Source organism: Pseudomonas sp. SLFW (assembly GCF_009905615.1).
GTDB lineage: Bacteria > Pseudomonadota > Gammaproteobacteria > Pseudomonadales > Pseudomonadaceae > Aquipseudomonas > Aquipseudomonas bambusae.
The window spans coordinates 1-51832 of sequence record NZ_JAAAKW010000028.1 but is presented as its reverse complement, the minus strand read 5'-3'; the positions used below and the strand labels follow the sequence as shown (position 1 = coordinate 51832).

Below are 51832 nucleotides of genomic sequence, written 5' to 3'. Positions count from 1 at the left end.
CGCCCCCAACACCCCTGCACACTGGCATCCCCCGACACCCCCACATTGTCGCGTTTGCCAGTGTTCTCCAGCACAAACCCGCCACACTTATCCCCCGCCATCAGCGTCTCGGCCATCGGGGTCGCCACCAATTTGAACCCCTGCTCCGAACGCTCAGCCTCAATCGCATAAAACCCATTTCCCACCGACACCTCATGCTCCCGCACCGGAGGGCCTTGGGTGTTGGTGTATTGCCCTGCCCGTGAATAAAACCGTTCCAGCCGATGGGCCTCTTCAACCAGCAAGGCTGCGATTTCGGCGCGGCGGGTTTTGCGCAGGTGTTCGGTGTAGGACGGGTAGGCGATGGCGGCCAGGATCGCGATCAGGGCGACGGCGATCAGCAGTTCGATCAGGGTGAAGCCTCGTTCGGTCATTCGCGCGCCCTTCAATACCGTTGTCGCCACAGGATCCGGCGCTCGTGGGTGTGGACGCTTTCCAGTACGGTTCGTGAGGTGCCGTGCAGACCGATGGCCGTGACACGGTAGAGTTTTTGGGGTTGATCCGGGCGTGGCATGCCGATGGGGTCTTCGGTTTCGCCGAGATGCTGGATGCCGAAGAAGCCACCTTGGCTAGCAATCCATCTCACCCCGGATGCCCCTCCTTCACCGGCGGCCAAAAGCGTCAATGCTTCCGAGGGCGGCAGGCAGGCTGCAGGCGTAGGGCATTCGGGCTGCGAGAACCCGGGCGCCAGCACGCTCGCCTCGGCTGTTCGCAACACCGCCTCTGCCGCTTGAAATGAGGCATCGCGCAATGCCAGGCCACCTGCGACTTTTTCCTGCAGCGTGGCGTTCTGCATGGACGACGTCCCCAACAATGTCAGCAGGAGCAGGAAGATCAGGCTGACGATTAACACCACTCCGCGCTGTGTGTTCATGGCTCGCTCCTTAGCCGAGGCGGTTGCGAACAGCAGCCACCAGGTTGAAGGTCTGCTCCTGCGTCCGGTCAGCGGGATCGAACAGGGTCAACGTCAGGCGCACGCTACGAATGCGTGCGGGGTCAGGCTGATGGGTGTAGCGAGCGATACCCGGCTCACTCGCCGAGTCCGCCACGCCGAACAGCACGCTGAACGCGCGAATGTTGCTCAACAATGGTTGACCATCGAGGGTCAGCTCGTGGCGCTGTTCGTTGAGTCGATACACATGCCGCTGAACCGGCAACGCGATTTCCCCTGCCTGAAGCGACGGGGCATGGCCGCGGGACCATGCCGTGGCCAAGGTGAGACAGTCGGTGTGCACGATCCACTCATGCCACGGGCTATCCGCGCCCACGGGAGCGGTCATCACCGTAAGGGATTTCTGCCGGGCGTCCCACTGAACGGGGGTGTTGAAAGCGTCGGAAAACCTGCCGCCGACACTGGAATCCTGCACGCGACCCAGACAGCCGAACATCCCGGCCAAACGAATCTCCCGGACCATTTTGGCGAGAACGAAACGGGCGTCTTCCTGCAGGCTGGCGGACGCGTTCTGACTGAGGTTTGTGCTTTTGGCGGTGGTGAATACTTGCGCCAGCGCCAAGGACATCACCAAGCTGATCAACAGCGCCAGCATGATTTCGACCAGCCCGAATCCTTTGGTGTGGGTGATCATGGTCCTGCGCTCCGAGCGGGTCGGACCAAACTGTCCAGGGTCAAGGTGCGTCGCACTGCGTCTTCGCCCTGGGCTCGCGAATCATTCCAGTCCACCGCGACCCTGAGTCGGGCACCGGCATGGACGACAGTTGCCTCGACATCGTCGCCCAGCATGCGGCGCAACTGATCGGCAAAATCAAACAAATCCTGATCACGGGGGTTGTTGAGGTCGCCCGAACTGGGGGCTTGGCTGAGTGAACCCAGACCGTAATCAACGTCGGAATTGGCGCGGACCCGCTCGAACAGGTCGCTGACGACAAAGCTGGCCTGGCTGCTGCGCATCGCGCTGTCAGTCTGCTTCAGCGCGTTGAGTTGCACGATCGCCGCACCGAGAATGCCGATGGACAGCACCAACAGCGCGACCAGCACCTCAATCAACGTCAACCCCGTTTGCCTCGAAACGCGACTCATCGAACACCCCTATCACTCGTGCGCAGCCACCAGTGAAGCCGATCATTTGAAGGCTGCCCGACGGGTGTGTAACGCCTGTTTGCTGACACACCGACTGACAATCGATGAACTTGCCAGGCATCTGGAATGGGGGTTTCCTAGGGCGCGATGGGGTCAGGGAGAGGCGACTATGCGGCAGGCAGGACTGACGTTGGTTGAGCTGCTGATTGGGCTGGTGTTGATCGGCATCGCGGCGGCACTGGCCGCTCCCTCGTTTAGCGCCCTGGTGGATTCACAGCGTCGTCAGGACACTGCCCAACAGTTGGTCAGCGGCCTGCGTCTGGCCAGGGTCGAGGCTATTCTACGGAGTCAGCCCGTGATCATGCAGGCGCAACACCGCTCGTGGGGTGAAGGCTGGCAGGTGTTCGTGGACACTAACCGTAACCAGTTCCGGGATGACGATGAGGTGATAGTGGCCGAGCGCAGCGGGCATAGGAACGTCACAGTGGTGGGCAACGGACGGGTGTCCCGACGCATAGGATTCGACAGCTCGGGAAGGCTGCTCAACAACGCCAATGGCACGTTGGGGGTGTGCCTGAAAGACACCGCCGCCAGTCACTACCAGATCGCGATTGCCGTTACCGGGCGCGTGACGCTCCGCAGCAGCGGGTTCACCACCGAACCCTGCGCCTGACCCGTTTTACTGAATCTGTTTGACCCGCAGTTCCTTGGGCATCGAGAACGTAATGTTTTCTTCGCGCCCCGAAAGTTCATCCGCGCCCACTGCACCCCAGGCCTGCAACTGCTGAATCACGCCGCGCACCAGCACCTCAGGTGCGGACGCACCGGCCGTGATGCCAATGCGCTCAACGCCATCGAACCAGCTGCGCTGCATGTCTTCGGCCCCGTCAATCAGGTAAGCCGGGGTCGCCATGCGCTCGGCCAACTCGCGCAGACGGTTGGAGTTGGAGCTGTTCGGGCTGCCCACCACCAACACCACGTCGCATTCGTCAGCCAGTTGCTTGACCGCATCCTGACGGTTTTGCGTGGCGTAACAGATATCGTCTTTACGCGGACCGCCGATGGCCGGAAAGCGCGCGCGCAGGGCGTCGATCACCCTGCTGGTGTCATCCATGGACAACGTCGTCTGGGTCACGAATGCCAGTTTTTCCGGGTTGACCACCTGCAGATTGGCAACGTCTTCTTCGTCCTCGACCAGATAAATCGCCCCACCATTGCTGGCGTCGTACTGGCCCATGGTGCCTTCGACTTCCGGGTGGCCTTCGTGGCCGATCAAAATGCACTCGCGGCCGTCACGGCTGTAGCGAGCGACTTCGATGTGCACCTTGGTCACCAGTGGGCAAGTGGCGTCGAAGACTTTCAAGCCACGGCCCGCCGCCTCGGTACGCACGGCTTGGGAAACACCGTGGGCACTGAAGATGACGATCACGTCGTCCGGCACTTGATCCAGCTCTTCGACGAAGATCGCGCCACGGCTGCGCAGGTCTTCGACAACAAATTTGTTATGAACCACTTCATGACGCACGTAAATCGGCGGGCCAAACACTTCCAGCGCGCGATTGACGATTTCGATCGCACGGTCCACTCCGGCACAGAAGCCACGTGGGTTGGCGAGTTTGATTTGCATGATGTGCCTCGTGTCTACGCGCAATGAAACATAAAAACGAAAAGGCCCCGAACGGGGTCGGGGCCGGACGCTCTGGCAATGCTCAGAGCGCCTTCACCTCAAGGATTTCGACTTCGAACGTCAGCGTTTTGCCCGACAACGGATGGTTGAAGTCGACGGTTACCTGATCGTCGTCAAACGCCTTCACCACACCCGGCAATTCAGTATTGGCCGCATCATTGAAGATCACCAGCAAACCCTCGGAGAGCTCCATGTTCTGGAACTGCGAGCGCGGCATGATCTGCACGTTCTGCGGGTTGGGCTGACCGAAAGCGTTTTCCGGCGGCACTTCGACCTTGCGCTTGTCACCCGCCTTGAAGCCGAAAATCAGCGCCTCGAAACCTGGCAGCAGGTTGCCGTCGCCGACCTTGAAGGTTGCCGGGGCTTTGTCGAAGGTGCTGTCGACGGTGTTGCCGTCTTCCAGATGCAGAGCGAAATGCAGCGTAACTTCCGTGTTCTGACCGATGCGTGTTTCTTGAATGGCGTGTTCAGTCATGAACGGGTTCTCCGGTTTTCTTGCTCTTGAACATGTCCAGAGCAAGCATGATCGCGCCGACAGTGATCGCGCTGTCAGCAAAGTTGAAGGCCGGGAAGTACCAGCGGGTATCCCAGTGCACCAACACGAAGTCGATGACGTGACCGATCGCGATACGGTCATACAGGTTGCCCAGTGCACCACCCAGCACCAATGCCAGCGCAATCGCGAGCCAGGTCTCGTTGCGACCCAACCGCTTGAGCCAGACCACCAGCACGGCACTGACCACCACGGCGATCAGGGCGAACAGCCAGCGCTGCCAGCCGGAGCTGTCGGCCAGAAAGCTGAACGCCGCGCCGGTGTTGTAGGCCAGGGTCCAGCTGAAATAGCTGGGGATGACCACGATCTGTTGATAAAGGCTAAGCGCGTTCTCGAAGTAGAACTTGCTGGCCTGGTCAATGACCACCACCAGCACGCTCAACCACAGCCAGCTCAAGCGGCCCAGACGGCCAGCCGACGCATTAGGCATAGTGACGAACCTCACCCGCGCCGCTGATGTTGTCCACACAACGACCGCAGATTTCCGGATGCTCGGCGTGCACGCCAACGTCTTCACGGAAGTGCCAGCAACGGGCGCACTTGGTGTAGCCGGATTTGACCACTTTCAGCTTCAAGCCCGCGACTTCAGTCACGACGGCATCAGCAGGAGCACTGATAAACGGCGCCACGCTGGCTTTGGACGTGATCAACACGAAACGCAGCTCATCGCCCAACTTGGCCAGATCACCGGTCAGGTCGTCTTCGGCGTACAGCGTCACTTCAGCCTGCAGGTTGCCACCGATGGCTTTCGCCGCACGCTGGTTCTCCAGTTCTTTGTTGACGGCTGTCTTGACCGCCATGACCCGCTCCCAATAGGCGCGGTCCAGTTCGAAGCCTTCCGGCAACTCGCTCAGGCCTTCGTACCAGGTGTTGAGCATGACCGACTCGTTACGCTCGCCCGGCATGTATTGCCACAGCTCGTCAGCGGTAAACGCCAGGATCGGCGCGATCCAGCGCACCAGCGCTTCGGAGATGTGGAACAAGGCAGTCTGGCACGAACGACGGGCCTTGCTGTTGGCGCCGGTGGTGTACTGGCGATCCTTGATGATGTCCAGGTAGAAACCGCCCAGCTCCTGCACGCAGAAGTTGTGCACTTTCGAGTAGACGTTCCAGAAACGGTATTCGCCGTAATGCTCTTCGAGCTCGCGTTGCAGCAGCAATGCGCGGTCCACGGCCCAACGGTCCAGTGCGAGCATTTCATCGGCCGGCAGGATGTCAGTGGCCGGGTTGAAACCGCTCAGGTTGGAGAGGAGGAAACGCGCCGTGTTACGGATACGACGGTACGCGTCAGCGCTGCGTTGCAGGATGGTTTCAGAAACGGCCATCTCGCCCGAGTAGTCGGTGGCCGACACCCACAGACGCATGATGTCGGCGCCCAGCGTGTCATTCACTTTCTGCGGCGCGATCACGTTGCCCAGGGATTTGGACATCTTGCGACCGTTCTCGTCCACGGTGAAGCCGTGGGTCAGCAGCTCGCGATACGGAGCGTGGCCATCGATGGCGCTGCCCGTCAGCAGGGACGAATGGAACCAGCCGCGATGCTGGTCGGAACCTTCCAGGTACAGGTCGGCGCGTGGCCCCTGGTCGTGGCCCATCGGATGCGAGCCGCGCAGGACGTGCCAGTGCGTGGTGCCCGAATCGAACCAGACGTCCAGCGTGTCCGAGATTTTGTCGTACTGCGGCGCTTCGTCGCCCAGCAATTCAGCCGCGTCCATCTTGAACCAGGCTTCGATGCCTTCGTTTTCGACGCGTTTGGCCACTTCTTCCATCAGCTCGACGGTGCGTGGATGCAGCTCGCCGCTTTCCTTGTTCAGGAAGAACGGGATCGGCACGCCCCAGTTGCGCTGACGAGAGATGCACCAGTCAGGACGGTTGGCGATCATCGAGTGCAGACGAGCCTGCCCCCATGTCGGTACGAACTTGGTCTCTTCGATGGCTTTGACGGCGCGATTACGCAGGGTATCGCCCGACACAGGCTGCTTGTCCATGCCGACGAACCACTGCGCGGTGGCGCGGTAGATCAGCGGAGTCTTGTGGCGCCAGCAGTGCATGTAGCTGTGGGTGATGGTTTCGGTGTGCAGCAGCGCGCCGACTTCCTGAAGCTTTTCGACGACGGCCGGGTTGGCCTTCCAGATGAACTGACCGCCAAAGAACTCCAGCGACTGCGCGTACACGCCGTTGCTCTGAACCGGGGTCAGGATGTCATCGTTGGTCATGCCGTAACGTTTGCACGTCACGAAGTCGTCTTCGCCGTAAGCCGGAGCGGAGTGGACCACGCCCGTGCCCGCGCCCAACTCGACGTAGTCAGCCAGGTAAACCGGAGACAGACGGTCATAGAACGGATGACGGAAGTTGATCAGCTCCAGCGCCGCGCCCGGCGCAGTGGCCAGCACTGTGCCTTCGAGGTTCCAGCGTTTGAGGCTGGCTTCCACCAACTCTTCGGCCAGCACGAGCAGACGCTCGCCGGTGTAGACCAGCGAGTAGGTGAACTCAGGGTGAACGTTGAGCGCCTGGTTCGCCGGAATGGTCCACGGGGTGGTGGTCCAGATCACGATAGCGGCAGGTTTGCTCAGGCTGGACAGGCCGAAAGCGGCAGCGAGCTTGTCAGCATCGGCGGCCGGAAAGGCCACGTCGATGGTCGACGACTTCTTGTCCTGGTATTCAACTTCCGCTTCAGCCAGCGCCGAACCGCAATCGAAGCACCAGTTCACGGGTTTGAGCCCCTTGAACACGAAACCGTTCTTGACCATTTCAGCCAGCGCACGGATTTCTCCAGCTTCGTTGGCGAAGTCCATGGTGCGATAAGGGTTGGCCCAATCGCCCAGCACGCCCAGACGAATGAACTCGGCTTTCTGGCCTTCGATCTGCTCGGCAGCGTAGGCGCGGCACAGTTCGCGGGTCTTGTCTGCGGGCAGGTTCTTGCCGTGGGTGACTTCGACCTTGTGTTCGATCGGCAGACCGTGGCAGTCCCAGCCCGGAACGTAAGGCGCGTCAAAGCCCGAGAGCGTCTTCGAACGGACGATCATGTCCTTGAGAATCTTGTTGACCGCATGACCGATGTGAATATTGCCGTTGGCGTACGGAGGACCGTCGTGCAGTACGAACTTTGGACGATCCTTGCCAATTTCACGCAGCTTCTGGTACAGGCCAATGCTGTCCCAGCGCTGCAGAGTTTGCGGCTCGCGCTGGGGCAGGCCGGCCTTCATCGGGAAGGCGGTGTCCGGAAGATTAAGCGTGGCTTTGTAATCGGTCATTTCAGGCTCTAGGTTAGCGGTTGACCATGCCCCAATGGGCACGGGCGGCAGCGACGTCCGCATTGATCGCCGTCTTAAGCGCCTCAAGCGAGGCGAAACGCTGCTCATCACGCAGCTTTTGGTGGAAGACCACCGTCAGGCGCCGGCCATAGATATCACCGGCAAAATCCAGAAGATGTATTTCAAGGTGAGGGCGTCCATCCCCCGCCACGGTTGGCCGCACGCCAATATTGGCAACACCCGGCCAGACCTTGCCGTCGATGTGCGCACTGACCAGGTAAACCCCGGTCAACGGCACGCGGCGGCGCTTGAGCTGCACGTTGGCCGTGGGCGTACCCAACTGACGCGCCAGCTTCTGGCCATGCAGGACACGGCCGGTGATCTCGAATGGACGACCAAGCAAACGTTCGGCAAGGGCAAAATCGCCGGCAGCCAGGGCATTACGCACCTTGGTGCTGCTGACGCGTTCGCCTTCGATCTCTACTGTCTGCGCCGCTTCGACCGTGAAGCCTTTTTCGGCACCGACCTTTTGCAGGAACGCGAAATCGCCTACCCGGTCGCAGCCAAACCGGAAATCGTCACCGACCTCCAGATGCTTGACGTTCAGACCGCCGATCAACACGGTGTCGACAAACTCGGCAGCGCTCAATTTGCTCAATCGCTGGTTGAATGGCAGGCAAAGCACCAGGTCAACGCCCTCGGCTGCCAGCAGATCAAGCTTGTCTCGTAGACGAGCCAGGCGCGCGGGGGCCGTCTCCGGCGCGAAGAACTCACGCGGCTGCGGCTCGAAAATCACGACGCAACTGGGCAGGCTCAATTCCACGGCGCGCTCGCGCAGTCGCGCCAGGATAGCCTGGTGACCACGATGAACGCCGTCGAAATTGCCAATGGTGGCGACGCAGCCCCGATGCTGGGGGCGCAAGTTGTGAAGGCCTCGAACCAGCTGCATAACGCGCTTCTTGCTCATAAAGTGGCCGATTATAACCACACACTGCCGTCAACGACAGGCGACACATTCAGCCAAACAGCAACAATCGGCGTTAACCGGCAAAAACCGACGATTGATCCTACATGATCGCCTTGCGGGCGAAATCCTTGAGGCGAAAACCCAACAGCAGCAACATCCCGAAATAAGCGACGACACCGGCTGCAACCAGCCCGCCTAACCGGATGAAACGTTCGAGCATCTGCCCATCGGACCACGACGGCATGACATGCATCAGGCCCAGCAGGACCGCAGACATTACGGAAACCGCCACGACCAGCTTGACCAGAAACACCGGCCAGCCTGGCTGCGGCTGATACAAATCCTGTTTGCGCAGCTGCCAATAAAGAAGCAGCGCGTTCAGACACGCGCCCATGCTGATCGCCAGCGCCAGTCCCGCATGGGCCAGGTGCACGCCGTAGACGAATAAAACGTTGAACACCTGAGTCACTATGAGGGTGAAGACAGCGATTTTCACCGGCGTGCGAATATTTTGTTGAGCGTAGAAGCCGGGGGCCAGCACCTTGATCACGATGATGCCGAGCAGCCCGACGGCGTAACCAATCAGCGCACGCTGAGTCATGGCGGCATCGTGGCCATCGAACTTGCCGTACTGGAACAACGAGATGGTCAGCGGCTCGGACAGCAATCCCAGCGCCAGGGTGCAAGGCAGTACCAGCACGAAACACAGGCGCAGGCCCCAGTCCAGAATGCGCGAATACTCTTGACGGTCCCGGCTGGCGTACGTCTTGGAGAGAATCGGCAGCAGGATCGTCCCCAACGCCACACCCAACACGCCCGACGGCAACTCCATCAGGCGGTCGGCGTAGTACATCCACGACACCGAACCGGCGGCCAGAAACGACGCGAAAATAGTGTTGATGATCAGGGAAATCTGACTGACCGACACACCCAGCATCGCCGGTAGCATCTGTTTCATCACGCGCCAGACGCCTGCGTCCTTCAGGTTCAGCCTTGGCAATACCAGCATGCCGATCTTCTTGAGGTGCGGCAGTTGATACAGCAGCTGCAGCAAGCCGCCTGCCAGCACGGCCCATCCCAAGGCCATGACCGGCGGATGAAAATACGGGGTCAGGAACAGTGCGAAGAAGATCATCGCCAGGTTAAGCAGCGTCGGCACGAAGGCCGGAACAGAGAACCGGTTCCAAGTGTTGAGGATGGCCCCCGCCAGCGACGACAGCGAGATCAGCAATATATAAGGAAAGGTCACCCGCAGCAGATCGGAGGTCAGCTGGAATTTTTCCGGCGTGTCGGCAAAGCCCGGCGCAGTCGCCCAGATCACCCAAGGTGCGAATAGGATGCCCAGCACCGTGACCAAAGCCAGTGCCAGGGTCAGCAATCCCGTGACATAAGCGACAAATGTGCGGGTCGCCTCCTCTCCCTGCTGACTTTTATATTCCGCAAGGATCGGGACGAACGCTTGAGAGAACGCACCCTCCGCGAAAATCCGGCGCAGAAGGTTGGGCAACTTGAAGGCGATGAAGAAGGCATCTGTTGCCATTCCTGCCCCGAAAGCACGGGCAATGATGGTGTCGCGGATAAAACCCAGAACCCGCGAAAGCATTGTGATAGAGCTTACGGCGGCGAGTGACTTGAGTAGATTCATCGAAAGGTTGTGCGCCCGACCAAAGGAAGCGCCATAGCGCGTTCCATTTATGCGATACTCCGCGCCGCAAAACAGCACTGAGCCAAAACCCGCGAGTTTACAGGTCGCACGCCGGAAAGAAATCACCTCGGCATCACACGGCGACCACTCAGCGGAACGCATCAACTGCCCTTGACAAGCATCAAACTCATCGGCATGATTCGCGGCCTATTTTGTTAGCTATTTCCCAAGTCTTTCGAGGAGCTCGACGGTGGCCAACACACCTTCCGCCAAAAAACGTGCAAAACAGGCTGAGAAGCGTCGCAGCCACAACGCCAGCCTGCGTTCCATGGTTCGTACCTACATCAAGAACGTAGTGAAAGCCATCGACGCCAAAGACGCTGCTAAAGCGCAAGCTGCTTATGTTCTGGCCGTGCCAGTTATCGACCGTATGGCCGATAAAGGCATCATCCACAAGAACAAAGCTGCTCGCCATAAGAGCCGCCTGAACGGTCATGTCAAGGCTCTGAACCAAGCTGCAGCCTAAGCGACTGTTTATTAAAAAACCGACCTCAGGTCGGTTTTTTATTGCCTGCGATTTGGCAGCACATCCTGACCAAAACAACGGCAAGAGCAAATGAATTCGCTCCTACCGAGTTGACGCAGTCTCGTCACGGCGCTGGCGCGGGCGCCCAAGGCAGGATCGGAATCGCGGTCACCGCATTCTGCGGGCTGCCCTCAATCACACGATCGCTGTAGACCAGATACACGAGCGTATTGCGCTTCTTGTCGAGGAAACGCACGACTTGCATGGTCTTGAACACCAGCGATGTGCGCTCCTTGAACACCTCATCGCCATCCTTGAGCTCACCCTTGAAGTGGATAGGCCCAACCTGGCGACAGGCAATCGACGCTTCCGCGCGATCCTCTGCCAACCCTAACCCACCCTTCAGCCCACCCGTCTTGGCGCGCGACAGATAGCAGGTCACGCCATCGACCTTGGGATCGTCAAACGCCTCGACCACAATCCGGTCGTTGGGGCCGACGAATTTGAACACCGTCGAAACCTGACCAATCTCTTCAGCCGACGCCAGCACGGGCAACATCAGCAGCGCACCCAGCATTCCTTTTACGAATCGCATTGCAGCTTCCTGTTCAGAGAGCCTGACTCACACCAGAATCAGGTTGTCGCGATGAACCAACTCAGGCTCAGCTATATAACCCAACTCCTTCACGATGGAGTCGGAGGACAGACCGATAATCTTCTGCGCTTCAAGCGCGCTGTAGTTGCTCAGCCCGCGAGCGACTTCGCGACCGTCCGCCGCAACACACACCACCATCTCGCCACGGCGGAAACTGCCCTGCACCACCTTCACCCCTACAGGTAACAGGCTCTTGTGGCTTTCAGTGAGGGCCTTGACCGCCCCATCATCCAGCACCAGCGTGCCGCGAGTCTGCAAATGCCCGGCCAGCCACTGCTTGCGCGCCGCCAACATCTCGCGCTCGGGCGACAGCAGCGTACCCAACCGCTCACCCGCCTTGAGGCGTGCCAGCACACGCTCGATGCGACCACCGACGATCACCGTGTGCGCACCCGAACGCGCCGCCAGACGCGCCGCACGCAGCTTCGTCTGCATGCCACCGCGCCCCAGCGCCCCGCCCGTACCGCCTGCTACGGCATCCAGCGCCGGATCATCGGCACGTGCTTCGTAGATCAATTGGGCTTCAGGATTATTGCGTGGGTCGGCGTCGAACATACCGTCACGATCCGTGAGAATGACCAGCAGATCGGCTTCGACCAGGTTGGCTACCAGCGCCGCCAGCGTGTCGTTGTCACCGAAGCGGATTTCGTCGGTCACGACCGTGTCGTTTTCGTTGATGACCGGCACAACACCCAGTTCGACCAGCGTGCGCAGGGTGCTCCGCGCATTGAGGTAGCGCTTGCGGTCGGACAAGTCGTCATGGGTCAGCAGAATTTGCGCGGTATGACGGTCATGCTCAGCGAAGCTCGATTCCCAAGCCTGCACCAGACCCATCTGACCAATCGCCGCCGCCGCTTGAAGCTCATGCATGGCACTCGGTCGCGCAGCCCAGCCCAGTCGACTCATCCCGGCCGCTACCGCACCTGACGAAACCAGAACCAGCTCGACGCCCGCTTCATGCAGCGCCACCATCTGCTCGACCCAAACACCCATCGCGTTGCGATCAAGACCCTTGCCGTCCGCTGTCAGTAGCGCACTTCCGATCTTCACAACCCAACGCTGGGCACCTGTCACCTTGCTCCGCATGATCTTTCAACCTTAAGCCAGAGAGTACAAATCCAAGACACTAAAACGCCGCTGATTTCAGCGGCGTTGTAGTTTACTTCAGTCGATCACTCACGGACGTAAATGATTTCCGGACCGTCTTCATCGTCCTCGAAATCTTCATCCCAATCATCATCGCCCATGTCATGCACGCTCTTGACGCCACTGCGGCGCAGCGCACGCTTGTCGTCCAGCGCCTGCAACTGTGCGCGGGCCTCGTCTTCAATGCGCTGATCCAGCTCTGCCAGCTCTTCGGCATAGGCCGGGTCATTGGCCAGACGATCAGCACGATCCTCCAGATAACGCATGATGTCGTGGCTCAGACGCTCGGTGCCCTGCTTGGCAATCGCCGCGATCATGTACACCGGGCCGGTCCAGTTCAGACGCTCGACAATCTGCGCCTTGACCGCTTCATGCTGATCTTCCGACAGCATGTCGCACTTGTTCAGCACCAGCCAGCGATCGCGATCCGACAGCGCCGGGCTGAACTTGACCAGTTCGTTGACGATCACTTCCGCCGCATCGGCAGGATCGCTTTCATCCAGCGGCGCCATGTCGACGAGGTGCAGCAGCAGGCGAGTACGCGCCAAGTGCTTGAGGAAGCGAATGCCGAGACCCGCTCCATCGGATGCACCTTCGATCAGGCCCGGGATGTCGGCGACGACGAAGCTCTTCCAGCGGTCAACACTGACCACGCCCAGGTTCGGCACCAGCGTGGTGAAGGGGTAGTCGGCAACTTTCGGCTTGGCAGCCGATACCGAACGAATGAAGGTGCTCTTGCCCGCGTTCGGCAAGCCCAGCAGACCGACGTCCGCCAGCACTTTCATTTCCAGTTTCAGGTCACGCTGCTCACCCGGCTTGCCCGGCGTCGTTTGACGCGGTGCACGGTTGGTACTGGATTTGAAGCGGGTGTTGCCCAGACCGTGCCAGCCGCCATGAGCCACTAACAGGCGCTGACCGGCCTTGGTCAGGTCACCGATGATTTCCTGGGTACTGGCGTCGATCACAGTGGTGCCGACCGGAACGCGCAGGACCAGATCTTCACCCTTGCGGCCGGTGCAATCCGTGCTGCCGCCGTTCGAACCACGCTCGGCATCGAAATGACGGGTGTAGCGATAGTCGACCAGAGTGTTGAGGTTCTCGTCGGCGATCATGTAGATCGAGCCGCCATCACCACCATCACCCCCGTTGGGACCACCGTTTTCGATGAATTTTTCGCGACGGAAGCTCATGCAACCGTTGCCGCCGTCACCGGCCTTCACCCGAATGGATACTTCATCAACAAATTTCATAACGCACGCCTCCCGTCACAAAGACGAGCAAACAACATAAATTCATAAGGCTCTTGCAAAGATGAGCGTTGCGATACCGATCAAAAACCAGCGACTTCACACCACAACGGCCCACACAAACAGCTTTGCAAGAGACTCACCAAAAACCAAAGCTTCTACAAACGAAAAAGCCCTGTCATCGACAGGGCTTTTTTGCTCGGACGGCGTGAGCGCGAGAACGCACCCGAACCACCCGAGACTGCAAGATTATGCCGCGGCTTGAGCCTTAGGCACGATGCTTACATAGCGACGACCGAAGGCGCCTTTGACTTCGAACTTGATCACGCCTTCGACTTTAGCGAACAGGGTGTGATCTTTGCCCATGCCAACGCCGTAACCAGCGTGGAATTGGGTGCCGCGCTGACGCACGATGATGTTGCCCGGAATGATTACCTGGCCACCGTACATCTTGACGCCAAGACGTTTGGCTTCTGAGTCGCGACCGTTACGGGTACTACCACCAGCTTTTTTGTGTGCCATGAGTTCAATACTCCTATTAGGGTATCAGGCTGAAATTCAGGCCTGGATACCGGTGATTTTGATCTCGGTGAACCACTGGCGGTGGCCCATACGCTTCATGTGGTGCTTACGGCGACGGAACTTGATGATGCGGACTTTATCGTGACGACCTTGGGAGATCACTTCAGCCACAACGGTAGCACCGGCAACAACTGGAGCACCGATATTGACGTCGTCACCGTTGGCAACCAGCAGAACGCGGTCGAAGGTCACGGTTTCGCCAGTAGCGACTTCCAGTTTTTCAATTTTCAGGTATTCACCTGGGGCGACTTTGTACTGCTTGCCACCGGTAACGATTACTGCGTACGACATGGTATTTCTCCGAAAATCCTGCTCACCCAGCGCTTTATAAGAAGAGTATCGGCTGGCATGGCTGCATGGGGCTGGAAAGGCTCGTCATGCAATTGCGTAAGGCAGGTGCTGCCCAGGAAAGTTAGGGTGCGCGATTGTACGCAAGCCGCGAACGCCTTGCAAGCGGCGTTACGTCACGCCTTGACAGGGTGGGGCCTGCGACCTAGCATGCCGCGCAACCCTTCTGGAGCACGTCTCGCTGATGCAACCCCAAGCCTTCTACCGCGCTGTGGCGGACGACTTTACAGCCGTCGACCACATTATCAAGAAGCAGCTGACATCGCGCGTGCCGCTGGTCTCGAAAATCGGCGACTACATTACCTCAGCTGGCGGCAAACGTCTGCGTCCGTTGTTGGTGCTCCTGTGCGGCAAGGCACTCGGCAGCGGTGGCGACAACCTGCGCCTGCTGGCGGCCACCATCGAATTCCTGCACACCGCGACCCTGTTGCACGACGATGTCGTTGACATGTCCGGTATGCGCCGTGGCCGTTCGACTGCCAACGCCATGTGGGGCAACGCACCCAGCGTTCTGGTCGGCGACTTCCTTTATTCCCGCTCGTTCGAAATGATGGTCGAGCTGGGTTCGATGCCGGTCATGAAGATCCTTTCGAAAGCCACTCGCGTCATTGCGGAAGGCGAAGTGCTGCAACTGTCCAAGGTTCGGGACGCCAGCACCACCGAAGAAACCTACATGGAAGTGATTCGCGGCAAGACGGCCATGCTGTTCGAAGCCTCGACCCACAGCGCCGCCGCCCTGGCCAATGCAAACCATGACCAGAGTGAAGCGTTACGCACGTTCGGCGACCATCTGGGCATCGCGTTCCAGTTGGTCGACGACCTGCTCGACTACCGCGGCGACGCCGAGACCATGGGCAAGAACATTGGTGACGACCTGGCAGAAGGCAAACCGACCCTGCCCCTGATCTACACCATGCGCGAAGGCACGCCTGAGCAAGCAGCATTGGTGCGCAAGGCGATTCAGAAAGGCGGCCTGGAAGACCTGGATGCCATCCGTGAAGCGGTCGAGCAATCCGGCTCGCTGGACTACACGGCACAATTGGCCCGTGACTATGTGGCTCGCGCCATCGCCTGCCTGGATGTGCTGCCTGCCAGCGAGTACCGCGATGCGCTGATCGAACTGAGCGAATTCGCCGTCGCCCGCACGCACTGACGCGCGCACCGCCTCACCAGAAGCCCGTCCTCGTGACGGGCTTTTTCATGCCCGGTAGAGATCCCTGCAGGAGTGAGCTTGCTCGCGATAGGGAATGCCAATCACGTATTCATCAACGGACTCAGCGCCATCGCGAGCAAGCTCACCCCTACAGGTTTCCCGCTCGCCGGAAAGAATGCCCTGAATCCATCCGCCACCAAAATGCGAATTAATCTCAAATAGATCCTTGCTATTCTTCAGATAGGAATTATTCTCATTGAATCATTTCAAGGAGAACGAACATGACCTATCTGATCGACGCATGGCTGGATCGGCCACACCCTTACCTGCGTATCCTGCATCGCGAAACCGGGGAGGTGTGCGCCGTGCTGGAAGAAGACGCGCTGGATGAATTGCGAGATCAAGGAGATCTGGACGTGAACAGCCTCAGCTCATGCGAACCGGGGATTCAAAAGGAGATGGTGCGCAGCCTGTTCCTGTTCTGCTATGCCCGAGCGTTGCGCCCGGCATGCGAACTTCACTGATCAGCTGCAAGTGGCAAGCTACACGCCGCAAGCTTTTCGTCGTCGACTGTACGATCAGGACCAGTCAACGACGCACTGCTTTTAACGTGAAGCTCAACACTTGCAGCTTGCCGCTGTTTTAGAGGACGTCGAGCAGTTCGACGTCGAACACCAGCACGCTGTGCGGCGGGATGCTGCCAACGCCTTGAGCGCCGTAAGCCAGTTCGCTCGGCACGTGCAGGCGCCATTTGCTGCCGGCTTTCATCAATTGAAGGGCTTCGGTCCAGCCAGCGATCACGCCGCCAACCGGGAATTCGGCCGGCTCGCCACGATCGTAGGAGCTGTCGAAGACGGTGCCGTCGATCAGCATGCCGTGGTAATGAGTACGCACGTTGCTTTCGCGGGTTGGCTGAGCGCCATCGCCTTGGGTGATCACTTCGAACTGCAAACCGGAATCCAACGTCGTGACGCCTTCACGCTTGGCGTTTTCGGCCAGGTATTCCTTGCCAGCGCCTGCAGCGGCTTCGGCTTTGGCGGCGGCTTCAGCTTGCATGATTTCACGAATGACTTTGAAGCTGGCCGCCATTTCTTCCTGGCTGACACGGCTTGGCTGACCAGCGAACGCATCGGTCAGACCGGCCAGGATGGCGTCCAGATTGACGCCCGGTGGCGGGTTGTCACGCAGTTGGTCGCCCAGTTGGCGGCCAATGCCGTAGCTGACGCGGGTTTCGTCGGTGGACAGATTGACTTCGGACATGCTGCTGCTCCGCTTGATGAACGCCCGCAGGCGCCCTGAACTAAAAGGCCGAGCAGCCTAGCACATCTGCCCTCCGCACCCTAGGCAGCCAACCCGCCGCTACCAGGCCGAGCGAATAGAGATGGGAACGCGCACGACCTGTTCCTCGGTGTCGCGGATGCCACACATCTCGTCGTGAACCACGGCGTGCACCAGATTGAACGGCATATGCGAGACCGATTGCAGCACGTCCCTGGCGTGTTCGACCGAGCGCAGGTGCAGGGTTTTTCCCTGGGCATCGTTCAGCGGATGCGCAGCGCCGTGCATGCGCGCTTCGAGCAGGTAAATGCCGCCTTCCATGGAGATAAGGTTGAGTTCGTCGATGTGGCCGGCACTGGCGTGAGCCGTGAGTTCCTGAAGATTCATGAGAGAGTCCTCGTTGATTCAGGCGTTGAGTGAGCGAAAAAGAAGTCTTGCCCAGTCTGGCTGAAGTACAAGGAACAGAAGGCGCCGCTGGTCATTTTCTGTTCAGTTGAAAATGCCAGCGGCCTGGGATCAGTGCTTGGTCAGCTTGTCCAGATAGCCCATCGCAAACGCCGATACCACGAAGGTCATGTGAATGATCACGTACCACATCAGGTATTGGGTTTCGATGTTTTTGGCGTCCATGAACACCCGCAGCAGATGAATGGAAGAGATCGCGACGATGGACGCGGCGACTTTCATCTTCAGGGAAGACGAGTCCATTTTGCCGAGCCAGTTGAGCTTTTCCTTGTCTTCGTCGATGTCGAGCTGGGACACGAAGTTCTCGTAACCCGAGATCATCACCATGACCAGCAGACCGCCCACCAGCGCCATGTCGATCAGCGACAGCAGCACCAGAATCAGGTCGGACTCTGCCAGGGAAAACACATTGGGGATGACGTGAAAGATTTCCTGAAAGAACTTGAGCGCCAGCGCCAAAAGTCCCAGAGACAGGCCAAAGTAGATCGGCGCCAACAACCAGCGCGACGCGTACATGGCATTTTCGATAAACCGTTCCATTGAAGCTCACAGGTAATTGAAAGCCCGCGAGTATAGGGTCAAGGTTTGTCGACACAAGTGTTGAGGACAAGAAATGAAACAATTAACTGGAGTGGCTTGCGCCTGTAGCCATCGGCGAACTCCACGCTACAACCCTGATGATCAGGCATACCACGGGGCGTTCGTCGATGTGTCAGAGCGTGTCAGTTGACCGGAGAGGTTCGCTGACCGTGAGCAGTGTCACCGTTGATCCGTCGTAACTCACCCTGCAGATGAAGACTCCAGATCGGTATTTCTTCCGCAGTCTGATAACCATGAAGGGTCAGGCTTTCGGCAATCGCGTCCAATACGGACTCGGCGGCGACCGGGCCATGAAACGGGCCCTGAGCCTTTAACGCGGAAGGTTGTTCTCCGGACATCCCGGCGGCGAACAGCAAAGTCCACATACCGTTATCGCCGGACAGAGGGCGAACCACACATTCGATACGGGTCTCAAGACCCAGACATTGGCGAGTAAGACAGAGGCTGCGCGGCATGGCGAGCTCCTCATTGATTGCAGTATTCATTCCCTTGGAACAGCGAAGGAAACGCGTCAGTCCCTTTGACAACTGCTGCAATACGACAATATCGAAGAAATACCCCACAGGAAAAGCGTAAAAACAAAAAGGGCGCCGAATGGTCATTTTGCCATCAAGCGCCCTGTTTCATTGACGTCAAACCGTCAACTTTTCAGTTCGGGTTGTAATTGTGGCGCCTCTTTTTCGAGCTCTTTCAGGTCTTCTTCGCTGAGCATTTCTGCGATATCGCGCAGACGATCCACCACCCGGCCATTGACCGAATTTTCCGGGAACTGCCCCTCTTCATCCGCCTCGCCCACCGCTTCTCCGACAAGCAGGCTCAGCGCCTCGTCCACCTGACGCACGGCATAGACATGGAACTGCCCCGCACGCACGGCTTGCAGTACACGCTCGTCGAGCATCAGCGTGGCGACGTTGGCCTGCGGGATGATTGCGCCTTGATCGCCTGTCAGACCCCGGGCTTCACAGAGTCGGAAAAAGCCTTCGATCTTCTCGTTGACGCCGCCCACGGCCTGCACTTCACCGAATTGGTTGATGGAGCCGGTAATCGCGAAACATTGCTTGAGCGGCGTTTTCGACAACGCCGAGATCAGCGTGCAGACCTCGCCCAGCGAAGCGCTGTCGCCATCCACGTAACCGTAGGACTGTTCGAGGGCGATGCTCGCGGAAATCGCCAGCGGGAATTCCTGCGCATAACGGCTGCCCAGATACCCGGTGAGAATCATCACACCCTTGGAGTGAATCGGCTGACCGAGGTTGACCTCACGCTCGATGTCGACGATGCCGCTGCCGCCCGGATAGACCGTCGCGGAAATACGTGCTGGCACACCGAAGGCCGAGTCGCCGACTTCCAGCACGGTCAACCCGTTGCATTTGCCGACCGCTGCGCCTGTGGTGTCGATCAGGATGATCCCGGCAAGCATGTCGTCGAGAATCCGTGCCGAGACGCGACCGGTGCGTGTGGCTTTGGCCTTGAGTGCGCGCTCGATATGGCCCGCATCCGTGCGCTCGTCGTTGGCCAGGCTGCGAATGAAATCCGCCTCGCTGACCAACTGAAACAGATCACCGATACGCGCCGACAAACGCCCCTGATGCTCCGCCAGCCGAGCGCTGTAGGTCGCCAGACGGGCGACGGCATCGGCGGTCAACGGCGCCATACCCTCTTCCGAGGTGCGCGTTTTCAGCAACTGCGCGAACTGCTCAAGGCTTTCGTCGACCATCGGGATGTCTTCGTCGAAATCCACCAGCACCCGGAACATCTCTTGGAAGTCCGGATCGAGGTCTTGCAGCGTGTAATACAGTGAGCGGGCGCCAATGATGATGACTTTGACCTGCAACGGAATGGTCTGCGGCGTCAGGGTCACGGTCGCGATACGTCCCAGCTCGCCCAGCGGTGACTCCATCTTGAGCTTGCGCGATTGCAGCGAGCGTTTGAGGGCATCCCACACGAACGGCTCGCTGAGCATCTTCTCGGCTTCGAGAATCAGGAAACCGCCATTGGCCCGGTGAAAAGCCCCCGGACGCAGTTGGCGGTAGGTGGTGTACAGCGCGCCTTGGTCGGTGCTGTATTCGATACGCCCGAACAGGTTGTCGTAGGTCGGGTGCGGCTCGAACACCACAGGCGCCCCGCCGCTGGCTGAATGACCGACCACCAGGCTCGGGCAGTATTGCTCTTCCAGCAGCTTGCGCGCCTGAGCGTCGGTCTTGCTGTCGTCGACCAGTTGCTCGACCACTGTTTTCAGCAGGTTGACCTGCACAGCCTGCAGGTACGCGCAAACGGCGGCATTCTCGGCGTACTGCTCCGAGAGCGGCGCCAGCAGCGGTTGCAGGGCCAGAATGATCGTCTCTTCATTTAGCTGACGCATCTGGTTGTTGGACTCGCGCTTCCACTGCGGCAGGCTGGCGAGCTCTTCATTCAAACGTTCTTCCAGCGCCGAAATATCGGTGTGAAAACGCTCGCGCTCGGCTTCCGGCAGTTGTGAAAACTCGGCCTCGTCCAACGCCTTGCCTTCCAGCATGGGCGTGAAGGCGATGTTGGTGCTGTCGCGATACAGGGCGATGTCCTTTTCCAGCGCCAAGCGCTCGATCACGTCCAGTGCCTTGTCGTAGCGCTGATTGAAGGCACGGTCGATGGCGCTTTTCTTCTGCTGGTAGGACGGATGCTCAAAGACTGCAGGAAAAGTCGACAGCAAGTTGTCGATCAGTCCGTTTATGTCGGCGATGAACGAACTGGCGCTGCCCGGTGGCAACTCCACGGCGCGAGGCTCGCGCGGCTCGTCGAAGTTGTTGACGTAGACCCAGTCCGACGGGGTCTGCATGCGCTTGCCCTCGGCCTTGAGGTAGCGCTTGACGAATGAGAAGCGGCCGGTGCCGGGCTCACCCATGACGAATACGTTGTAGCCAGGGCGCGGCATGGCGACCCCGAATTGCAAGGCCTCGACTGCTCGCTCCTGGCCGAGTACGCCGCGAAAGGGTTCCAGATCGTTGGTTGTCGTGAAGCTGAACTGTTCAGCGGAAAAGGGGCGGGTCAGCGCCTCGGGCGCAAGTCGCAGGCTGGCAGCTACAGAATCGGGCATCGGACATCCTTACATCAGGCGGGGCAGATGGGGGCATTCTGGCGCTCGCCGCACCAGACTGGCAAGGCAAGAACTCGCGCAATCGTTTTCTTGTTGAGGAAGCGACCTACAAGCCCCAAAGGCCGGTGGCTACAGACAACAAACTGCAATAAACCACGGAACGTTCAGATCGTGCCTAAACTCCAAGCTGCGCGGTCGGTAACAAATCGAATAGCCGGCCCGACCTGACGCCCGTATCGGTCAGGACTCCGACCCTTGGTTGAAACAACAGAGACTAACGCTATGAAACGGATTCTTCTTGGTACTCTCCTCGCCGCTGCATCCCTGAACGCCATGGCTCAAGCCCCTGGTGGCCCAGATTGCGGCTGGGGCAACATGCTGTTCGAAGGGCAACGCGGCACCCCGGCCCACTTCCTGGCTTCCACCACCAACGGCACCTCCGGTAACGCCACCTTCGGCATGACCTCGGGCACCAACGGCTGCTCCACCAACAGCGCGCTGACGTACGGCGGCAAATCCTGGTTTGCCATGAACGGCATGATGGACGAGCTCTCCAAAGACATGGCGATGGGCCAAGGCGAAGCACTGACCACCTACGCGGTCGTGCTGGGCGTTGCACCGGAAGACCGTGCGCATTTCGCCGCCGTCACCCACGAGCACTACACCCAAATCTTCAACAAGGCCGACGCCACCGCTGAAGACGTGCACACCAACACCATCGACGTCCTGAAGAACGATCCGACTCTGGCCAAATACGCAACCCAAGCCTAAAGTCGTGCCACCTGCCTCCCCGTCGGGAGGCAGGCTTTCAACGCCTTCCGCCTCTTTTTGATTAGTTGCCACTCTATGCTCAAACGCCTTGCCTGGCTGGTGCTCTGTGTCTGCGCCCCGCTGTCCGCCGCGCCTCACGTCGATAACGAACGTTTGCAGCACCTCGCCGATTCCAGGTTCTGGATCGCGATCGGCCACTATGAATCCGGCAAGCTGGGTGGCTGGCGCAGTTATGTCGATGACCCCAAATTCTTCCTGGCCACCCATGGTGCCCATGACCCTAAAGCCGAGCTGGCCGCGACCCTCGAAGCGATCTATCGCCCGGTCATGCAAGGCAAGGAAGACCTGCACCCGCAATGCGTCTATCCCTCGCGCACGCGTTTTCTGCGGGACGAGCTGAAGCTCACTGACCTGCCCGCCGTGGACTGCAAAGAATTCAACAAGTGGTTCTCCGATGTGGCGCCGGACAGCACGGTCATGATCTTCCCCGCCGCGTACCTCAACAGCCCGTCGTCGATGTTCGGCCACACATTGCTGCGCATCGACCAGGCCAATGTGCAGGCGAACAAGACTGCCCTGCTCAGTTACGCCATCAACTTCGGCGCCTACATCGAAGGCTCCGACAACAGCATTCTCTACGCCTGGAAAGGCCTGATGGGCGGCTACCCCGGTCTGTTCGCGCTCGTGCCGTATCAGGAAAAACTCTCCGAGTACCGTAGTCTCGAAAACCGCGACCTGTGGGAATACCGCCTGAACCTGACGCCGGAAGAAACGCGGCGCATGGTCGAGCACGTGTGGGAACTCAAGCAGATTCGCTTCGGCTATTTCTTCTTCGACGAAAACTGTTCGTACCGGCTGCTGGAGCTGTTGCAGGTCGCGCGCCCGAGCCTGAACCTGACGCCGCAATTTCAGCTCACGGCCATTCCCACCGACACTGTGCGCGCCGTTAAAGAGGCGGGTCTGGTCGAAAAAATCGACTATCGCCCCTCCAAGGAACGCGAACTGCTGAGCCGCGCCGAACCGTTGAATCACGATGAGAAACAGTGGGTGCTGAAGGTGAGCGCCGACCAGAAGCAAATGCAGACGGCGGAATACCTCGCGGTGCCAAAAGAGCGCCGGGCGTTGATTCAGGACGCAGCCTATCGACTGGAGCGTTACCGCGCTAATGGTGAGGAGCGCGACGCTGCAAGGTCGCAACGCAGCTACGACCTGCTGCGGGCAATCAGCACCAACCCGCCGCCTGCGCTTGATATCGAGCGTCCGGGTTTGCCTGAAGACGGCCACGAATCGCGCACCTGGCAGTTAGGCGCAGGTACGCGGGACGACAAGGCTTTCGCGGAATATGGGTTGCGCATGGCCTATCACGACCTGAACGACAACGCTTACGGCTTCCCGCTCGGCGCGCAGATCGAGATTCTTCAGTTGAAGCTGCGCCAGTACGAAAACAATAAGTGGCAGGTGCAGCAACTGGACCTCGCGACCATTCGCTCACTCACGCCGCGCAACGAGCTGTTGCAGCCTTGGTCGTGGCAGGTCGCGGGCGGTCTGGAGCGCGTGTTGGGCAAGCATGGCGACGAAAATCTGGTGAGCCACGTGAACGGTGGCGCGGGCGGGACATGGAAGCTGGGGGATGACGTGCTGGGTTTTGCGCTGGGCACGGTACGCATCGAGCACAACAATGATTTCGACGCGTTCGTTTCGCCTGCTGCGGGCTTTGACAGCGGGGTGCTGTGGCGCAATCCGCTGGGCAATCTGAGTCTGGAGGGCAAGGGCGATTACTTCACCAACGGCGAAGTGCGACGCACGATCAGTCTGAACCAACAGTGGGAATTGTCCCGAAACCTGGGACTGCGGCTGAGTGCGCAGCGTGAGTTCAGCGAGCTGACGTCGCCGGTGAATGAAGTGATGCTGGAGTTGAAGTGGTATCACTATTGATCTGATAACCGCACGACCTGGCCGTGCGGTTACAGGTAGATGCCCGCGTACAAGCGCCCTGTGGGAGCGAATTCATTCGCGAAGCATCATTACATCCGACACATCTCTATCGACTGCCCCTTTTTCGCGAATGAATTCGCTCCCACAGAAGCCCGATGGCGCCCCGACGCGTGAGTCTGACTGGGGCCGCCTGCGGGGACTCAACACTCACGCCACCTTCGCGGTATACCCCTCCTCCACAATCAACCCGATGATCTGATCGGCCGGCAGTTGGCTTTGCACGACCACCTCACCTTTGGCCAGGTCGATCTGCACGTCGGCACTCGGGTCTTCGCCTTTGATCGCGTTGGTGACGGCGCGCACGCAGTGGTCGCAGGTCATGCCTTGAACGTTGAAGGTTTGCATGTCGTGACTCCTCGGTTGAGTGAAAAGCAATGAATGTCGGCATGTTCGACCTTCCCATCGGGGCAAGGTCAAGTTTTGATTGAATCTGCCGGGCTGGTATTCGGTCGTGCTCTGAGCCAAAGTGTTTCATCAACGTACATCAGGAGAATCGGCCATGGGCGGGTCTGCCTTTCGCATCGCAGGTTTCATTGGTCTGCTGGCCTCCGCATCCTGGGCTCAGGCGGACGAAGATTATGGCGTGCTCATCATTTCCCGCGAACGGCTGGAAGTCGCCACGTCCTGTGAAATTGGCATCTATATGCAGGATCAACTCGTCGGCCGGCTGTTCCAGGAAGAGTCCCGCTCGTTCAACCTGCCCGCCGGTAACATCTCTGTGCGCCTGCGTGTGCTGCCCGGCCAGATGCCCGGTTGCTCACCCGGCATTGAAGCGCAGAACAACACCGCCCTGCACATCAACGCTGGCGACGTTCTGAAGTACCGTATCGCATCAGGGCCGAACGGGATGTACCTCAAGCGGGCCGATTTGAATTACTAAGCCTGAAAAAAAGCACACCCTCCTTCGCTCAAAAATCGAGACTTGACCTTGCCCACGTGGCAAGGTTGATCCTTGTCGGCAATCGCCTTCAAGGAGTCCTCAGGATGTCCAGTCCCGATACGTTCGACCTGCCCATCACCGGCATGACCTGCGCCAGCTGCGCGGGACGTGTCGAGCGGGCGTTGCGCAAAGTCCCTGGCGTGAAGAGCGCCACCGTCAACCTCGCCAACGAGCGCGCCCACGTCGAAGTCCTCGACAAGATCGACCCTGCGAACCTGATCGCGGCGGTGGACAAAGCCGGTTATGGCGCCAGCCTTGAGCAGGATCGTGGTGTTCAGCAAGCCGATCAGCTGAAACGTCATGACAGCGAACGCTGGCACCTGATTCTGGCCATCGTGCTCGCTCTGCCGCTGGTGCTTCCGATGCTGCTGCAGCCATTTGGCGTGCATTGGATGCTCCCCGCCTGGTTCCAATTTCTGTTGGCCACCCCCGTGCAGTTTTTCCTTGGCGCGCGCTTCTATATTGCGGCATTCAAGGCTGTGCGGGCGATGGCGGGGAACATGGACTTGCTGGTCGCGCTGGGCACCAGCGCAGGTTACGGACTGAGCGTTTATCAGTGGCTTGTCACGCCAGCCGGTGCCATGCCGCACCTGTATTTCGAAGCTTCGGCGGTGGTCATCGCCCTAGTTTTGCTGGGCAAATACCTGGAAAGCAGCGCCAAGCGCCAGACCGCCAGCGCGATTCGTGCGCTCGAAGCGCTGCGGCCTGAACGCGCGGTTCGGGTGGTCGACGGGCAAGAAGCCGAGGTGGCGATCAGCGCATTGAAAGTAGGCGATCTTGTGCGCGTCAAACCCGGCGAGCGTTTTCCAGTAGACGGTGAAGTCGTCGAGGGTCAAAGCCATGCAGACGAAGCGCTGATCAGCGGTGAAAGCCTGCCTATCGCCAAACAGCCCGGCGACAGGGTCACCGGCGGCGCGATCAATGGCGAAGGCCGCCTGCTGGTCAGCACTCAGGCGCTGGGGGCCGAAACCGTTCTTGCACGCATCATTCGGCTTGTCGAAGACGCGCAGTCCGCCAAAGCGCCCATTCAAAAGCTGGTCGATAAAGTGAGTCAGGTATTCGTGCCAGTGGTCTTGTTGCTGGCGGTCGCGACACTGGTCGGCTGGCTAGTCGCAGGTGTTTCGGTTGAAACAGCGCTGATCAATGCTGTTGCCGTGCTGGTCATCGCCTGCCCATGCGCGCTGGGCCTGGCGACGCCCACGGCGATCATGGCTGGCACTGGCGTTGCGGCGCGCCATGGCATTTTGATCAAAGACGCCGAAGCGCTGGAACGCGCCCACGAAATCACTGCGGTGGTCTTCGACAAGACCGGGACGCTGACCTCGGGCACCCCGCGCATCGCCCACATGACCGCCGTGAACGACGACGTGAACGCATTGCTGCAGCAGGCCGGTGCGCTCCAGCGAGGAAGCGAGCATCCGCTGGCCAATGCCGTTCTGGACGCCGCACGCGAACAGGGCCTGACGTTGGAAGACATCACCCAAAGCCGCTCCCTCGCCGGGCGCGGCATCGCAGGCACCTTGCAAGGTCGTGAGCTGGCGCTGGGCAATCGGCGTCTGCTGGACGAAAGCGATCTCACGCCCGACGTCCTCGCTGAAACCGCTCAGGCCTGGGAAGCGGAAGGTCGAACATTGTCCTGGCTCATCGAACTGAGTCCGCAACGCCGCGTGCTTGGCCTGTTCGCTTTTGGTGACACCCTCAAACCGGGCGCTGCGCAGGCCGTTAAGACGCTAAGCAAGCGAAACATCAGCAGCCACTTGTTGACCGGCGACAATCGCGGCAGCGCCCGTGTGGTGGCTGAAGCGCTGGGCATCTCGGACGTGCACGCCGAAGTGCTGCCTGCAGACAAAGCCGCCACCGTGATCGAACTCAAAAAGACGGGTGTCGTGGCGATGGTCGGCGACGGCATCAACGACGCCCCTGCCCTTGCTGCGGCCGACGTCGGCATCGCCATGGGCGGCGGCACCGACGTCGCGATGCATGCCTCGGCCATCACCTTGATGCGCGGCGATCCTCGGTTGATCCCTGCTGCGCTCGACATCAGCCGCAAGACCTACGCGAAAATCCGGCAAAACCTGTTCTGGGCCTTCGTCTACAACCTGATCGGCATTCCACTGGCGGCGCTCGGCCTACTCAATCCCGTGCTGGCGGGGGCCGCCATGGCGCTGTCCAGCGTCAGCGTCGTAAGCAACGCCCTGCTGTTGAAAACCTGGAAACCCGACGTTGAAGGAGACGCATCATGAACATCGGCCAAGCCGCGAAAAGCAGCGGCCTCAGCGCCAAAATGATTCGCTACTACGAATCCATCGGCCTGCTACAGGCCGCCCATCGCACCGACACCGGCTACCGGTTATACGGCAAGGACGACCTGCATACCCTCGCCTTCATCAAACGCTCGCGGGATCTGGGGTTTTCTCTGGAAGAGGTCGGCAAACTGCTGACACTGTGGCAGGACCGAGGCCGCGCCAGCGCGGATGTCAAAGCCCTTGCGCGGCAGCACATCGCCGAGCTGAATCAGAAGATCGCCGAGCTGGCGGGTTTGCGCGATACGCTGCAAGACCTGGTCAAACACTGCCACGGCGATGACCGGCCGGATTGCCCTATTCTCAAAGATCTGGAATCGGGTGGGTGTTGCCGAGCATGAAAAAGCCCGACCTGGGTCGGGCTATCACATCAACCGTTCACTGCATCCACGGCGGAGGCGGTTCTTCGGCTTTGTTCGGGGGTGCATCGTCTGCCGCCCTTGCCGCCTGACGCCGCGCTTCGTCACGCTGCGCGGCCTCAATCTCACGCAGCACGCTGCCAACGTCAGCCTCTTCGTCCGGGTCGTCGAACTCTCCTGTGAGCACAGTCGCTGGCGACAAAGTGCCCGCCTGATAGTAAGCCCACATTTCTTTGGCAAAGCGGGTTTTCTTCAGCTCCGGTGCGAAACGTCCGAAGTACGAAGCCATGTTGCCCACGTCGCGTTCGAGCATGCTGAACGCATGGTTGTTGCCCGCCGCATCCACCGCCTGGGGCAAGTCGATGATGACCGGGCCGTCCGGTGACAACAGCACGTTGAACTCGGACAGGTCACCGTGCACCAGACCGGTACACAGCATCAGCACGATCTGTTGGATCAGAAATGCGTGATACTCACGAGCCTGATCCGGTTCGAGGGTGACGTCATTCAGACGCGGCGCCGCATCGCCGTATTCGTCCGAGACCATCTCCATCAGCAACACACCATCGAGGAAGTCGTAGGGCTTGGGCACTCTCACGCCCGCACTCGCCAACCGGAATAAAGCCGCCACCTCGGCGTTTTGCCAGGCATCCTCGGTTTCCTTGCGCCCAAACTTTGAACCCTTGGCCATCGCCCGGGCATCCCGACTGTTGCGGACCTTGCGGCCCTCCTGATATTCCGCCGCCTGACGGAAACTGCGTTTGTTCGCCTCCTTGTAAACCTTTGCGCAGCGCAGTTCTTTGCCGCAGCGCACCACATAAACAGCTGCCTCTTTACCGCTCATCAGCGGGCGCAGCACCTCGTCTACCAGACCGTCTTCGATCAGGGGTTCAATGCGTTTTGGAGTCTTCATCAGCTTTTATTGTGGGTCCTTCGTTGCCAAACACGCGATTGTTGCTCGTTATACGGCAATCCTCTGCCAGCGAGTAGGGGCATGTGGATTGAGTCATGGATTCAATTGCCAACCATACGTTCCCTGAATCATGGCAAGCAGCTTTCATGCCGGGTGTCGGACTGTCGCCCCTGAGGCTTCGTATCCTGGCGCAAGAAAATGGTTCCTGACGCTCTCCACCGATTCGGTCATGGGAAGTTGTGCCAGAACAAGAAAAAAGGGGCCTTGAAGACCCCTGCCATGACACCAAATGTTTGCGTCTTCGTTACCAGCTGTAGCGCAGGCCCACGTTCACACCCCAAGGCTGCTCGATGTTTTGTCCGTTGCTGTAATCGATGTCGGCGTGCAGTTGCAGAACCTCGGTCAATTGAGCGGCCACACCGGCGCCCATTTCTCCTCGGCTGCCCGACAGGTCATTGCTGAAGCTGTTGTCGTTCACCTTCACCCGATTGGCGTTGGCGAACTCGTGAGCCAAGGCGACCTTCATATAAGGCTGGACGTATCCGCCTCTTTCCATCGGGAAATTACGCCCAACGGTCGTCCCGACTTTGCCGAGAAACGAATCCGCCTTGTTGCTGCTGGCGTGCATGCCGTTGTCCAGCGAGTAGCTTTCACCCTGCACCCACAGGGATGAAATCTGGCCGAAAGGCTCGACGAACCAATTGTCTTGCAGCTTGATGTGCTTGCCGACTTCGACCGATGTCCCGATGCCATTGGTGTTGTAGTCGCCGTCGGTCTTGGTCCCGTCGCTCATGCGCACGTCAGATGAGTTTTTGAAGCGGTTGGCCTTGAGCACTGCGTCGACGTAATAACCGCTGTCTGACAGCCACGTGGTGTAAGCGCCAACGTAGTAGCTGTCAACATGCCCGGACGTGCCGGCGGCGATGTCCAGGTCCGAACGGCTGTAGCCCGCCAACAGGCCAATCAGCCACTGCCCGCTAGAAACCGGCAACGGTGCATCGACACCGAACGAAACGCCGTGCTGATTCTGTTGATACGCCGTGCCGCCGGCCGCCGACATGTTGTATTTGTTGCCGTATGCCCGCGTCCACGCGCCACCCTGAGCCTCACCGTAGCGAAGCTCGCCCATGCGACTGCGCAAGGTGCTCAGTTCGCCATACCAGACGGTGGGGGCAGCGCTGAACAGACCAATCACGGATTCGGTGCCAGGCGTCACGATCGGGTTGCCGTCATCGTCGAATTTCTGCACCAGGTACCAATCCGTGCCTTCACGCTGTTCGAGCTGGTAGGCGAACGTACCGAAGTCGACCTGGCCGCCGACCAGACTGAAACCCGCCGTGCTTCCGGTGCCGGTGTGCACAACCTGCTGATCCGGATCACCCTTGATCGGGTCAATCCCGGTGTTCTTCACCAGCAACGCGTAATCCCCGCTCGCCTGCCCGGAAACGTTGACGAGGTCGCCCTCACGACCGCCGAGGTTGGTGTCCATGATGAACCGGCCATTACCCGACAACGAATCGAGATTCAGGGTCTGGAACGTACCCTCCCCTGCTCCCAGCTTCACCGTGCCTGCGTTCATGTTCAGGTGGCTGACACCCTGGCCGTCAGGGGTGGTCCACGTGGAGTTGTTCAAATTCAGCTGGGCGACATTCTCAAGCTTGCCGCCGAGCTGCGAGTTGCCGGAAAGATTGAAGGTCTGAACATCGCTTACATCCCCAGAGACGCTGGAGTTGCCGTCGACGTTGAACGTCTGGACACGGGTAATGTTGCCCGTCGCCGACGAATTGGCCGTCACGCTCAGATTCGTGACGTCCGCAACGTCACTGGCAATCCGGGCGCCGTTCAGCGCATCGAATGTGGCGACACGACTGATCGTCCCGGCGGTCGAGACGTTCCCGTTGGCAATGAGTGTCGTCACGTCGCTGACATCGCCTTCGATGCGCGACCCATTGAGAACGTTGAGCGTATTGGCCCGCGTAATGTTTCCCGTCACCGAAGCGTTGTTGTTGAGGTTCAAGTTCGCGACATTGGTGATATTCCCCGTGATGCCAGCGTTGTTTTGCAGCGTCAACGCGCCCGTCGAGCCATCGCCGATCAGCACATCCCCGGTGAGCAGGCTGTCATCGACGAGGATCGTTGCGCTGGAGTTGTTGGCGACTTCGAGAATCACGCCATTGCCACCGCTCAGCGTCGAGCCATTGCGGAGGGTGATATCGGCCGACGAGGCCAGGGTGTTGCGGAATGACCCGACGATGATGGCGCTGCCGTTGGTCCCGGTGACCGAGGAGTTGTCGACGATGATGGTGCTCTGCTGGCTGGGCAGTGACGCATCAGGGCTGACCAGAATGCCGTTCTGTTCACCCGTGATGGAGCTTTGATCGGTGATCGTGGCGTTCCCGTTGAAGAGCGCTATCCCGATACCGCCATTGAGAAACCCCGTTCCGCCTGCGCTGTTTCCCTGGACGGTGCTGCCCGAAAGGGTGACATCGCCTGCCGCGACGCTGACTCCGCGCTCCTGACCGATGATCGTGCTGTCCGTGACATTGGCAACCGTGCCGCGGGTGCCCGCCAGGTCGGTATTCAGAAAGAGGCCGAAGTCGCCGGTACTCTCGATACGCGCTCCGTTGAAAACACCGGTGGCCTGGTTCAAGGCGACGCCAACGCCACCCGATTGAACCAGCGCGTTGGGATTCAGATTGACCACTGATCCGCTCGACACGTTAATGCCCCCCGTCGTCGCGCCGTTGACGGTCAGTATGGCCTGATTGAGAAGGGTCCAGCTTTCGACTGGGGCGCCGCTCTCAATCGTTTCAATTGAGCCATTGAGCGTGCGTGCCGTGGCCTGCTGTTGAACCATGAATAATGCCAAACCAATTGAGAGTGCCATCGTTGATTTTGGAAAATGTACAGACATTCGCTGTCCTGCCTTATCTTTTAAGAAGTGGCACACATTATGAGAAGACAATGAAATCATGCTTGTAGGACATTTCTTATTTAAGCGCAGGAAATATAAACAGGCAGTTATGACCTTCGATCTTTTCGCGATTACAAGCCGTGCTTTTATCGCGAATACTTAATGAAACAGGCTCGCAATTTTAGTCATCCGGGTTATCGCGAAAGATCATATCCCCACCCTCTGTTCAGCGTCGGCCCGCTGCTACGCTGAGAACAAGGCCGCATGTAATGCCCTTTTTGGGTAGCCCCGTCAACCGGCCTTATTGACTCAATACATTGCTTGTCTCGAACCGCGCTTATCCAACAGCTAGCGGAGCGGACTATCACGTTTCGGCACGAGGTACTGGAAGCACACATTTCACGCACGGTGTGGCTCACGCGATAACGGAATGTCAGCCAGTTAATCAATGGAAGCAGGAGATACATATGACCATTTTGCAAAGTCGTGTACTCAGGCAAGGCACTTGCAGGATCGATCCATTTACTGCAAATGACCTGGACGCCCCATCACTCACAATTCCGGAAGCTATCCCGGATTACGACGGGTTACTGCACATAAAGACGCTCGAAAATGACCTGGAAATCAATTTGCCCTGGTGGAACGGTGTCGAGGAACAGATGCGTCTGCAAATCGCCTGGAAGTCGTTTGCCCCGGGTGATCCGAACGATCCTGGTGACACTAATCTCATCGGCACACGGCACGACGTAACGGATGCAGAGGCCGCTGATACCACTACCGTGTTCAAACTTTATGTCCCTAAAGCGCTTCTGCTCCACGGCGTCTACATCATCCGGGTGAGGGCCAGATCATTCCCAGGGGGCGTGAACGACTGGACGCTTCGGCACACTGTGCGCGTCGATACCGAGGCGCCGGGCGGTAGCGCGCTGCCCTTGCTGACGTTCCCGCCAGAAGTCGAGGTCAGCAAAATGATCGTCGATGCCAACATCCAAGAGGGCCAACTCCCCGTGCAATTGGCCCACTATGAAGGCATCGCCAGAGGCGACACCATCGAGCTGTGGATCAACACAACACCTTGTCATTCGGAAGAACTGACGGTTGATCCAGACCCGGTCGAGGGGTTTATTCGGCTCGCCTACCTGGAGACCGAGCTTGAAGCCGCTGGCAACGGGCCCGCCTCTTTCTTTTACAAGGTGACGGACAAATCTGGAAATTTCGCAGGTTCAAATAGCCAGGTGTTTGACATCCAGTTGCATACCACGCCGTCCGTGATTCCAGCACCCACCGTCCCCCAAGCAGAGCCGGATTCCGGCGCCGCCCCGGATTCGGGTTTGCTGGATGAAGCAGAAGCGCGCGCCGGAACCAAGGTGGGCATTACTAAATTCGACCTGGCTCAGGCCGGGGACGAGATCATGGTTCACTGGGGCAGCCAGACTTCATCGAAATACCCGCTGACCGCTGCCGATTTAGGGAACGACCCGTTCATTACGATTGATCTCGCTTACAGTCTGGTGATTGCAGAGACCGAACAAGGGACCGTCGATGTCACGTTTGAAGTCTTTCGAAATGGCGTTTCCGTCGGGACGTCCGACATCAACACCGTCAAGGTGGACCTGAGAATTCCCGGCGGCCCGGACCCGGACCCCACGACCCCCATCAACGAAAACCTGAAGCCGCTGATCGCACGAAGCGCCAGCGCCGGCGACCCGCCACCGCCGGGAGAAGACAACGTCATTCCGCCGGAAGACTTCGATCAGGACGCGCGCGTCATCATCTCTTGGCTGGATGTTGCCGGTGATGACATCTACGAACTGGACGACGAAATTGAAGTGACATGGGGTTCCCAAATCGCCAAGACCATCACACGCACGATCGTGCAGCAAGACATCGACGATGCGATCGACCTGGTCGTGACCGTTCCTGCTGCCACAGTCCAGGCAGAGGGGTCGGGCATTGATATTCCTGTCTGCTACACCATCACGCGCCCGAGCGTTGCACCGCCAAACGGGAACAGTGCCATTGCCCCGTCTGCACGGGTCAAGGTCGTCGGGCCGGACGAGCTGCCCGGCAGTGGGACCATCGATGTTCCCGTTTTCACCGTTTTGAATGAAAACGACGCGATTGGGCAGGACCAACTGATTGGCCCCGCCAGCGGTCGCTATAACCCGGTCGTGACCAAAGTCGATTACGTAAATGTCGAACCTGGCGACACCGTGCAGTTGTTCTTCAGTGGGTATGACAGGCTCACAGGCGGATCGCTGGTCCCCGGTGCGACTTATGAACCGGTGTACACCTTGACGCAAGCAGACATCCGAGCAGGCACTTACACCTTTAACGTGTCGGCGCTGTACCACTTTGCGGTCTGCAGCAGGGGCCATGTGCAGGCGTACGTTGTGTTCAAAAACGCCAAGGGTTCATCACAATCCAACTCAGCGTCGGCGTATTGCGACGTGAAACGCCCGAACGATCCTGATTGCTCCAGCTACGTGCCTTAAGTCGGCAGTGCAATCATCACCGGCGTGGGCCGGAATCCGTTCTGGCCCACGGCAATCACGTCAACAAGCACGATTCACCTTTCACGGCACAAGGAGCGTTCTGTGGGCAACTCAACGATTACTCCGCTAGCACTGTCCAGCCCAAGGGTTCCCTCGACGGAAGCCAAAGGCGGATTGAACTGGACAGATTTGTACGAAGACCCCGAAGCCAGCATCGTGGTGCAAGTGGTGCTTCCCATCGGGAACGAAATAGGGCCGGGGGACCGCATCGACCTCTTTTGGCAAGAGCAGGGCCTTCTTTCAACCCTCGTCGATGACAAGGCACTGGAAACCCGTCTGGTCAGCTTTCTGGTCAAAGCAACCGACATCATTCAGTTTGGCGACGGTGAACATAAGGTGGCCTACGAGGTCACCTCAGCCATTGGCGGTTCGACTGATCGCTCGCCTGTCCGATTAGTGCTGGTAAAAACCCTGGTCCCTGGCGGAACAGACCCGGACGCAGGGACGCCCTACATCAATGAGGACCTGCCTGAAATTCAGGGCATTCCAGAGCTCATCGAAGAGCCGACTCAGAGCCTGACGGTGACCATTGCGCCCTACGAAAACATGGATTCACATGACAACGTCACGCTTGACTGGGGCGGCCAACGCATTCTTCCCAGTCCACCTGTCATCGTTGGCAACCCTGTCAGGTTCGATGTCACGCGCGCGGTGCTGGAAGCCAGCGCAGGCAAGGTAATCGTGCGCTACCAGATCCGGGATCTGGTCAACAACTGGTCAAAATGGTCCCGTCAGCGCGACACCGACGTCGAGGTGGGCAACAGTTTTCTACAGGCTCCAAGAGTCAGCGGCACAGGCGTGGTCGATGGCAAGATAGACCTGAAACTGTTGGGCAACAGCGACGTGCAGGTGCAGATTCCTGTCTACACCCTTAAAGGGGGGACTGCAGAATATGCGCAGGTTCAATCCTCGGCTGATACGCCACAGCCGTTCATGGAGCGCGACGACCAGGTGCAACTGGCCTGGAGCGGACACACCGCAGACGGTACTTTGCTGCCCGACGTGCTTCTCAACTACAAAGTTACGGAGAACGACATTGGCTGGCCCATCGCCCTGAGCGTGCCCAACGCGCAGGTGAAACTGATTGCGAAGGGCTACGCGACCATGCGCTATACAGTCACGCCTGCAACAGGACCTTCCAAGTATTCCCGAAGGGCCAATGTGCAGGTAATTGGCGACGTACAAAACTTGCCACCGCCCAGCATACTCGAGGCGACTGGCAGCATTCTGGACCCTGACGCACTCCCTGCGAGCGGGGCGACGGTTCATATCGACGCCTCCGAAATGATTGCCATCGGCGACCAATTGCAAGTCTCCTGGAGCGGCACCGCGGCCAACGGGACACCTTTGGTGCATACGATCAACGTCCTCGTCACGGGAAGCGTTGTCGGGAAACCCATTACGCGCTCAGTGAGCAAAACCTTCGTCGATCCCTTGGTCAATGGCAAGGTGGACCTCAGCTACACGTTGTACAAGGGTGACGGGCCAGTCATTGTTTCACCGGTTAGCACGTTCCAGATTCGCCAGGCAGGCGCGCAGTTGCCCGCTCCGGTCGTGGATCATTCCGAAGGCGATTTGCTGGACCCCGCAAAAGTACCGGCTAACGGCACCACCATCCGGGTCAATTACACCCCCATGCAGGCGGGGGAAACCGTCACCGTCGTCTGGGCGACAGATTCGCCTTTCACAGACACGTTTGTGGTGCCATCGAACTGGAACGGCAAAGAAATTCCTTTCGATCTGGCGAAGACGTACGTCGACGCCAACCTCGGCAAAACGGTGCAGGTGTACTACACGGTGGTTTTGAACGGAGCGACCCGCACCTCTGCCAGCAAAGCGCTGCTCATACAGGCCGCAGGGCCAAGCGAGCTCATTGACGACTTCGACGAGCATGACGCCGATTTGATCAGCGCGGGGGGATTGATCAAGACCCGGAACATGACGATCCGGTTCGTATCGGGGACAGGTGCCGCCGGCTTCGATGGGCGCTATGTCCTCCCACCCGAAGCTGATACCGGGCTTTTCACCAATCCGGTCCTGCAAGTCAGTTATCGAGAAAACGGCAGTCAGGTGATTGAGCTTCAGTGCGACACCGACTGCACCACCCTGAGCTTCAACGTTCATGGCGTGGCTTCCAATGCCACCGCGATCCGCTACCTGGACGCCTCCCGAACGGAACTGAGTACCAAAATCTTGCCATCGCAACTCAACCAGACCGAGACCTACACCAGCGGTACCAACCGCATTCGGTATCTGGAAATCACCAGCAACGCTGACTGGACCCTTTGGGACCACTTCGTTATGAAAATCTGAAACGCGCCAAAGCGCATTTACGCTCAACAAGGATGAACATCATGAGCAAGATCACAGACGACGACAAAAAAAAACTGGCCGCTGCCTTCTCCTCAGTGGGTAAGACCTCTGGCGTGAGCACGTTCAGCAGCACTCAACAGAACACCTTCCCCGCACCGACGGTGACCGAAGCACCTTCAGGCACCCTGAATCCCATACTCGGTACATCGGGCGTACACGTCGAGGTTGCCTACCCCGAGATGAACGTCTCAGACATCATCGGGCTGTCGTTCAACGGTAATGACACATTCGAAGCGCAGAACGGCAGCATGTTCGGCAAGGTGACGTTCGCCGTGCAAGTCGCGGACGTTGCCAAAGCGATCGGCAAGACCGTCGATGTCATCTACGCGGTGGTCCGCCCAGCCGGCACTTCAATTTCCGAGTTCTTGAAACTGACCGTGACCCCGATCCCGGAAAACCAGCTCGCGGGCCCGCAGATCACACAAGCCTCTGGGGGAACACTTGATGTGACCGCGTTAACGGCCGACGCCGATGTCACGGTGTCGGCATGGCCTTTAATCGCCGTCGGGCAACGTCTTTGGCTAAAGCTGGAAGGCTCGACCGCGCTGGATTTGCCCGCATGGCAGGGCTTTGCGATCACCAGCACAGGCGTTCAAAGCACTAAGATTCCGCAAAGCTTTCTGAAAGGCCTGACCGACGGCTCTTCACTGAAGCTGGTGTTGGAAGTGTCGTTCGATGGGGGGGCCACGCGCCAGGCATTTCCGTTGACGACATATGCCATCACGGCCGTGCCGCCCATTACCTCCGTCACCATCGACCGAGTGACCGACTCTAAGGGCGTCGATATCCCCCACGAAGGCACCACCACAGACACCAGTGTGACGATCTATGGCTCGGTGGCGTGATCAAGATCATGCCTGCGCAGTGGGCAGCGGGGCCGTTGACCATACGCGCAGATGTCACGCGCGAAACAGCTCACCCGGCGTGAAGCCGAACAGGCCTTTGAACGCTGCGATGAACGCTGACGTTGAGTCATACCCGCAATTCAGGGCGGTGCTGGTCACGCTGTCGCCCTCCTCCAATGCATCGAGCGACGCGAGCAATCGCGCTCGTTGTCGCCACCCTCTGAAACTCAAACCGGTCTCGCGCTGGAACAGGCGCATCAGGGTCTTTTCCGACATGTTCAGGCGCGCGGCCCAATCGGTGAGCGTGATGGTCTGGCCGGGGTCTTCGACCAGTTCATTGCACAGCGCCAGCAAGCGGGCATGACGGGGCAACGGCAGGGAAAAGCCGACCTCAGGCAGTTGCGCCAGTTGATCGAGCAGCACCTGCACCAGTCGGGACTCGTGGCTGTCGCGTTCGGGATAATCCGGGGGCAACAGGCAGAAAGCTTTGATGAGTTCACGGGCCAGCGGCGTGACTTCCAGCACCCTGCAGCGATCTGGCGCCCATAAAGAATCCTGAGTGCGAACGTACAGGCTGCGCATTTCTGCCCGGGTCGAGGTGACCACTTCATGACCCAGTCCCGCCGGAATCCACACGCCCCATTGGGGAGGCGCGAAGAAACTCCCCTGTTCGGTGTGAACGCCGAGAACGCCGCTGATGGCGTAGGAAAACTGCACCCAGTCGTGGCGATGGGTGGGTGTCCATGAGCCCGCACTCAAACTTTCGGCACGGGCGTAAACGGGACGAGGCAGGTCGGTCAGGGCGGGGATCTGCCGCAGCGTGTCGGGGCTGCGAGAGGGTGAATGTCCTTTGCTCGGCATGGGCGTGCCTTCTGTCGTGAAGCGGGCAGTTTACGGGGCCATCAATAGGCTACTCCAGCAATACAGTTCAGACTCAGCGCTTTCCACTTCTGCCTCGGTCTACGCCTGCGCCTCTGCCGAAGGCGGAGTTGGCTTGTTTACGATCTGCCGGGCACCGGCAGTGAATCCGGCGCGCGCGGTGTGTCAGGCAAATAGCGTCGTCGGGTTTTACTGCCGCTTCGCGCCAGATCGCGAGCAAGCTTGCTCCTACGGCCTGCGGCCAGAATCAAAAGCTTCACCCGCCTACAATCTGCATCTGCCGAACGCGTGGGAGTGCCGGGGTGGCGCTCCACCTTGCCTACGATCTGCCGGGCACCGGCAGTGAATCCGGCGCGCGCGGTGTGTCAGGCAGGACGCTCATTCACCGCTCTAGAATCGCCGTAACGCCCTGCCCGCCCGCTGCACAAATCGAAATCAGCCCGCGCCCCTGTCCTGCGACGCTGAGCAGTTTCGCGAGGTTGGCGACGATGCGCCCGCCGGTCGCGGCGAAGGGGTGTCCTGCTGCCAGTGAGCTGCCTTTGACGTTGAGCTTGCTGCGGTCGATGGCCCCCAATGGCGCATCGAGGCCCAGACGGTTTTTGCAGTATTCCGGGTCTTCCCATGCCTTGAGCGTGCACAGCACCTGCGCCGCGAACGCTTCGTGAATTTCGTAGTAATCGAAATCCTGCAACGTCAAACCATTGCGCGCCAGCAGCCGTGGCACGGCATAGACAGGCGCCATCAGCAGCCCTTCGTCGCCCCGCACGAAATCCACCGCTGCCGCCTCGCCATCGCGCAGATACGCCAGGATCGGCAGGCCACGCGCATTTGCCCATTCCTCACTGGCCAGCAACACCACCGACGCGCCATCGGTCAACGGCGTAGAGTTTCCCGCCGTCAACGTGCCACGAGGGCTGCGCTCGTAGGCCGGTTTGAGTGATGCCATTTTTTCGAGGCTGGCGTCGACGCGCAGATTGTTGTCCCGGGTCAGGTTTCGAAACGGTGTCAGCAGATCATCCTGCCAATCCGAGTCATAGGCAGCCGCCATTTTCTGATGGCTTTCCAACGCCAGTTGGTCCTGGGCCTCCCGAGGTATCTGCCAGGTCTGCGCCATCAGCTCGCAGTGCTGCCCCATCGACAGCCCTGTGCGAGGCTCGCCGTTGCGGGGCAATTCGGGCTTGAGGTTGTGCGGCCTCAGTTGGGTCAGCACCTTGAGTTTGTCGCCCGTGCTCTTGGCGCGGTTGACCTGCAACAGGATGCGTCGCAAGTCTTCGTTCACCCCGATCGGCGCATCGGATGCTGTGTCCACGCCACCCGCGATGCCGCACTCGATTTGCCCCAGGGCGATTTTATTGGCCACCAGCAACGCCGCTTCCAGCCCGGTGCCACAGGCCTGCTGAACGTCGTAGGCCGGGGTCTGCGGAGACAGACGCGAACCCAGGACACACTCGCGCGTCAGGTTGAAATCCCGGGAGTGCTTGAGCACTGCACCCGCCGCCACTTCGCCCATGCGCAGGCCGTGCAGGTTGAAGCGTTCGATCAGGCCTTCCAGCGCGGCGGTGAGCATGTCCTGATTGCTGGCGGTGGCGTACGCGCCATTGGAGCGGGCGAACGGAATGCGATTGCCTCCGACGATGGCGACGCGGCGTATCTGGTTCATTGAAATCTCCCTTTCCTGTGTGCGCTGATCAGCCCGAAAGCGTAGGACTTATTAGCCATTGATGTGGTCCACTTCTTTGAACCCCGACTCAAGGAGAGTGTTCCATGGCATCTGATCGCTACATTGACTTCGCCAACTCGGACATCGGTCGCCGACTGGTCGGAGCCGTGGGCCTTCCCGCGCCAGCGCGACTGGAACGCTGGCAGGCCGGGCGCCTGCGTCCGGTAGAAGGTGCGCTGCTGTTGAGCGGCGGCCCGTTGGCGGAGCGCGTCAGCGAGTTTGCCCCGCGCATGACCGACTTGCTGTTCAGCTTCGCGAGTGACGTCAGCGGCGCGCATCCGTGGGCACCCGATCAGGGCTCGAAGATAAAAGCGGTCGTGTTCGACGCCAGCCCCCTTTTGCATACCTCCCAACTCTCTGAGCTGCGCGACTTTTTCCAGCCGGTGATCCGCCATCTGGAAAACAGCGCGCACATCGTGATCCTCGCCCGCACGCCCGACACCCAGACCGATCCACTGGCCGCCAGCACACAGCAGGCGATCGAAGGCTTCAGCCGCTCGCTGGCGAAAGAAATGCGCAACGGCGGCACGGTTCAACTGCTGCAAATCGAAGACGGCGCGGAAGATCAACTGGAAGGCGCCTTGCGTTTTTTCCTGTCGCCAAAGAGCGCGTTCATCTCCGGCCAGGTCATTCGCCTCAGCGCCTCAACAGCCCACGTGCAGGACTGGAGTCGCCCACTGGCCGGACGCAAGGCATTGGTGACCGGCGCTGCTCGCGGCATCGGTGCGGCCATCGCGGAAACCCTGGCCCGAGATGGCGCAGATGTTATGTTACTGGATGTGCCACAAGCCAAGTCCGAGCTTGAAGCCTTGGCCGCGCGGCTTGGCGGTCAACCGCTGGTGCTGGATATCTGCGCACCGGATGCCGCCGCCCAGTTGATCGAACACCTGCCCGACGGACTCGACATCCTCGTGCACAACGCGGGTGTCACTCGCGATAAAACGCTTGCCAACATGACTGCCGACTTCTGGGATTCGGTGCTCAACGTCAACCTCAACGCCCCGCAACTACTGACGCACGCACTCCTTGATGCAGGCACCCTGCGCGACAATGGCAGCGTGATTCTGATGGCCTCGATCAGCGGGCTTGCCGGCAATCGTGGGCAAACCAACTACACCACCAGTAAAGCCGGGCTGATCGGACTGGCGCGTGCGCTGGCACCTTCGCTGAAAGAACGCGGTATCAGCATCAACGCAGTGGCACCGGGCTTCATCGAAACCAGCATGACCGCGCACATGCCCTTCGCTTTGCGTGAAGCAGGCCGACGCATGAGTTCGCTCGGCCAGGGCGGCTTGCCCCAGGACGTCGCGGAAGCGGTGGCATGGTTGGGTCAGCCGGGCACCGGCTCGGTCACCGGGCAAGTGCTGAGAGTCTGCGGGCAAAGCGTGATTGGGGCTTAACGAATACGGGAGAGAATCGATGAGTGCACATTGGCGCTATCTGGACACCCCTCCGTCGCTGCCCGGCTTGTTCATGCAAGCGGCGTTGCGGCGCAAGATCAGCGGCTCACAGCTGCCGGATCAGGGGCTGCGCTGCTGGGTCTCGGTGGACCCCGACAAAGTCAACGCCTTCTCCAAGGTCTGCGGGTTCATCCCCGGTAGCCTGTTGCCGCCCACGTACCCCCACGTGCTGGCGTTCCCGCTGCAAATGAAACTGCTGACCGACAAGGACTTCCCGTTTCCGCTGTTGGGGCTGGTGCATTTGCATAACCGCATCAGCATTCGCCGCCCGCTCGGCAGTGTGATCAAGGCGCAAGTCAGCGTGCGCGTCGCTAACCTCAAACCCCACGCAAAAGGCGCGACGTTCAGCCTGATCACGCAGTTCGAAGACGCGCTGGGGCTGCTGTGGGAAGAGGACAGCACCATGCTGTGCAAAGGCGCGAAGATCGAAGGTGAAATTGAAGGCGCCTACGAACCGGCACCGCTGCCGATGACCGAACTGGCGACGTGGTACGCCCCCTCCGATATCGGTCGGCAATACGCGAAAGTCAGCGGCGATTACAACCCGATCCACCTGAGCGACAGCAGCGCCAAGCTGTTTGGTTTCCCCACGGCCATCGCCCATGGCCTGTGGATGAAAAGCCGCACGCTCGCCGCGCTGGACGATCATTTGCCAGCGTCAAATGTGGATATCTCGGTGGAGTTTCAGAAGCCCGTTCGCCTGCCGAGCGAGGTGACGCTTTCTGCCAGCGCGGCGGGGTCTCATGGTCAGTTGAAGGTCCAGGGCAAGGAAGGGATCGTGCACATGATCGGGACGTGGCAGCCTGCGGCGGAGTGACTACAGCTTCAGATTTCACCTCTCGCCCTTGTAGGAGTGAGCTTGCTCGCGATGACGGTCTGTCAGTCACCATTTCCGAATCTGGCACGCCGCCATCGCGAGCAAGCTCACTCCTACAGTGACTAACGCACCGAATTTCCATCGGCTTCACTTGATTCCGCCCCGCATCCCCCTGAAGCTACCCACCTTCAGGAGACCCGCCCCATGAACCTCGACGAAATCACCCAACGCCTGCATCGCATCCGCGATACCAATGACTGGCGGCAATTTCACAGCCCTAAAAATCTCGCCATGGCCGCCAGTGTGGAAATGGCCGAGCTGGTGGAGATTTTTCAGTGGAAAACCGAGGACCAGTCGCGTCAGCTACCCGCCGACGAACTCGCCCACGCGGGTCAGGAAGTGGGTGACATCGTGCTGTATCTGCTGCTGATGTGCAGCGAATTGGGGCTGGACATGAACGAAGTGGTGCGCGCCAAGCTGGCCGACAGCGAACGGCGGTTCAGCAAATGAGCGACCGTCATTTCGACCAGTTGGCCACGCGCTTCGCCGAGAAGATTTACGGCGGCGCCAAGGGCGCGATCCGTCTGGCGGTGTTGCAGGCAGACCTGAAAGAAAGCCTGCCGGACCGCCCCCTGCGCGTCCTCGACATCGGCGCCGGGCTGGGCCACATGTCGCTCTGGCTCGCTGAACAGGGGCATGACGTCACCTTGGCCGAGCCTGCCGAACCGATGCTGGAAGGCGCGCGCCAGCGCTTCGCAGACGCCGGACAAACGGGCACCTTCATTCAAGCCCCGTGGCAGGCGCTCCCTGAGCAACTGAGCGAGCCGTACGATCTGGTGATTTGCCATGCTGTGCTTGAATGGCTTGCCGAACCCTTCACCATCCTGCCGGTCTTTCGCCAGCTCACCAAAGCCGATGGCTGGCTGTCGTTGGCGTTCTACAACCGGGATGCGTTGATTTATCGCAATCTGCTCAAGGGCCATTTCCGCAAAATGCGTCGAAATACGCTGGCCGGTGAAAAGCAGAGCCTGACCCCGCAAGAACCCCTTGATCCGCGCGAATTAGCGGCGCAACTTGAGGGTCTGTGGCGGGTCGAAACCCAGAGTGGCGTTCGGGTATTCCACGATTACATGCCGGTCGAATTCCAGGCGAAAGCCGAGCTGGCCGACCTGCTGGAAATGGAACTCGCCCACCGCCGCCACCCGAGCTTTGCCGGATTGGGACGTTATCTGCACTGGATGTGCCGACCTGTTTGAGGCTACCTGCGGAGACCATCATGAAACGCCTCGCTTTGCTGCCCCTCTTTCTGGCTTTGGCCGCGTGTCAGAGCCCCAACCCGTACACGGCCGTTTCCGCCGCCATTCCGCCTGCTCCGCCGCAAGCGGCCAACGCCATCGACATGAGCGCCTACCCCGCTGCGCCCCGTGATTTCGGGCGTTATCGCAACTGGACGTGGCTCAACGGTCAGTTGCCGCCGGGCACGCAATGGGCGGAGTCGGCGCAGGTCGCAGAAGCGGTGAGCAACGGTCTCGACCAGCGGGGCTTGCGGCCTTCGCAGAACCCGCAGACCGCTGATTTGCGCGTCGCGGCCGACACCCACACGGAAACCCGTATTCGTCAGGTGCGTGACGATTATTACGACCCGTACTACGGTGGTGGTTATTACAACGGGTATCGCAACGGCTATGGCGGCTACGCCACGGTGCCGGTCGTGCGAACCTATCAGGAGCAAGTCGTGGTGGTGCGCATCAGCCTGTTCGACGGTCGCAGCGGTCAGCCCGTTTGGAGCGCCAGCGCCGAAACCGGCAGCGGCGGCGATCAGTCGGCGCGGGCGAAGGCGTTGCGCCAGGCCGTGCAGCACGCGCTGACCGCTTATCCGCCGTCGTAATCTTTCCTGTTTTCTTTCTGGAGAACCGTCATGTTCCGCTGCATCGCTGTCGTGTGTGTTGCCCTGCTGCTCGCCGCGTGCCAGACCGATCGGGTCAATCGTGACTTCGACGCACAGCGCGATTTCGGCGGGTATCGAACCTGGGCTTGGAAAGAACCGGCTCTGCAATATCAGCCCAACGACCCTCGCATCAAAAGCGACCTGACGGAGCAGCGCATTCGGCAGTCGGTCGGTGAACAGCTCGATCAACGCGGCCTGCGCATGGCCGCGTCGGGCGTGAAAGCCGACGTTCAAGTGCAAGCCTGGCTGATCGTCGAAGACCGCCAACAACTGGTCACCACCAACTACGGCGGTGGCGGCTATTGGGGCAACCCGTGGGGCGGTTACTGGGGCGGCCCGATGGGCAGTGAGACGCGCAGCGTCGACTACAAGGTCTCGACCCTGCAAATCGACATGCTCGACGGCAAGGACGGCAAACTGGTCTGGCGCGGCAGCACCGAACAGGTGGTGAACGACAACAACGCCAACCCGGCCGCGCGGGAATTGGCGCTGCGTCAGACCGTGCAGAAAATCCTCCAGCAATACCCGCCCCATTGATGTGCGGGTAACTAACTCTGTGGGAGCGAATTCATTCGCGAAAAATCGTTCAGACGCTACAGATGCGTCGCATGTACGGACGTTTCGCGAATGAATTCGCTCCCACAGGGATTTCACTCCGATTCGGCATTCGTGTCGACATAACGTCCGATTCCGTCCATCACCCGGCACACTTCTCAACCCCCGGCTACACTCCCCGCATCTCGGGTGAGTAGCGACGGCTTTGCCGAAGGAGTGCTGGATGTCTCCCCTGATGTACCCCTACGCACGTCGGGACCGGCAGCGTGGCGCCATAGGATTGATGGCCGCGCTGACCCTGGCTCTGGCTCTGCTGTGCACCCTGGTGGTGGTCGACAGCGGGCGACTCTACATGGAAAAACGCTCGTTGCAGCGCGTGGCGGATGTGGCGGCGCTGGAGGCTGCCAGTCGCGGCGGCGATTGCACCGGCAGTAACACCGCCAGCACGTACGCCACCCAAAGTGCGACCCGCAACGGTTTCACGGTTTCCGACAACACCCGTACCTTGGCCACGCGCTGCGGCATGCTGATCGTCGGCACTGACAGTCGACGCACCTTCGCGGTCGACGCCACCCGTTCTGACGCCATTCAGGTCACGGTCAGCCACAGCGTGCCACGCAGCATCGCGGCCGGTGTCAGTGCGATGTTCGAAACCACGCCGTCGCCACCCGATGTTCAACTGAGTGCGGTGGCGGTGGCGGCCGGCGTTCCACCGATCGCAGCTCTGAGCATTCGCAACACCACGCTGCAATTGAATTCCGCCAACGCGAGCATCCTCAACCCGCTGATCGGCGGTTTTCTGGGCAGCAGTGTCAATCTGGATGTCGCAGGCTGGCAGGGGCTGGCCAACAGCAACATCAGCCTGCTCGGCTACCTGGATCAGTTGAAGAGCGACATCAAACTGTCGGCCCTCGATTACACGCAACTGTTGAGCAGCAACATTGCGGTCAGCCAACTCCTGCAATCAGCAATCAACGTGCTCGACCCCAACGGCACCCTCGGCGCCACTGCAACCGTGCTCGGGTTGAAGGCGCTCAAGGTGGCGGCAGGCTCGACGCAAGTGGTGCTGGGCAATCTCCTTCAGGTTCAGGGCGGGACCGACATCGCCGCGCTCAACACCAAGGTCAATCTGATGGACCTCGTGGAAGGCTTCGCCCAGTTGGCGAACAAACAGAATGGCCTGGTGGCCAACTTTCCGATCAATCTCGCAGGGCTGGCTCAGGTCAACGCTCGCGTACAGGTGATTGAACCTGGCCAGCTGTCTGCCATAGGCAACCCCAAACTCGCGATAAAAGACCCCAACCCCAGAACCGGCCCCAACCGCATTTACGTGCGCACAGCGCAGGTCAAGACACTGCTGAACGTGAAACTGCCGGCGCTGGATGGGGTCGCCTCCCTGGCCAATGCCGCCACCAACCTCATCGCCCCACTGACGCCGACGGTCAGCAGCCTGCTGCACCTGGATCTTGTGGGCGTCGTCAATTCAGTGACCTGCCTCTTGGGTGCCGGGTGCCAGACGCTCGATCTTAAATGGCTCTCTGACAGCAGCAACAGCGTCAGCCTCGACATCGCGCTCACCGCCACCAGTGCCGAAAGCTATGTGACCGGGTACACCTGCACCACCAATACCAATAAATCACTGACCACTCAGACCCAGTCCGCCATCGTGGATTTGAAAGTCGGCAAGATTGACCCGGCTGCGGCATTTCCGGCGAGCACCAATCCGGCCACGATGGTTCCCGGCCCATTGCCAGTGCTGGATATCGGCATCAAGACCTGCCATCTGGTTCTGGGTATCGGCACGTGCGGCGCGCGAACCGCGTTTGCGGGGGGCGGCATCGGTGTGAGCCTGAATACTTCGCTGGGCGTCACGGGCACGCCGTTTACGTACATCTCACCCAACCTGCCGGAGATCAATCAGGCGGCGTACTTTCCTCCCTCCCCCGTCCTGACGACGCCGACCAGCGCCTTGTTGTCGAATGCGCTGTCGGGGATTCAGGTCAACATGTACAAACCCACTGTCAGCAATGGATTGGGGGATTTGCTTAGCAATCTGGGGACGGTGCTCAGCGGGATCACGACGGCCCTGGACCAGGTGCTGGCCAGCACGCTGACCCCGCTGATCAGCGGCTTGATCGACCCCTTGCTCAAAGGCCTCGGCGTCAACCTCAACGCCGTGGACGTCGGCGCCAACCTCAGCTGCAATCTGGGGCAGGCGAAGTTGGTGATCTGAGCAAAAAACCTCACTCCCGCACAATCGGCAACGCGATCCGGAAACACGCGCCCTCGCTGGAGTTGCTGACACTCAGACGGCCGCCCATCTGCTCAACGATCCCGTAACTCACCGACAGCCCCAGGCCCGTTCCCACGCCCACCGGTTTGGTGGTGAAGAACGGTTCGAAAATCCTCTCCAGCAGACGCGGGTCGATGCCGCCGCCGTTGTCTTCGACGATCAACCAAAGCGTCTGCTCGTCCTGTTCGACATGCAGAGCGATCCAGGGCTCGAAATCGCGGTCTTTTTCGCGCTTGGAAAGCAGCGCATCCCGGGCGTTGACCATCAGGTTGATCAGTACTTGCTCCAGTTGATCGACGTGCCCTCGCACTCTTACCCGCGCTCCCGGTTCACCGATGCGCAGGTCGACGCCTTTGCCCTTCATGCCCTCGCTGAGCATGTTCAGCGTGCCGTCCACCGCATCGATCGGGTCGAACAGTTGCTGCTCGATTTCCGAACGACGCCCGAAAACCCGCATGTGGTTGACCACCCGTGCTGCACGCTGCACCTGGGTGTCGATGCGATTGAGCTTGTCGGTCAGGTAATCGATTTCCACCTCGCCGTTGCTCAAGCGCTTGAGGACGTTGACCACGGCCATGCGCATCACGTTGAGCGGTTGGTTGATCTCATGCGCGAGCCCCGTGGCCATCTCGCCGAGGGTCGCCATTTTGGCGCTTTGGTTGAGTTGCATTCGGGTGCGACGGATTTCGGTGTTGTCGCGGCCCACCGCCTGAATCTCGATCAGCTTGCCACTGTCGTCGAACACGCCGCGGTCGGCCCAGACCCACCACGCGTGCTCGCGTCCCGGCAGCTCCAGACAGATTTCCGACGTGCTCATGGGTGATTCCGGGGTCAGCTCTTCGATGCGCTTCACGAACGCTTCTTTCTGCTCGGCCGAAAACCATTCCCCGAGGTTCACACCCGGCAGTTGCGCAGGGGTGCATTCGAGATAATCCGCCAGTGGCCGGTTGCCGAAATTCAGCACAAGGTCCGGCGTGTAGCGACAGATCATCGCAGGAGAATCTTCCACCAGAATCCGGTAACGCTCTTCGCTTTCCCTAACGCGCTCGGTGGCCTGTGTCGCTTCCGTGACGTCCAGCCAAAGCCCGACCGCCTCCACCGGCATGCCCAAGTCATCGCGCAATAACCGCGCCTCATCCAGCAGCCAGTGGTACTCGCCTTTTTTGTCCCGCAGGCGATACCGACAGCTGACCACACCCTCCCGCAACAACTGGCGTGTGCGCTGAAACCAGACGTCGCGGTCGTCGGGGTGAATGTATTGGGTGAGCAAGCCGTCGCTGCATTCCGCCTGGGACCAGCCCAACACCGGCGTCAGGCTGGCGCTGAAGAACGTCGGTTCAAGGCTGCCCCGATCGTAGCTCAGCACGTAGATCACCGCGGGCGAGCTGGCGATGAGGTTGTCCAGCCGGGCGTGAGCAGCTGCGGCCTGGGTTTCCTGATTCTTGATATCGCTGACGTCGAGCATGAAGCCCAGCACCCGCCGCGCCTGCCCGCTGACCAGTTCCTGCCCCTGAATCCGCAGCCAGACCGGCGGGTGAGCGCCCTCATCGTCACGCAACCGGACGCAGGACAACATCGGCGTCCCATGCTCACGCAACCCGCCAAGGCGGCTTTCCAGCTCATGACGGTCGGCGGGATGGATCAGTTGTAGCCACTGGCTAAGGGGCAGCACGTCGCTGGTCTCCGGCAGGCCCAGCGTTCTCGCCAACTGAGGAGCAAGCTGCACTTCGTCGGTGTCGGGCAACAATTCCCACCAGCCGGTGCCTAGCAGGTCCTGCAACACCGCCAGCCGTTCCAGTTGATGGCGGTGCGCCTGATCGGCATGGCGATAGAGGATGGGCCCGGCAAGTGCCGAGCAGAGGTTCATCCACTCCCGATCCCCCAGCTCAGGCGCCTGTTGCGCGGCATCGTAGAACCCGAACAACATCCACGCCTTCACAGAGCCCTCTTTGTGGTGCGGCAACAGAAACCCCTCGGCGTTGCCAAACGCGCTTTGCAGATGCACGAGGTGGCTGGGAGCGTCGAAGTCAATCTGGTGCGTGACCGTGCCGTTCAGTGAGTCGAGGTCGGTGCCCAGGCGCTGTCCGTCCTGCCACAGCTGCGGCGCGGTGTGAGCGTTGTAATGGGCGAAGATGCGCCAGCCCAGACCACTGGGTTCTGCGAGCGCCAGCGCCAGACACGGCACCCGATAATTCTGCGCCAGCTCTTCCAGTTGCTCGGCGGTGACCGCTTGCAACCGGTCGATGTGGCATCCCCGGACTTTCTCTGCAATCTGCCCGGCCACCCGCAAGCACTGCTGACGGCTTTGCGCGACGTTGGCTTCTTCCATCAGGTCGCCAATGTCGAGCAATTGCAGCAACCAACTGCCGGGCAGGTTCGTCGACTGTGCCTGGACCCAGCCGCGCGTGTGCAGCACCTGGCCGCCCGGTCGTTTGAAATCCAGATCGAGCATGTGCCCCAGCCACTCCTGCGGCGAACCTTCCACCACCAGCGCGCTGCTCGGCATCAGAAAGCTCAACAGACGCTGCGGCGGCGCCGTCGACGCCCCCATCCCCAACGCGCTGCGCAAAGGCTTGCTGATGCTGGTGACATGCCCGTCCTGATCCAGCTGCATGTGCCAGTCCGCACTGATTGAAGTGGGCTCGACACTCAGGGATTCCGGTTCGCGCCCGGAAGGTGCATCGCCGCGCCCGAGCCAACGGTTGAGGATTTCATTTTTAAGGGGCAAGTTGCAGGCTCGCTTCAGCAGAAAGGTAGGTCGGCAGATTCGGCACGTCACCGATTCCGGGTAGCGTCAGCACCGGCATGACCTGAGTCAGCTTGCTTTTGGGGTAATCGATCCGGACTTTGAGCAATTTGCCGTCGAAGCTGACAGTGGCATCCGAGGTGGGATTGAAGCCGAGCGCCGACGGAATCCAGGCCAATTGTGTCGTCAATGCCGACTTGGCCTGAGTCGTGACCAAGGTGGCGTAAGCGGCGGGTGTGGTGGCGCTGCCGGGGCTGATGGCCACGCTCTGGCGCACCGCTTCGGCGGTGGCGTTGTTGAACGATTGCATCATCAGCAAGGGCAGGCTGTAGGTCACCAACGCGTAGAAAATCGCGAAGAAAATCACGAACACGAGGGCAAATTCGATGGCGGCGGCGCCACGTTGCCTGATGGGGGAAAAATTGCGAGCGATCCTGCGCATGCCGACGTCTACCCTGACAGTGCTACCGTGCTTGGAGCATAGATTCTTTACGGAAAACAGGACGTTTTTTACCCAATGAATTTACTTTTCCTACTGGTGTGGTTTGCCGTATGCGCGGATCAGGACGCTCGCGCCAGGCGGGTTTCCAACGTTCTGACCTTCGGCGCCGGGCTGACCGCGGTGTTCTATCTGGTGATGAACGGTGAAAGCTGGCTGGGTGCACCGTCGCCGCAGCCTTGGTGGGCATTGCTGCTGACGCTGTTGCTGACGTTGCCGGGGTACGCGCTGGGCAGGCTCGGCGCAGGGGATGTGAAACTGTTGAGTGCCCTGGCACTCGCCAGCGACACGGCGCTGGTGCTGGGCACATTCATCGGTGCGGGCGTGACCAGCGTGGCCTGGTTGCTCGTGCGCCAGAGAATGTGGCGCCATGTGGGTCAACGGGTCAGGATGCGTTATCCACAGCTGTCGCCCGAAACGTCAACAAAGCAGCCCTTCGTGCCTTTCCTGTTTTTGGGGTGCATCGCTACCCTCATTTGGGTCCACTAGTCGAATTGCCATCACACGCTATGTACATAGTCCGAAAGTGAGTCTAGGTTTGTTCCTACGTCCGGGCAGAGAACTGTCCTACAGTGGTTGCCATAAAGGATAGGCAAGGCACCGGGCCCGGTTCAGCCGTAGTCGCAGCAGGGAGTAGCGCGTGAATAAGCAATCGGCAATAAAGGTTCTAGTGGTCGACGATCAACCGCTCATCGTCGATGAGATCAGCGAGTTTCTGGAGGGCAGCGGTTACCGTTGCGTGCCTTGTTACTCCAGCCGTGAGGCGCTGGAACGGTTCCGCGACGACAGCGCCATCGCCATCGTGCTGTGCGATCTGGACATGCCGGGGCTTAATGGCATCGAACTGGTGGAGGCCCTGAAACTGCTGGCGGGCAAGAAGCGCATCTTCGAGTCCATCATGCTCACGGGCCGCGCCGAGAAACAGGACGTTATCAAGGCCCTGCGTGCGGGGATCGCCGATTACTACCAAAAACCCGTCGACCTGAACGAGCTGCTCGAAGGCGTACGGCGGCAGGAAGATTCGCTGGAAGAACGGGTCAAGAACGTCCAGCACCTGGGCCATCTCAACGACAAGTTGCAGTTCCTCGCCGCGTCCATCGACGACCTCTGCCAGGACCTCGACAAATCCCGCCAGATCGCCCAGCCCGCACAGGCTGAAAGCGACGGCGACTTCGAGATGCCCGCCATCTTCGAACAGCTTTCCCCACGCCAGCTCGACGTCGCGAGGCTGGTGAGCAAAGGCCAGACCAACTACCAGATCGCCTGCGAACTGGGCATCACCGAAAACACGGTGAAGCTCTATGTGTCGCAGGTGCTGCGCCTGACCCACATGCACAACCGCACCCAACTGGCCCTGGCCCTGTCACCCAGTGCCGCACGCGGGCGGGTGACGGCGCATTGAGCGTCCAAGCGTCTGATATCTGGACTTGGCGCCGGATTGTAGGAGTGAGCTTGCTCGCGATGGCGTTATGTCAGTCGCCCTGGATGTAACTGTTCGTACGCCTCGCGAGCAAGCTCACTCCTACAGGTCTGCGTCAGATTCGGGGTCAGCGCGCTACCGCTCAATTACTCCCCGAACTGCTCCCCGACACACTCCCCCCCTTCTTCTGGTCATAAAAATCCGGGATCGGATGCTGGTAGGTGTTGAGCCAGCGCTGCATCGTCAGGTCGCGTTCGATGGGGGCTTGGGG

Annotated in this window: 49 protein-coding genes and 1 pseudogene; 22 read left to right on the top strand and 28 right to left on the bottom strand. The window is 59.8% G+C overall.

The window, feature by feature from the left end:
* From GVN17_RS27210 to pilV, 4 genes are all read right to left on the bottom strand, one after another.
* A partial coding sequence (locus GVN17_RS27210) for a type IV pilin protein (protein WP_166598386.1) occupies nucleotides 1-413 on the bottom strand: 413 nt, incomplete at its 3' end.
* Between the two features lie 11 nt (nucleotides 414-424).
* The gene (locus tag GVN17_RS27205) at nucleotides 425-913 is read right to left on the bottom strand and encodes a PilX N-terminal domain-containing pilus assembly protein (protein WP_166598385.1); all 489 of its coding nucleotides are present in this window, start codon (nucleotides 911-913) and stop codon (nucleotides 425-427) included.
* A gap of 10 nt (nucleotides 914-923) precedes the next feature.
* Nucleotides 924-1625 carry a PilW family protein gene (locus GVN17_RS27200; protein ID WP_166598384.1) on the bottom strand — a complete coding sequence of 234 codons (702 nt, stop codon included), beginning with the start codon at nucleotides 1623-1625 and terminating at the stop codon, nucleotides 924-926.
* A complete protein-coding gene (gene pilV, locus GVN17_RS27195) occupies nucleotides 1622-2077 on the bottom strand; it encodes a type IV pilus modification protein PilV (protein WP_166598383.1) in 456 nt (151 codons plus the stop codon). The genes GVN17_RS27200 and pilV overlap by 4 nt, the downstream gene beginning before the upstream one ends.
* Nucleotides 2078-2246: 169 nt before the next feature.
* Between pilV and GVN17_RS27190 the strand changes: the two genes are divergently transcribed.
* Nucleotides 2247-2750 carry a GspH/FimT family pseudopilin gene (locus GVN17_RS27190; RefSeq protein ID WP_166598389.1) on the top strand — a complete coding sequence of 168 codons (504 nt, stop codon included), beginning with the start codon at nucleotides 2247-2249 and terminating at the stop codon, nucleotides 2748-2750.
* Nucleotides 2751-2756: 6 nt separating this feature from the next.
* Here GVN17_RS27190 and ispH read toward each other — a convergent pair whose 3' ends face one another.
* The 5 genes from ispH to ribF form a co-directional block, all read right to left on the bottom strand.
* Nucleotides 2757-3704 (bottom strand): 4-hydroxy-3-methylbut-2-enyl diphosphate reductase, encoded by a 948-nt coding sequence (gene ispH, locus GVN17_RS27185; protein ID WP_166598382.1) that lies wholly within the window; start codon nucleotides 3702-3704, stop codon nucleotides 2757-2759.
* A gap of 82 nt (nucleotides 3705-3786) precedes the next feature.
* Nucleotides 3787-4239 carry an FKBP-type peptidyl-prolyl cis-trans isomerase gene (gene fkpB / locus GVN17_RS27180; protein ID WP_166598381.1) on the bottom strand — a complete coding sequence of 151 codons (453 nt, stop codon included), beginning with the start codon at nucleotides 4237-4239 and terminating at the stop codon, nucleotides 3787-3789.
* The gene (gene lspA / locus GVN17_RS27175) at nucleotides 4232-4747 is read right to left on the bottom strand and encodes a signal peptidase II (protein WP_166598380.1); all 516 of its coding nucleotides are present in this window, start codon (nucleotides 4745-4747) and stop codon (nucleotides 4232-4234) included. The genes fkpB and lspA overlap by 8 nt, the downstream gene beginning before the upstream one ends.
* Entirely contained in the window at nucleotides 4740-7571 is a 2832-nt protein-coding gene (gene ileS / locus GVN17_RS27170) for an isoleucine--tRNA ligase (protein ID WP_166598379.1), read from the bottom strand. The genes lspA and ileS overlap by 8 nt, the downstream gene beginning before the upstream one ends.
* A 13-nt stretch (nucleotides 7572-7584) precedes the next feature.
* Nucleotides 7585-8520, bottom strand: a complete 936-nt coding sequence (gene ribF / locus GVN17_RS27165; RefSeq protein ID WP_166598378.1) for a bifunctional riboflavin kinase/FAD synthetase — start codon at nucleotides 8518-8520, stop codon at nucleotides 7585-7587.
* Between ribF and GVN17_RS27160 the strand changes: the two genes are divergently transcribed.
* Nucleotides 8428-8646: a hypothetical protein gene (locus tag GVN17_RS27160; protein ID WP_166598341.1), complete on the top strand. Its 219-nt coding sequence runs from the start codon at nucleotides 8428-8430 to the stop codon at nucleotides 8644-8646. The genes ribF and GVN17_RS27160 overlap by 93 nt on opposite strands.
* Here the strand turns inward: GVN17_RS27160 and murJ are convergent.
* Nucleotides 8639-10183 (bottom strand): murein biosynthesis integral membrane protein MurJ, encoded by a 1545-nt coding sequence (gene murJ / locus GVN17_RS27155; protein ID WP_166598377.1) that lies wholly within the window; start codon nucleotides 10181-10183, stop codon nucleotides 8639-8641. The two genes, GVN17_RS27160 and murJ, sit on opposite strands and share 8 nt — an antisense overlap.
* A gap of 250 nt (nucleotides 10184-10433) precedes the next feature.
* Here murJ and rpsT point away from each other — a divergent pair, with 250 nt between their 5' ends.
* Nucleotides 10434-10709: a 30S ribosomal protein S20 gene (gene rpsT / locus GVN17_RS27150; protein WP_166598376.1), complete on the top strand. Its 276-nt coding sequence runs from the start codon at nucleotides 10434-10436 to the stop codon at nucleotides 10707-10709.
* 124 nt (nucleotides 10710-10833) lie between these two features.
* Here the strand turns inward: rpsT and GVN17_RS27145 are convergent, their stop codons facing one another.
* The 5 genes from GVN17_RS27145 to rplU all read right to left on the bottom strand — a co-directional run bounded on the left by GVN17_RS27145 (nucleotide 10834) and on the right by rplU (nucleotide 14630).
* The gene (locus GVN17_RS27145; RefSeq protein ID WP_166598375.1) at nucleotides 10834-11304 is read right to left on the bottom strand and encodes a CreA family protein; all 471 of its coding nucleotides are present in this window, start codon (nucleotides 11302-11304) and stop codon (nucleotides 10834-10836) included.
* Nucleotides 11305-11331: 27 nt separating this feature from the next.
* Nucleotides 11332-12450, bottom strand: coding sequence for a glutamate 5-kinase (proB, locus tag GVN17_RS27140; protein WP_166598374.1), 1119 nt, complete (start codon nucleotides 12448-12450; stop codon nucleotides 11332-11334).
* An 86-nt stretch (nucleotides 12451-12536) separates the two neighbouring features.
* Nucleotides 12537-13760, bottom strand: a complete 1224-nt coding sequence (gene cgtA, locus GVN17_RS27135; RefSeq protein WP_166598373.1) for an Obg family GTPase CgtA — start codon at nucleotides 13758-13760, stop codon at nucleotides 12537-12539.
* A 246-nt stretch (nucleotides 13761-14006) separates the two neighbouring features.
* A complete protein-coding gene (gene rpmA / locus GVN17_RS27130) occupies nucleotides 14007-14279 on the bottom strand; it encodes a 50S ribosomal protein L27 (protein ID WP_166598372.1) in 273 nt (90 codons plus the stop codon).
* A gap of 36 nt (nucleotides 14280-14315) precedes the next feature.
* Complete coding sequence (rplU, locus tag GVN17_RS27125) at nucleotides 14316-14630, bottom strand: 50S ribosomal protein L21 (protein WP_093464734.1); 315 nt, start codon at nucleotides 14628-14630, stop codon at nucleotides 14316-14318.
* Between the two features lie 241 nt (nucleotides 14631-14871).
* Here rplU and GVN17_RS27120 point away from each other — a divergent pair, with 241 nt between their 5' ends.
* Nucleotides 14872-15840 carry a polyprenyl synthetase family protein gene (locus GVN17_RS27120; protein WP_166598371.1) on the top strand — a complete coding sequence of 323 codons (969 nt, stop codon included), beginning with the start codon at nucleotides 14872-14874 and terminating at the stop codon, nucleotides 15838-15840.
* Between the two features lie 281 nt (nucleotides 15841-16121).
* Nucleotides 16122-16364 carry a hypothetical protein gene (locus GVN17_RS27115; RefSeq protein ID WP_166598370.1) on the top strand — a complete coding sequence of 81 codons (243 nt, stop codon included), beginning with the start codon at nucleotides 16122-16124 and terminating at the stop codon, nucleotides 16362-16364.
* 118 nt (nucleotides 16365-16482) lie between these two features.
* On the opposite strand, the gene GVN17_RS27110 is transcribed toward GVN17_RS27115, so the two are convergent.
* From GVN17_RS27110 to GVN17_RS27090, 5 genes are all read right to left on the bottom strand, one after another.
* Nucleotides 16483-17100, bottom strand: coding sequence for an FKBP-type peptidyl-prolyl cis-trans isomerase (locus GVN17_RS27110; protein WP_166598369.1), 618 nt, complete (start codon nucleotides 17098-17100; stop codon nucleotides 16483-16485).
* Nucleotides 17101-17199: 99 nt separating this feature from the next.
* Nucleotides 17200-17505, bottom strand: a complete 306-nt coding sequence (locus GVN17_RS27105; RefSeq protein ID WP_166598368.1) for a DUF6482 family protein — start codon at nucleotides 17503-17505, stop codon at nucleotides 17200-17202.
* A gap of 129 nt (nucleotides 17506-17634) precedes the next feature.
* Nucleotides 17635-18123, bottom strand: coding sequence for a TIGR00645 family protein (locus tag GVN17_RS27100; RefSeq protein ID WP_166598367.1), 489 nt, complete (start codon nucleotides 18121-18123; stop codon nucleotides 17635-17637).
* Between the two features lie 182 nt (nucleotides 18124-18305).
* The gene (locus GVN17_RS27095; RefSeq protein WP_166598388.1) at nucleotides 18306-18638 is read right to left on the bottom strand and encodes a hypothetical protein; all 333 of its coding nucleotides are present in this window, start codon (nucleotides 18636-18638) and stop codon (nucleotides 18306-18308) included.
* 185 nt (nucleotides 18639-18823) lie between these two features.
* Entirely contained in the window at nucleotides 18824-21256 is a 2433-nt protein-coding gene (locus GVN17_RS27090; RefSeq protein WP_166598366.1) for a Lon protease family protein, read from the bottom strand.
* Nucleotides 21257-21538: 282 nt separating this feature from the next.
* Between GVN17_RS27090 and GVN17_RS27085 the strand changes: the two genes are divergently transcribed.
* A complete protein-coding gene (locus GVN17_RS27085) occupies nucleotides 21539-22027 on the top strand; it encodes a DUF3015 domain-containing protein (RefSeq protein WP_166598365.1) in 489 nt (162 codons plus the stop codon).
* A gap of 75 nt (nucleotides 22028-22102) precedes the next feature.
* The gene (locus GVN17_RS27080) at nucleotides 22103-23962 is read left to right on the top strand and encodes a DUF4105 domain-containing protein (protein ID WP_166598364.1); all 1860 of its coding nucleotides are present in this window, start codon (nucleotides 22103-22105) and stop codon (nucleotides 23960-23962) included.
* Between the two features lie 207 nt (nucleotides 23963-24169).
* On the opposite strand, the gene GVN17_RS27075 is transcribed toward GVN17_RS27080, so the two are convergent.
* Complete coding sequence (locus tag GVN17_RS27075; protein WP_166598363.1) at nucleotides 24170-24367, bottom strand: heavy-metal-associated domain-containing protein; 198 nt, start codon at nucleotides 24365-24367, stop codon at nucleotides 24170-24172.
* Nucleotides 24368-24521: 154 nt separating this feature from the next.
* Between GVN17_RS27075 and GVN17_RS27070 the strand changes: the two genes are divergently transcribed.
* The 3 genes from GVN17_RS27070 (at nucleotide 24522) to cueR (ending at nucleotide 27606) form a co-directional block, all read left to right on the top strand.
* Entirely contained in the window at nucleotides 24522-24902 is a 381-nt protein-coding gene (locus GVN17_RS27070) for a hypothetical protein (RefSeq protein WP_166598362.1), read from the top strand.
* A 104-nt stretch (nucleotides 24903-25006) separates the two neighbouring features.
* On the top strand, nucleotides 25007-27205 hold the full coding sequence (locus tag GVN17_RS27065; RefSeq protein WP_256665433.1) for a cation-translocating P-type ATPase: 2199 nt from the start codon (nucleotides 25007-25009) through the stop codon (nucleotides 27203-27205).
* Nucleotides 27202-27606 (top strand): Cu(I)-responsive transcriptional regulator, encoded by a 405-nt coding sequence (gene cueR / locus GVN17_RS27060; RefSeq protein WP_166598361.1) that lies wholly within the window; start codon nucleotides 27202-27204, stop codon nucleotides 27604-27606. Before GVN17_RS27065 ends, cueR begins: the two co-directional genes overlap by 4 nt.
* 37 nt (nucleotides 27607-27643) lie before the next feature.
* Here the strand turns inward: cueR and GVN17_RS27055 are convergent, their stop codons facing one another.
* Together GVN17_RS27055 and GVN17_RS27050 are read right to left on the bottom strand one after the other, a co-directional pair.
* Nucleotides 27644-28537, bottom strand: coding sequence for a PA4780 family RIO1-like protein kinase (locus GVN17_RS27055; RefSeq protein ID WP_166598360.1), 894 nt, complete (start codon nucleotides 28535-28537; stop codon nucleotides 27644-27646).
* Between the two features lie 304 nt (nucleotides 28538-28841).
* Complete coding sequence (locus GVN17_RS27050) at nucleotides 28842-31394, bottom strand: autotransporter outer membrane beta-barrel domain-containing protein (RefSeq protein ID WP_166598359.1); 2553 nt, start codon at nucleotides 31392-31394, stop codon at nucleotides 28842-28844.
* A 524-nt stretch (nucleotides 31395-31918) separates the two neighbouring features.
* Between GVN17_RS27050 and GVN17_RS27045 the strand changes: the two genes are divergently transcribed.
* The 3 genes from GVN17_RS27045 (at nucleotide 31919) to GVN17_RS27035 (ending at nucleotide 37224) form a co-directional block, all read left to right on the top strand.
* Nucleotides 31919-33946 (top strand): hypothetical protein, encoded by a 2028-nt coding sequence (locus GVN17_RS27045; protein WP_166598358.1) that lies wholly within the window; start codon nucleotides 31919-31921, stop codon nucleotides 33944-33946.
* A gap of 102 nt (nucleotides 33947-34048) precedes the next feature.
* On the top strand, nucleotides 34049-36319 hold the full coding sequence (locus GVN17_RS27040; RefSeq protein WP_166598357.1) for a hypothetical protein: 2271 nt from the start codon (nucleotides 34049-34051) through the stop codon (nucleotides 36317-36319).
* A gap of 41 nt (nucleotides 36320-36360) precedes the next feature.
* Nucleotides 36361-37224 carry a hypothetical protein gene (locus tag GVN17_RS27035; RefSeq protein WP_166598356.1) on the top strand — a complete coding sequence of 288 codons (864 nt, stop codon included), beginning with the start codon at nucleotides 36361-36363 and terminating at the stop codon, nucleotides 37222-37224.
* Nucleotides 37225-37278: 54 nt separating this feature from the next.
* Here the strand turns inward: GVN17_RS27035 and GVN17_RS27030 are convergent, their stop codons facing one another.
* Both GVN17_RS27030 and GVN17_RS27025 read right to left on the bottom strand, forming a co-directional pair.
* Nucleotides 37279-38085 carry a helix-turn-helix transcriptional regulator gene (locus GVN17_RS27030; RefSeq protein WP_166598355.1) on the bottom strand — a complete coding sequence of 269 codons (807 nt, stop codon included), beginning with the start codon at nucleotides 38083-38085 and terminating at the stop codon, nucleotides 37279-37281.
* Nucleotides 38086-38485: 400 nt separating this feature from the next.
* Nucleotides 38486-39763, bottom strand: coding sequence for an acetyl-CoA C-acetyltransferase (locus tag GVN17_RS27025; protein WP_166598354.1), 1278 nt, complete (start codon nucleotides 39761-39763; stop codon nucleotides 38486-38488).
* Nucleotides 39764-39867: 104 nt separating this feature from the next.
* Between GVN17_RS27025 and GVN17_RS27020 the strand changes: the two genes are divergently transcribed.
* The 7 genes from GVN17_RS27020 (at nucleotide 39868) to GVN17_RS26990 (ending at nucleotide 46836) form a co-directional block, all read left to right on the top strand.
* Complete coding sequence (locus GVN17_RS27020; protein ID WP_166598353.1) at nucleotides 39868-41223, top strand: 3-oxoacyl-ACP reductase; 1356 nt, start codon at nucleotides 39868-39870, stop codon at nucleotides 41221-41223.
* A gap of 19 nt (nucleotides 41224-41242) precedes the next feature.
* Nucleotides 41243-42100, top strand: coding sequence for a MaoC family dehydratase (locus GVN17_RS27015; protein WP_166598352.1), 858 nt, complete (start codon nucleotides 41243-41245; stop codon nucleotides 42098-42100).
* A 204-nt stretch (nucleotides 42101-42304) separates the two neighbouring features.
* A complete protein-coding gene (locus tag GVN17_RS27010; RefSeq protein WP_166598351.1) occupies nucleotides 42305-42610 on the top strand; it encodes a nucleotide pyrophosphohydrolase in 306 nt (101 codons plus the stop codon).
* Nucleotides 42607-43356: a methyltransferase gene (locus GVN17_RS27005; protein ID WP_166598350.1), complete on the top strand. Its 750-nt coding sequence runs from the start codon at nucleotides 42607-42609 to the stop codon at nucleotides 43354-43356. Before GVN17_RS27010 ends, GVN17_RS27005 begins: the two co-directional genes overlap by 4 nt.
* A gap of 20 nt (nucleotides 43357-43376) precedes the next feature.
* Nucleotides 43377-43988 (top strand): DUF4136 domain-containing protein, encoded by a 612-nt coding sequence (locus GVN17_RS27000; protein WP_166598349.1) that lies wholly within the window; start codon nucleotides 43377-43379, stop codon nucleotides 43986-43988.
* A 30-nt stretch (nucleotides 43989-44018) separates the two neighbouring features.
* The gene (locus tag GVN17_RS26995; RefSeq protein WP_166598348.1) at nucleotides 44019-44585 is read left to right on the top strand and encodes a DUF4136 domain-containing protein; all 567 of its coding nucleotides are present in this window, start codon (nucleotides 44019-44021) and stop codon (nucleotides 44583-44585) included.
* 241 nt (nucleotides 44586-44826) lie between these two features.
* Entirely contained in the window at nucleotides 44827-46836 is a 2010-nt protein-coding gene (locus GVN17_RS26990) for a pilus assembly protein TadG-related protein (protein ID WP_166598347.1), read from the top strand.
* Between the two features lie 10 nt (nucleotides 46837-46846).
* On the opposite strand, the gene GVN17_RS26985 is transcribed toward GVN17_RS26990, so the two are convergent.
* Both GVN17_RS26985 and GVN17_RS26980 read right to left on the bottom strand, forming a co-directional pair.
* On the bottom strand, nucleotides 46847-49624 hold the full coding sequence (locus GVN17_RS26985) for a PAS domain-containing sensor histidine kinase (RefSeq protein WP_166598346.1): 2778 nt from the start codon (nucleotides 49622-49624) through the stop codon (nucleotides 46847-46849).
* Nucleotides 49614-50084, bottom strand: coding sequence for a TadE/TadG family type IV pilus assembly protein (locus GVN17_RS26980; RefSeq protein WP_166598345.1), 471 nt, complete (start codon nucleotides 50082-50084; stop codon nucleotides 49614-49616). Before GVN17_RS26980 ends, GVN17_RS26985 begins: the two co-directional genes overlap by 11 nt.
* Before the next feature lie 75 nt (nucleotides 50085-50159).
* Here GVN17_RS26980 and GVN17_RS26975 point away from each other — a divergent pair, with 75 nt between their 5' ends.
* Nucleotides 50160-50630, top strand: a complete 471-nt coding sequence (locus GVN17_RS26975) for a prepilin peptidase (protein ID WP_166598344.1) — start codon at nucleotides 50160-50162, stop codon at nucleotides 50628-50630.
* Nucleotides 50631-50781: 151 nt separating this feature from the next.
* Nucleotides 50782-51543 (top strand): response regulator transcription factor, encoded by a 762-nt coding sequence (locus GVN17_RS26970; protein WP_166598343.1) that lies wholly within the window; start codon nucleotides 50782-50784, stop codon nucleotides 51541-51543.
* Nucleotides 51544-51703: 160 nt separating this feature from the next.
* Here GVN17_RS26970 and GVN17_RS26965 read toward each other — a convergent pair.
* Nucleotides 51704-51832: pseudogene (locus GVN17_RS26965) on the bottom strand (DUF3613 domain-containing protein); the annotation flags it as partial.

Bases quoted from the DNA above. Each gene is read 5' to 3' on its own strand.
- rpmA (WP_166598372.1), bottom strand. From the start codon at position 14,279: ATGGCACACAAAAAAGCTGGTGGTAGTACCCGTAACGGTCGCGACTCA.
- GVN17_RS26980 (WP_166598345.1), bottom strand. From the start codon at position 50,084: ATGCGCAGGATCGCTCGCAATTTTTCCCCCATCAGGCAACGTGGCGCC.
- ribF (WP_166598378.1), bottom strand. From the start codon at position 8,520: ATGCAGCTGGTTCGAGGCCTTCACAACTTGCGCCCCCAGCATCGGGGC.
- lspA (WP_166598380.1), bottom strand. From the start codon at position 4,747: ATGCCTAATGCGTCGGCTGGCCGTCTGGGCCGCTTGAGCTGGCTGTGG.
- proB (WP_166598374.1), bottom strand. From the start codon at position 12,450: ATGCGGAGCAAGGTGACAGGTGCCCAGCGTTGGGTTGTGAAGATCGGA.
- GVN17_RS27100 (WP_166598367.1), bottom strand. From the start codon at position 18,123: ATGGAACGGTTTATCGAAAATGCCATGTACGCGTCGCGCTGGTTGTTG.
- GVN17_RS27015 (WP_166598352.1), top strand. From the start codon at position 41,243: ATGAGTGCACATTGGCGCTATCTGGACACCCCTCCGTCGCTGCCCGGC.
- GVN17_RS27065 (WP_256665433.1), top strand. From the start codon at position 25,007: ATGTCCAGTCCCGATACGTTCGACCTGCCCATCACCGGCATGACCTGC.
- GVN17_RS27025 (WP_166598354.1), bottom strand. From the start codon at position 39,763: ATGAACCAGATACGCCGCGTCGCCATCGTCGGAGGCAATCGCATTCCG.
- GVN17_RS27020 (WP_166598353.1), top strand. From the start codon at position 39,868: ATGGCATCTGATCGCTACATTGACTTCGCCAACTCGGACATCGGTCGC.
- GVN17_RS26975 (WP_166598344.1), top strand. From the start codon at position 50,160: ATGAATTTACTTTTCCTACTGGTGTGGTTTGCCGTATGCGCGGATCAG.
- GVN17_RS27200 (WP_166598384.1), bottom strand. From the start codon at position 1,625: ATGATCACCCACACCAAAGGATTCGGGCTGGTCGAAATCATGCTGGCG.
- murJ (WP_166598377.1), bottom strand. From the start codon at position 10,183: ATGAATCTACTCAAGTCACTCGCCGCCGTAAGCTCTATCACAATGCTT.
- GVN17_RS27030 (WP_166598355.1), bottom strand. From the start codon at position 38,085: ATGCCGAGCAAAGGACATTCACCCTCTCGCAGCCCCGACACGCTGCGG.
- GVN17_RS27110 (WP_166598369.1), bottom strand. From the start codon at position 17,100: ATGTCCGAAGTCAATCTGTCCACCGACGAAACCCGCGTCAGCTACGGC.
- GVN17_RS27000 (WP_166598349.1), top strand. From the start codon at position 43,377: ATGAAACGCCTCGCTTTGCTGCCCCTCTTTCTGGCTTTGGCCGCGTGT.
- GVN17_RS26995 (WP_166598348.1), top strand. From the start codon at position 44,019: ATGTTCCGCTGCATCGCTGTCGTGTGTGTTGCCCTGCTGCTCGCCGCG.
- rplU (WP_093464734.1), bottom strand. From the start codon at position 14,630: ATGTCGTACGCAGTAATCGTTACCGGTGGCAAGCAGTACAAAGTCGCC.
- GVN17_RS27095 (WP_166598388.1), bottom strand. From the start codon at position 18,638: ATGCCGCGCAGCCTCTGTCTTACTCGCCAATGTCTGGGTCTTGAGACC.
- GVN17_RS27045 (WP_166598358.1), top strand. From the start codon at position 31,919: ATGACCATTTTGCAAAGTCGTGTACTCAGGCAAGGCACTTGCAGGATC.
- cgtA (WP_166598373.1), bottom strand. From the start codon at position 13,760: ATGAAATTTGTTGATGAAGTATCCATTCGGGTGAAGGCCGGTGACGGC.
- GVN17_RS27080 (WP_166598364.1), top strand. From the start codon at position 22,103: ATGCTCAAACGCCTTGCCTGGCTGGTGCTCTGTGTCTGCGCCCCGCTG.
- GVN17_RS27145 (WP_166598375.1), bottom strand. From the start codon at position 11,304: ATGCGATTCGTAAAAGGAATGCTGGGTGCGCTGCTGATGTTGCCCGTG.
- GVN17_RS27035 (WP_166598356.1), top strand. From the start codon at position 36,361: ATGAGCAAGATCACAGACGACGACAAAAAAAAACTGGCCGCTGCCTTC.
- ispH (WP_166598382.1), bottom strand. From the start codon at position 3,704: ATGCAAATCAAACTCGCCAACCCACGTGGCTTCTGTGCCGGAGTGGAC.
- GVN17_RS27010 (WP_166598351.1), top strand. From the start codon at position 42,305: ATGAACCTCGACGAAATCACCCAACGCCTGCATCGCATCCGCGATACC.
- ileS (WP_166598379.1), bottom strand. From the start codon at position 7,571: ATGACCGATTACAAAGCCACGCTTAATCTTCCGGACACCGCCTTCCCG.
- cueR (WP_166598361.1), top strand. From the start codon at position 27,202: ATGAACATCGGCCAAGCCGCGAAAAGCAGCGGCCTCAGCGCCAAAATG.
- GVN17_RS27070 (WP_166598362.1), top strand. From the start codon at position 24,522: ATGGGCGGGTCTGCCTTTCGCATCGCAGGTTTCATTGGTCTGCTGGCC.
- fkpB (WP_166598381.1), bottom strand. From the start codon at position 4,239: ATGACTGAACACGCCATTCAAGAAACACGCATCGGTCAGAACACGGAA.
- pilV (WP_166598383.1), bottom strand. From the start codon at position 2,077: ATGAGTCGCGTTTCGAGGCAAACGGGGTTGACGTTGATTGAGGTGCTG.
- GVN17_RS27075 (WP_166598363.1), bottom strand. From the start codon at position 24,367: ATGCAAACCTTCAACGTTCAAGGCATGACCTGCGACCACTGCGTGCGC.
- GVN17_RS27055 (WP_166598360.1), bottom strand. From the start codon at position 28,537: ATGAAGACTCCAAAACGCATTGAACCCCTGATCGAAGACGGTCTGGTA.
- GVN17_RS27205 (WP_166598385.1), bottom strand. From the start codon at position 913: ATGAACACACAGCGCGGAGTGGTGTTAATCGTCAGCCTGATCTTCCTG.
- GVN17_RS27005 (WP_166598350.1), top strand. From the start codon at position 42,607: ATGAGCGACCGTCATTTCGACCAGTTGGCCACGCGCTTCGCCGAGAAG.
- GVN17_RS27050 (WP_166598359.1), bottom strand. From the start codon at position 31,394: ATGGTTCAACAGCAGGCCACGGCACGCACGCTCAATGGCTCAATTGAA.
- GVN17_RS26990 (WP_166598347.1), top strand. From the start codon at position 44,827: ATGTCTCCCCTGATGTACCCCTACGCACGTCGGGACCGGCAGCGTGGC.
- GVN17_RS27190 (WP_166598389.1), top strand. From the start codon at position 2,247: ATGCGGCAGGCAGGACTGACGTTGGTTGAGCTGCTGATTGGGCTGGTG.
- GVN17_RS27085 (WP_166598365.1), top strand. From the start codon at position 21,539: ATGAAACGGATTCTTCTTGGTACTCTCCTCGCCGCTGCATCCCTGAAC.
- GVN17_RS27105 (WP_166598368.1), bottom strand. From the start codon at position 17,505: ATGAATCTTCAGGAACTCACGGCTCACGCCAGTGCCGGCCACATCGAC.
- GVN17_RS27090 (WP_166598366.1), bottom strand. From the start codon at position 21,256: ATGCCCGATTCTGTAGCTGCCAGCCTGCGACTTGCGCCCGAGGCGCTG.
- GVN17_RS27115 (WP_166598370.1), top strand. From the start codon at position 16,122: ATGACCTATCTGATCGACGCATGGCTGGATCGGCCACACCCTTACCTG.
- GVN17_RS27120 (WP_166598371.1), top strand. From the start codon at position 14,872: ATGCAACCCCAAGCCTTCTACCGCGCTGTGGCGGACGACTTTACAGCC.